The organism is Bacillus sp. BP-3 (assembly GCF_028401955.1).
Taxonomy (GTDB): domain Bacteria; phylum Bacillota; class Bacilli; order Bacillales; family Bacillaceae_G; genus Bacillus_A.
The window spans coordinates 77,480-129,820 of record NZ_JAQOTJ010000009.1 but is presented as its reverse complement, the minus strand read 5'-3'; the positions used below and the strand labels follow the sequence as shown (position 1 = coordinate 129,820).

Sequence of the window (52,341 nt, the reverse complement as noted above, 5' to 3'; positions counted from 1 at the left end):
CTTTGGTATTTCAACAGGGCATGCATTACAAGCAATGAAAAATGCATTAGAAAAATCGAATTATCATGTGTTAGGAATTCACTCTCATATTGGATCGCAAATTTTTGAAACGGCAGGATTTGTTCGTGCAATTGAAGTGCTTCACAAATTCTTAGAATTAGTGAGAAAAGAAATGGATTACGTAGCTCCTGTATTAAATGTAGGCGGTGGGTTTGGAATTCGTTATACGGAAGGAGATACACCGCTTGCTCTTGGTGAATATGTGCAAGCAGTAACAGATGCGGTACGCGAGCAGTTTACAGCGTGTGGATATCCACTTCCAGAAATTTGGGTAGAGCCAGGTCGTAGTATTGTTGGGGATGCAGGAACAACTTTGTACACAGTGGGTGCGATTAAAGATATTCCAGGCATTCGCAAGTATGTATCGGTTGATGGTGGCATGACAGATAACCTTCGACCAGCACTTTACGGAGCTCGTTATGAAGCATTGCTAGCAAATCGAGCGAATGAATCTGCTGAAGAGGTTGTTTCCATTGCAGGTAAGTGTTGTGAAAGCGGGGATATGCTCATTTGGGATGTAGCGCTCCCGAAAGTTGTTTCTTGTGATCTTTTGGCTATCTCTTGTACAGGAGCATATGGTTATTCGATGGCAAATAATTACAATCGCATTCGTCGACCGGCAGTTGTGTTTGTGGAAAACGGAAAATCTCATGTTGTTGTTGAGAGGGAATCGTATGATAATATTATCGGAAATGATCGCATACGTGTAAAGGAATTTGTATAAAGTGAAACTTCCATCGGTGGAGGCTTTTTCATCCCCCACCGATGGTTAGTTGAACCAATCGGGCTTTTACGGGCAGTTATCTCCCGCCTATCTTCTTTGTTTTTCTTTCAATCTTGAGGTGGGAGTCTTACTGCCCGTTAATGCGGGATAAAGTGAAACTTCCGTCAGCGTGGGGGGCTTCATCCCCCACTGATGGTTAGGTGAACAATGCCTTCTTTTTAAAAAAAATAAAATTTATCGGAAAACTAGGATTGAAAAAAATCAGAATTGTGTTAAAATGCAAATATAATTAAATTCTTATCAAGAGCGGCGGAGGGAACTGGCCCAAAGAAGCCCGGCAACCTACTTTATAAAAGTAAGGTGCTACTTCCAGCAAAATGGAATCCATTTTGGAAGATAAGGTAGATACGTTACCGGAACAGTCTTTTCGAAATGGGAAAGATTTTTTTTATGAAAAAAGGAGGGGCTGTTCATGGGGGAGCGCGGACAATTTGAGGAAGTAGCAAGTAAGATTCAAGCGATGCTTGCTGATATGAAATATGGCTCAATTACAATTGTTGTGCAAGATGGTAAAGTGATTCAACTTGAAAAAAGTGAAAAAGTACGTTTGAAATAAGCATGCTGACTAGAAAAACTAGAGGCGGCTTTAATCTATTTTTATTAGATTAAAGCCGTCTTTTTGTATGAATTTTATGAAGGAGGAGAACGATGTTAACGTATGAAACTTGGAAAAATCATTTTGTTTCATTTCCGGAGGATGATGAAACGAAAGGTGCTTTAGCAGCGGTGCGCTGGGCCTATGAACATTATAGGAAGGATATTGTGTATGCATGCAGCTTTGGGATAGAAGGAATGGTTTTATTGCATGTTATTAACCAAGTAAATCCATCTGCAAATGTTGTATTTTTAGATACAAATATTCATTTTCAAGAAACGTACGACTTAATCAAAAAAGTACGAGAACGATATCCTAAGTTGAATATTATTGAAAAACAACCGGAACTTACGCTTGGAGAACAAGCAAAAGAGCATGGTAATAAATTATGGGAAAATAATCCAAACCTTTGTTGTCAATTAAGAAAGATTAAGCCGTTAGAAGAAGTACTTACAGGTAGGAAAGCATGGATATCAGGTTTGAGAAGAGAACAGTCTGAAACGAGAAAAAATACGCAGTTCGTTAATCAAGATCATCGATTTCAATCTGTTAAAATTTGTCCGCTTATTCATTGGACTTGGAAGGAAGTTTGGCGTTACGTATACAAGTATAATTTGCCATACAATCCACTTCATGATATTGGGTATCCGAGCATCGGATGTGAAACGTGCACTGTGCAGGTGCAAGAAGGCAGCGATTTAAGAGATGGACGGTGGGCCGGAAAGACAAAAACGGAATGTGGTCTGCATTATCAATAAAGGCTGATAAAAAAGGAGAAGAAAAGAATGAGTGATAGAAAAGCATTAGTGAATCGAATTGATACAACATATGAAACCGCACATATTGTAAAGGAAATTGAATTAGATGGAGTAGCGTTAAGTGATTTAGAGCTTATTGCTATCGGTGGATATAGCCCGCTTACTGGCTTTTTAGGGGAAAGTGATTATACATCCGTAGTCGAGGAAATGAGATTAACAAATGGAGAGGTATGGAGCGTTCCAATTACATTACCTATAACAGAAGAAAAAGCGAAAGAATTACAAGAAGGGGAAGAGGTTAGGCTTGTAAAAGATAGTGTGACTTATGGTGTGATTCAAGTTGAAGAGATGTACACGTCTAACAAAGAAAAAGAGGCATTTCTTGTCTATAAAACGGTAGAAGACGAACATCCGGGTGTTAAGAAATTATATGATCGTCCTAATGTGTATGTAGGAGGACCAATTACGCTTGTGAAACGAATTGAAAAAGAAAAATTTGCTGCTTATTATTTAGATCCAAGTGAAACACGAGCGGAGTTTCAGCGGCGTGGCTGGAAAACAATCGTCGGTTTTCAAACGAGAAATCCAGTTCATCGGGCACATGAATACATTCAAAAAGCGGCTCTTGAAATTGTTGACGGTTTGTTTTTAAATCCGCTCGTTGGTGAAACAAAGTCAGATGATATTCCAGCTGATGTTCGAATGGAAAGTTACGAAGTTCTTCTTGAAAACTACTATCCAAAAAATCGTGTCTTCTTAGCGGTATTTCCAGCGGCGATGCGATATGCGGGGCCTCGTGAAGCGATTTTTCATGCACTTGTCAGGAAAAACTTTGGATGTACACATTTTATTGTTGGCCGTGACCACGCGGGTGTTGGAAATTATTACGGTACGTATGAAGCACAGGAGATTTTTAACAATTTTACAGTAGAAGAGTTAGGGATTACGCCCCTCTTTTTTGAACATAGTTTTTATTGTGCAAAATGTGAGGGAATGGCATCAACAAAAACATGTCCGCATGGAAAAGAAGCACATGTCATTTTATCAGGCACAAAGGTAAGAGAGCTTTTACGAAATGGAGAATTACCACCAAGTACGTTTAGTCGTAAAGAAGTAGTAGAAGTCTTAATACGTGGGTTGCAAAAAGAAGTTGTGACAAAGTAAGGGGAGAAAATAGATGGGAACAAATATTACTTGGCATGCAGCATCTGTTTCAAAAGAAGAACGCCGAAAACAAAATAAGAATCATAGTTTTGTTCTATGGTTTACAGGTTTATCAGCTTCTGGGAAGTCCACAGTAGCCAATGCGGTAGCTCGCAAATTATTTGAGAAGAATACCGGTAATTATGTATTAGACGGAGATAATATTCGTCACGGTTTAAATAAGGATTTAGGGTTTTCTGAGCAGGAGCGTAGAGAAAATATTCGGCGTATCGGTGAAGTGGCGAAACTATTTGTTGATAATGGAAGCATTGTACTTACAGCATTTATTTCACCATTTCGAGAAGATCGCAGGCAAGTGCGTGACATATTAGAACAGGATGAGTTTGTTGAAGTATTTGTAAAGTGTCCGATTGCAGAGTGTGAAAAGCGTGATCCAAAAGGGTTGTATAAAAAGGCAAGAAGCGGAGAGATTAAGCAGTTTACGGGAATTGACTCTCCATATGAAGAGCCAATTCAAGCTGAGGTTATTGTGGAAACACATCGTTATTCGATTGAAGAGTGCGCACAGCAAATTATTGCTTATTTGCAAAAACGAAGCTTTATCCCGCCATTCGTGGGCGGTAAGACCCCACCTCAAGATCAATAGAAGATCGTTTTCCAGCTCCAGTGTCCTGCGATTCTGAACGAGCGCTTCCGCTTTTCTAAAGAAAATAGGTGGGGGATGAAGCACCACCACTGAGTAAAGTTTCACTTTATCTAGGGAGGGAACAAGATGAGTTATGAAAAAGTGTGGGCAAACAATAAAAAATTAAATATAACAGAGAAAAAGAAATTAGAAAAAGACGGTTTAGAAATTTTTAAAGATATTCCATATTATGCTGAACGTGGATTTGCGTCTATTCCGAAAGAGGAGTGGGATTCTTTTAAGTGGGCAGGACTATATTTGCAGCGCCCAAAAGAGGCGGGATATTTTATGATGCGTGTGAATATTCCATCTGGAATTATAACAAATGAACAAGTGGAGGCTCTTGCTTCTATTGCAGAAGATTACGGACGTGATGTACTTGATATCACAACGCGTCAAGCGATTCAGTTTCATTGGCTACAAATTGAGAAAATTCCAGACATTTTCGAGCGATTAGAAAAAGTAGGTTTATCGACAGCTGGTGCATGCGGTGATATTACACGTAATATTACAGGGAATCCACTCGCTGGAATTGACGAAAATGAATTGTTTGATACACAAGAAATTGTGCGAGAGGTATATGAATATTTTCAACACAATGAAGAATTTTCAAATCTGCCTCGTAAATTTAAAATGTCCATTAGTTCAAATGTGTACAATTCAGCAAATGCTGAGATCAACTGCATAGCATTTACACCTGCAACGAAAGAAGTTAACGGAGAGACAATCATTGGTTTTCATGTAAAAGTAGGAGGCGGTTTATCAGCGCGGCCATATTTGGCGGAAGAATTAGATATATTTGTTTTACCGGAGCAAGTGAAAGAGGTAGCAATTGCGATTGCAACGATATTCCGTGATTTTGGTTATCGTGAAAAGCGCCACTTTGCCCGCTTAAAATTTCTTGTTGCAGATTGGGGAGCAGAAAAATTTAAAGAGCAGCTATTACAATATACTGGACCTTTATATGAGAGAGGAGAAAGCGCCTTAAAAGGTTGGAATGCTGGTTACTTTTACGGTGTTCATAAGCAAAAACAAGATAATCGATACTATATTGGTTTTAATGTGCCAGTTGGTCGTCTGCATGCAGAAGAAATGTATGAGATTGCTAGAATTGCAAAGCAGTATGGGAATGGTGAAATTCGTACGTGTAATTCACAAAACTTTATTATTCCGAATGTGCTGCAAGAAAATATTGATGAACTATTGCAAGAACCATTATTTGAAGCAATTTCTGCAGTGCCAAAGTCATTTATCGGTTATGCAGTTTCTTGTACAGGGATTGAGTATTGCAATTTAGCGTTAGTGGAGACGAAAGAAAGATTACGTAATATTGCAGATTATTTAGACGCACAGCTTGTATTAGATGTACCTGTTCGCATTCATATGGTCGGCTGTCCAAACTCTTGCGGCCAAAGACAAATTGCTGATATCGGCTTGCAAGGTGTCAAAATGAAAACGAAAGAAAAGGGGATAGTTGAAGCGTTTGAAATTTATGTAGGTGGAACCCTGCTCCACGGCGGTGCTTACAATGAAAAGCTAAAGGGAAAAATAGATGGTGAAGACTTGCCCGATGTTCTTACTGCATTTTTAACATATTTTAAGGAAAATAAGTTCCCTAGTGAAACGTTTTATGAATTTGTTAGTCGTGTTGGAGTAACGAATCTACAAGTAGTATTAGATACGATTTTAGAAGAAGTGATTGCATCGTAGGAGGGGGAACAATATGGATTTATATCATTTTGAAGCGGTTTTAGCAAATGGTGTTGTCCCTGTAGTCGTTGTTGCGCAAAGTGAAGAGCAAGCATTCCGTCTCGTTGAAGTGGAACTTGAAAAATATTTTTTACCTTTGCCGGAAGTGAAAGAAATTTCTTTATACGAGAAAAAGAAGATTCGAAGAGGTGCAGCTTTTGTTTTATCCCGCATTAACGAGCAGTAAGAAGAAAAATTGTCAACTTCCATTAATAGAAAAGGTTCTGCTGATGGAAGTTTTACATTATAGAAGAAATGAGGGGGAAGTATGGGGAAAGTGTACATTGTTGGTGCAGGACCTGGTGATCCAGAGTTAATTTCTGTGAAAGGCGTAAAATGTATTCGACAAGCAGATGTCATTTTATATGATCGCCTTGTGAATAAAGAATTGCTTTCTTATGCAAAGCCAGAAGCGGATTTAATTTACTGCGGGAAACTTCCGAACTACCATACGATGAAGCAAGAAACGATTCATGCTTTTTTAGTGAAGTATGCAAAGAAAGGAAAGATTGTGACGCGTTTAAAAGGCGGGGATCCATTTGTATTTGGAAGAGGCGGCGAAGAAGCAGAGGAATTGGTGAAACATGGTGTTCCGTTTGAGATTATTCCAGGGATTACAGCAGGGATTGCAGCAGCTGCTTATGCAGGAATTCCTGTCACACACCGCGAATCTAGCGCAAGTTTTGCAGTTGTAACCGGACACCGTAAAGAAGGTGCAAAAGAGGAAGTGAAATGGGAAAACTTAGCGAAGGGCGTCGATACACTTGCTGTTTATATGGGGGTAAGTAATCTTCCGTATATATGTGAACAGCTTTTGAAATATGGAAAAAATAAAGACACACCAGTAGCGATGATTGAGTGGGGAACAACATTATCTCAGCGTACAATTACAGGCACATTAGGAAGTATCGTATCTATAGCGGAAGAGGAGCGAATTCAAAATCCGAGTATGATTGTAGTTGGTGAAGTTGTACGCTTTCGCGAGAAAATTCATTGGTTTGAACAAACGCTTGAATATTCGTATCCACTTAGTGGAGTGCTTTAACATGAAAGCAGTACTTTATATTTGTCATGGCAGTCGTTTACAGGAAGCGTGTGAAGAAGCGACTGCTTTTGTTACATCGTGTATGGAGTGTATACCAGTTCCTATTCAGGAATTATGCTTTTTAGAATTAGCATCTCCTTCTATTGCAGAGGGAGTTACAGCTTGTGTACAACAAGGGGCAACACAAATTGTGATTGTTCCTGTCTTTTTATTAGCGGCAGTTCATGTGAAAAAAGATGTTCCTGAGGTGTTAGGACAGTTACAAAAACAATTTCCTTATGTGTCTATTTCATATGGAAATCCATTTGGAGTTTCTCGTGAACTTGTTACTGCAGTTTTAGATGGAAGCGGAATTAAGGGAATTGGAAAACGAGTTACTCTTTTACTTGTAGCAAGAGGGAGTAGTGATGAGGAAACGTTAAGAGATGTTAGGGACATTGTGCTATTGTTGGAAGAGGCAGGTGAAGTAGCAACGGTCGAAGTATGTTATTTAGCGGCAGCTCAGCCACAATTTGAAGAGAAGCTGCGTGAACTTGTTCAAATAACAAATGCTCCGATTGTTATTTTTCCGTATCTTTTATTCACAGGATTGTTAATGAAGAGAATTGAAAAAACGGTTCGGAAATACAACCATTCTCATATTGTGCTATGTCCTTATTTAAGTAAAAATCTGGTGTTTCAAAATATGCTCATTAAACGTACAAAAGAAATGATAAGGGAGAGTGTATATGTATCCATTAACGGTGCGAATAAAGAATAAACGTGTTGTTTTCATTGGTGGTGGACGAGTCGCATCATTTAAGATCGCTCCTTTATTACAAGAAGAAGCTGATATTATTGTCATTAGTAGAAAATTGGATATAAGTTTAATTCAATTAGTAGAAGAACAAAAAATTCGGTGGTTTCAAAAAGAATATGAAACAAGCGATCTTATCGGGGCTTTTTTAGTTGTTGCGGCAACGGACGATCCATTATTAAATGAGAGAGTTGCAGATGATGCAGCGCAAAATCAATTAGTAAATGTAATTACAAATCCGGAAAGTGGTAATGTGCATTTTCCAGCAGCTATTCATCGAGGGAAATTGAACATTGCTGTATCTACTGGAGGGGCAAGCCCAAAACTTGCGAAAAAAATTCGTGATAAAATTGCCGGGAAATATGATGATAGCTATAAGGAATACCTAGATTTTTTATATGAAGTACGTATGAAAGTGAAGCAGCTACAACTAGATAAGAAGAAACAAAATGTTGTATTACAGGAAGTGCTTAAGTCTACTTATGTATACAATATAGAGGAGAGAGAAGCACTTTTATATTCTTTGGGTAAATACAAATTAAAAGATCGACATAAAAACCCTCTTTCTTTTTAGGGGGACGAGAGCATCTGGCCATGCATAGAAACGGTCAGGGCTTTTTTTTGGCCACATGCAAGGTTTAAAACAAAAAGAGAAAGCAAGTAGGGGGGCATGTTGTATTCTGCGCAGCGGCAATTAATCCCGCATTAACGGGCAGTAATACTCCCACCTCAAAATTCGGCGAAAGCAAACAAGTTAGGTGAGAGATAAACTGCCCGTAAAAGCCCGATTGGTTCAACTAATAATCAGTGGGGATGAAGAAAACCCCACTGATTAAAGCTTCACTTTATTCTTTACAAATGAAATAATCTCCTCTATAATCACAATTAACTTCAATACATGAAATCGATGAGCAAGAAAAGTACGTATATTTGAGACGTTCAGAGAGCTGGGAAAAGGTGTGAGCCCGGTACGATAAAATATACAGAATGGGCTTGCGAGAGGTATGTTGAACGAATAGTAGGCAACCCGGGTTCCACCGTTAAAAGGATAAGGTATCGGAAGTATTCCTGTACCTGAAAAGTGGGATAACTTATCCAATTGAGGTGGTACCACGGTATTAAATATATCGTCCTCTACATGCATAATAGCGTGTAGAGGACTTTTTTATTTTCTAAAGGAGGTGGCGAGTATGAACTGAAAGTGTATGGTTAGCAAAAGTAAGAAAAAGCAGATAAGGAGAAGTGAACATGAAAGAAACACAGCAATGGACGTCGAAAATTGGTTTTGTACTCGCCGCCGCCGGAGCAGCGGTAGGACTTGGGGCGATTTGGAAATTCCCGTATGTTGCCGGAAATAGTGGAGGAGGAGCCTTTTTTATTGTCTTTTTATTCATGACAATATTTATTGGTATGCCACTTTTAGTGGCGGAATTTGTGATCGGTCGCAGTACGCAAAAAGAAGCGGTAACAGCTTATAAAGTATTAGTGCCAAATAGTAAACTATATCCATGGATTGGTCGTATGGGAGTAGTGACATGTTTTAGCGTTTTATCATTTTATAGCGTTGTGGGAGGATGGATTTTACTTTATTTATTTTATAGTGTAACAGGTGGATTATGGGGAAATGGTGCTGATTACGCAAAATTGTTTGGAGAAACAATTTCCAATCCAATCAGTGCCATTGGAGCACAATTTATTTTTATGCTTTGTACCATTTTTATCGTAAGTAAAGGTGTAGAAAAAGGAATTGAAAAAGCTAGTAAATATATGATGCCGCTATTATTTGTTCTGTTCCTTGCCATTATTGTTCGTTCTCTTACGTTGGACGGGGCGTGGAAAGGTGTCGAATTTTTCTTAAAACCTGATTTTTCAAAGCTAACAGCGAAAACAATTTTATATGCGATGGGGCAATCGTTCTTTTCACTTACGGTTGGAGCTTCGGTTATGGTCACATATAGCTCTTATTTAAAAAAAGAAGAACATTTAGCAAAATCAGCAACGTCAATTACAAGTTTAACAGTGTTTGTTACTGTACTTGCAGGACTAGCAATTTTCCCGGCGATTTTTGCGTTAGGCGTTAGTCCCACTGAAGGACCTGGATTATTATTTATCGTTCTTCCCGCTGTATTTGGAGAAATTCCTTTCGGGCATTTTTTCTTTACTTTATTCTTAATTCTGTTTTTCTTTGCAACAATCACCTCGGCAATTTCTATGCTAGAAATTGTTGTTGCTTCTGTAACGAAAGAGGATGAAAAGAGGCGTCCATCTGCATCGCTCTTAATTGGATTATTCATTTTCATAGTTGGAATTCCAGCAGCATTATCATTTGGAAGTATGAGTGATGTGAAGATATTCGGAAAGACATTTTTTGATTTCGTGGACTTTATGGTGAGCAACATACTACTTCCACTTGGTGTGTTAGCAATTTCGCTTTTTGTACCAAATAAAATGAAGAAAGAGTTGTTAATGCAAGAATTAGAAGTTACAGAAACAAGAGGGAGAATGTTATTTAATGTATGGTTTTTCTTGCTTCGTTACGTTATTCCGATTACGGTTCTTCTTGTCTTTTTAAACGTTCTTGGTGTACTTTAGTTAATAAAAAACGGAGAATATTCTCCGTTTTTTATCCCGCATTAACGGGCAGTAAAGGGTGTGGAAGCACGGGAAAGAAAACTGCAAAAGCCCGATTGGGCAGGCTTTCCATCAGTGAGAAAAGCGTCACTGATGGAAGTTTCACTTTATAATGATGTAGAAGTTTGTAATAGACGAGTATAGGTTTTAAAAGCTACAGTGGCTGCGATGAAGGAACCGATAAAAAAGATACCAGATCCAACTAATGAAAATATTCGGCCTATAAATGTCTCTTTGGCTTCTTGTAATACTGCAACTGCCTGTGATTCTTGAACCATGTGTGGACCTCCTCAAAAAAGCTTTTATGTTATTGTATGTGTAATGCCTAGAAGGTGTTCAATATCGAAAAATAATAAGAAGTATATATAGAATGGTCTGCTTATTTTACATAAATAAAAAAACTTGGCAATTGCCAAGTTTTTTTCATTACAGCCCAATATAAGGTGATGGGTCAACAGCATTTGATTTTGCTTGATTCCATTCACCGATATGAAGTTCGAAATGTAAATGCTGTCCATAAGACTGCCCAGTATTACCCATAAATCCAAGTTGTTGTCCTTGTTTCACTGTTTGTCCAACAGAAACAGAACGGCTACTCATATGAGCGTAAACAGTTGTATAAGTTTTTCCGTTCATACGATGTGATAAATACACAACATTTCCATAACTAGAAGATAAATCAGAACGAATTACGACACCGTCAGCAGCAGCTATAATTGGTACTGTTCCTGATGCGGCAATATCAATTCCTTTATGATTGTCAATGTCGCGTACACCAAATCCTGAAGTTTTCGAACCTGCTGCTGGTTTAATGAAACCGCCAGTACTTTCTCCTTGAGACGCAGGGGCAGTTTGAGATGAAGGAGCAGTTTGTTGCTGTTGTCCTTCATCCTTTTTCGCTTCAGTTGCTTTTTTAGCGTCTTCAGCTCGCTTTTCTTCTTCAATTGCATTTTGGACAGCTTTCCGCTGATTTTCTAAAATACCTTTTGATTCTTCTAAGCTTTCCATCTCAGAATCTATTTTTGAAACTTTTGCATGTAAGTCAGCAATTAGTGTTTGTTGCTGTTGTTGATTTGCTTGAAGCTCTTGCTGTTGCTTCTGTAACGTTTGTTCTGCTTCTTTTAGTTGTTGTTCTTTTTTCTCAACCGCTTCTTTTTCTTTTTTAACGGTATCCTGGTCATGTGTTTGTTGTTTTACGATCTCTGTATCACTATTTAAAATTAAACTAACAGAATACACATTTTCTAAAAGTTCTGCGATATTATTCGTATTAATTAATACCTCAGTAATTAAATTTGTACGGGGTTTTTCTTGCATAGATTGTAATCTTTGTTTAATTAATTCTTGGCGCGAATTGATTTGCTTTTGTAATTCTTCAATATGCTTTTTTTTCTCTGTGATACTTGCTTGTGTTTTTTCAATTTCCGTTTTTGTTGCTTTTAAATCTGCCTCATTTTTATTAATAGAAGCAGTTAATTCATCGATTTTTTTCTGTAAATCTTGAATCTCTTTTTCTATTTTTTGTTTTTCTTCTACTTTCATATGTAATTCTTGTTGCTTACCGTCTAGTTGTGATTGAATATTAGATAATTTATCTTGACTCGTCTCCGCATACACTGGTGAAAGCACGGGAGAAACGAGAATAGTACCGGCTGTCAATAAACTAAACGCTGTTATTTTTTTGTTCATCTGCCTATCTCCTTTCCCTATGTTCTATATAATCATACAAAATAGAAAAATGTCTATTGTTGTAATGATAATGTAAAAAAACATTTAAGGAATTGTTATTAAATGGCGAAAATTAGAAGAATTTTATCTCTTAATTGTTCGCTTCTATGACATGAATTATTTTATCATGGTAAACGGATGCACTGCAAGAAATAATCAATAAGGAATCGTTCTCATGTGAGGTTTCCTAACATTATTTTATTCTTGTCAACAAAAATATTTGCATACTGGTAAACTTATTTAGTTGTCAGATTTCTATTTTTGTCTTATCATTTTAGGAGGGGAAGAAAGTATTGAATAGTCGAACAATATTTAATACTTCTATTTTCATATTTTATAGAAAAATAGAAGTATGAAAATGAAAAACATCTAAGAAGGGGGTTGCAGCAAGTATGAAAAGAATTGGACTTGCATGGCAAATTTTAATAGGTCTTGCTCTCGGTATTTTGGTAGGAGCAATCTTTTATGGGAATCCAGAGGTTGCAAAGTTTCTACAACCGATTGGTGATATTTTTATTCGTTTAATTAAAATGATTGTTGTACCAATTGTAGTAGCAAGTATTGTTGTTGGTGTTGCCGGCGTTGGAGATGTGAAAAAGCTTGGACGTTTAGGTGGAAAAACAATTATTTATTTTGAGATTATTACAACGATTGCGATTGTTGTTGGTTTATTAGTAGCAAACATATTCCAGCCAGGAAAAGGCGTGGATATGTCAAACTTACAGAAATCAGATATTTCTAAGTATACAGCTACAACAGAGCAAGTACAGAGTCATTCATTTGCAGATACGTTCGTAAATATCGTTCCAACGAATATTATGGACTCGTTAGCAAAAGGTGATATGCTTGCAATTATTTTCTTCTCTGTATTATTTGGTTTAGGGGTAGCGGCAATTGGAGAAAGAGGAAGACCAGTTCTGAATTTCTTCCAAGGTGTGGCCGATGCAATGTTTTATGTAACAAACCAAGTAATGAAGTTTGCGCCGTTTGGTGTGTTTGCGTTAATTGGCGTAACGGTTTCTAAGTTTGGTGTAGCGTCATTAGTTCCATTAGGTAAATTAGTTATTGTAGTTTATGGATCAATGATTTTCTTTGTTGTTGTTGTATTAGGTCTTACGGCAAAGTTATTTGGAATTAATATTTTCCAATTCTTTAAGATTTTAAAAGACGAGCTTATTTTAGCATATTCTACAGCAAGCTCAGAGACGGTTCTACCAAAGATTATGGAAAAGATGGAGCGTTTCGGATGCCCGAAAGCAATCACATCTTTCGTTATTCCAACTGGTTATTCATTTAACTTAGATGGTTCAACGTTATATCAAGCAATTGCAGCGATTTTCTTAGCGCAAATGTATGGTATTGATTTATCGATTACACAACAGGTTACATTACTTCTTGTCTTAATGGTTACTTCAAAAGGGATTGCTGGTGTACCGGGCGTATCATTCGTTGTATTATTAGCAACGCTTCATACAGTAGGTATTCCATCTGAAGGTTTAGCGTTTATCGCTGGTATTGACCGTATTTTAGATATGGCACGTACTGCAGTAAACGTAGTAGGTAACTCATTAGCTGCAGTTGTTATGTCTAAATGGGAAGGACAGTATGACGCAGAAAAAGGACAAGCTTATTTGAAAGAGATTTCAGAGAAGCAAGTAGCTTAAATGATAGAAGGGCCTTCACGGTGCACGTGAAGGTCTTTTTTCTATATACATACGAATTAAGGAGCGTTCAAGTCCGTTTCTGCCACGTGTAATAATTAAAGTAAAGAGAGAATGCAAGTGCAGATCATGTTTTGTTTTACGTAGCAGCGACTTATATGAAAAAAATTTAAATGAATTTCTATATGGAATAAGGAGTAATGAGGATGAAACGTAAATATGGAGATGGCTCATCATGGAAACGGCTAATTGATAAAACGTATGCGGTAAAAGATGTACAGAACGGTATGTTAGGTATATTACTTATAAAGCAAGTGAGAGAGCCTAGTTATAAACAGTATAATAATCGGAAGATTTGTATTGCGCAAAATGGTTATACTTGGATCCAATATTTCATAAATGGAAAAAATTTTGCTATTACAGCGATGCTGAATGAGAAAAAAGAGCTTGTTCAATATTATATTGATGTTGCAAAAGAGTATAAAATGGATGAAAGAGGACTGCCTTATTTCGATGATTTATATTTAGATGTTGTCATGTTACCAAATGAGAAAATGTATTTATTAGATGAAGATGAGTTAGAAAAAGCATATACGGACGGAGACATTTCAAAAGAGGAGTATAATTTAGCTTGGAATACAGCAAAGTGGATTATGAAAAAAATTGAAGAAAAAGAATTTTTATGGTTTTCGATTTTAGAAACAGAAATTCAAAAAATAAAAGATTGTTGCTGATATTTGTTACTTTATTTTCTGTTTCTATAATATCAAAAAAATACCAACTATTTTGATAGAAATAATATTTGACATTTTCTCCTGCAACGATTAAAGTAGAAAAAGATTGATTTACACAAAAATATAATATGAAACCTTCTTATCAAGAGAGGCGGAGGGACTGGCCCTAAGATGCCTCGGCAGCGGACTCATAATAGAGTGCTGTGCCAAATCCAGCAAGCGGTATGCTTGATAGATGAGAAGAGTGTTTCTTATATGATATATAAGACCTCTTCTCTTCAGAAGAGGTCTTTTTCGCTCTTGTGAAGGATAGGTTTAGAAATAGGAGAGGGTATAACTTTGGAACAAACAAAAGGAAATGCATTGGCATTATTACCACTTGGCATATTTTTAGCATTATTTATTGGTTCTGGTGTAATTACAGGGGATTTTTATAAATTACCAATTTTGGTTGCTATTTTAATTGCAGTTGCGGCTGCATTAGTAATGAACAGGAAAGAAAACTTTACTACAAAGGTTGAACGCTTTGCTAAAGGGGCTGGAAATCCAGATATCATGATTATGGTATTGATCTTTGTGTTAGCAGGTGCATTTTCTGAAACTGCAAAAGGTATGGGCGCTGTTGAAGCAACGGTAAACTTAGCTCTTTCTATTTTGCCACCAGGTTTCTTAATTGCTGGACTGTTTATTATTGGTGCATTTATTTCATTAGCAATGGGAACATCAATGGGCACGATTGCAGCATTAGGGCCAATTGCAGTAGGGATTAGTGGACACACGGATATTTCTATGGCGCTTGCTATGGCAACAGTTGTTGGTGGTGCAATGTTTGGCGACAATTTATCTTTTATTTCAGATACGACAATTGCAGCTGTACGTACACAAGGAACGGAAATGAAAGATAAATTTAAAACAAATTTCTTAATTGTATTACCAGCTGCTATTGTTACGAGTGTACTGTTAGTCGTTCTTACGTTAGGCACTCATACAAATATGACAGCACATGCGTTTAATTGGGTGAAAATTTTACCGTATGCAGGGGTGTTAATTACAGCGCTGCTTGGATGTAACGTACTAGTTGTATTATCAGGAGGAACAGTGTTAGCTGGTATTATTGGCATGGTAGATGGAAGCTACACATTAGCAAGTTTCTTTAAAAGTGTCACAGTAGGAATTAATGGTATGATGGAAATGGTATTATTAGCGATTTTAATCGGTGGAATGGTTGGAATTATTCAATATAACGGCGGCATTCATTATTTAATGAATGTGCTAACACGTAATATTCGTTCAAAAAAAGGTGCAGAATTCGGAATTGCTGGTCTTGTAAGTATGACAAATATGTGCACAGCAAATAATACAATTTCTATTATTTTTACAGGTCCACTAGCAAAGAATGTTGCAGATCAATATAATATTGATCCGAAAAAATCGGCGAGCTTGTTAGATTTATTCTCTTGTAGTGTGCAAGGATTAATCCCATACGGTGCACAAATGTTAACGGCGGCAGGATTTGCTTCACTTTCACCAATTGAATTATTACCATACTCATTTTATCCAATGTTAGTTGCTGTCTGCGGTATTATCTCAATTGTCATTAATTTTCCGCGTCTTTCGCCTGAGAAAAAGGAATATCAAAAAATAGCATAATAATCAGAAGAGGATGTCTTATAGTAGGCATCCTCTTTTGGTTTAGATATAACGACTGATTTCATCTTACTTTAAAAATAGGTCTGATAATAAATAGGACTTAAGTCTGAGAGAAAAACGGTTCTTAAGCTCGTTATAGAAAAATGAAAAGATAGGTAAGATAAGAGTATCAAAACGAAGGGAGGCAAGCACAAGATGAAACAATTTTTAGCGTTTATGGCAGCCGGTATTTTGGCTTTAATTGCTCTTGGAAGTCTTGCTGGTATTGTAGGATTAGCGATTGGAGCAGGGATTGTGTATTGGAGCTATAAATCATTTGTGCGAGCACAATCATTTTTTGGAAAACTAGCTTGGGGTATTGTCGGTTTAATCGGCTTGTCAATTGCCCTGTCCCATTCCCCAGCATTAATCGGTATTGTGGCATTAGTCGTTCTATATTATGGATACCGTGAATGGAAAAAAGAGAAACATGTAGTAGATGCTGCTTCAGATAGCTCGGAGCCGTATAACAATTTTGAAGATGAGTGGAACAAATTAATGAAAAATAACTAATATGAAATAAAAAATAATAGAGTAGAAGAGAGGAAGATTAAAAATGAAACAATCATTATTCGGACGTGTACGAGATGCAGTACTTGCAGATTTTCATAATGTATTAGACGAGAAAGAAAGAAAAAATCCAATTGCGATGTTAAATCAATATTTACGTAATAGTGAGCGCGAGGTAACAAAAATTGAAAAATTAATTGAGCGTCACAAAACATTAAAATCTAATTTTGCTCATGAGCTTGAAGGGGCGCGTTATTTCGTAAACAAGAGATCCAAACAAGCTGTAATTGCAAGGGAAGCAGGAGAAATGCAACTACATGAACGTGCATTAGAAGAAGTAGCATACTACGAAGGGCAAGTTGCTCGCTTAGAAAAAATGTATGAAGGGGTTGTAGAACAAATAGATGAGCTAGAACGTCGTCTATCTGAAATGAAAAATAAATTAAAAGAAATGAATGCAAAACGTATGGAATTAATGGCACGTGAAAATATGGCACATGCAAACCGCCGTATGAATACGACTCTTCATAAAATGGATGAAACTAACCCGTTTTTACGATTTGAAGAAATTGAAAATCACATTCGTGATTTAGAGCTTCGTATCAACGAAGATCATGAACGTGACACATTTGATATGAAGATTGCAAAGCTTGAACGCGAAATGAAAGAGAAAAAAGAAGTATCTTTAGACAAATAGGTAATAAAATAATTGTAGTATATTATAAAATGAGCTTATGATATAGTGATAGAAGAAAAGGTGTTGGAATACAATGCCTTTTTCTTCTATGTATATATAATAAAGAAGGGGGAGCTGCAATGAAGAAACAATTTTCGAAAACACAATTATTAGGGATGCTCCTCGTCATATTTGGATTCGGTCTTTTTCTCGATATGATTCTTGGACATTTTGAGCCTGGTGCTCTTATTTTTGCCTTTGTTATGATTATGTTTGGAAGGCATTATCGAAAAAAGAATCGATATGTGAGAGGGAATGTGTGTTTATTTGTTGGGGGACTTGTTTTCTTATTTTTCCTATTTTCATCAGCAGCTTTCGTGCTTGTTTTATTTGCTTGTTTAGCTTTCATTGGCTACCAGCTGATACAAGGCCAGCAAAAGTCAAATGCGGTACAGGTTGAAATTAAGGAAAAAGAATATATAAATGAAGAAAAACCAATCTATCGAACAGAGCCGTATATAAAGAATATTATGGTTGGTAACGTACGAATAATGGATCATATTTATGAGTTAGAAGATGTGAATATTCAATATGGAATCGGAGATATTGAAATTGATTTAACAACAGCCATGATTCCAGAAGGCGAAACTGTCATTGTCATTCGTGGTGTGATTGGTAATATTCGTTTGTATGTTCCATACGACATTGAATTGTCCTTGAATCATTCTGTTATTGTTGGGAGAATATTGCTTCCATCGCATGAAGAAACAGGCTTTAATCGTAATGTGAAGTTTAGAACGGAACAGTATAAAGAAGCTCCTCGCCGTATTAAAATTATTTCTTCGCTTATCGTAGGCGATACGGAAGTGAGGAAAGTATAATGAAAAAACAGAAGAACATTTCATGGATGTATATCCGTTACTCAATATTATCTTCTATTAGTATTGCACTTATTTGTACTATCGTTTATGTATGGAAAAGCCAGCAAAATGTGTATGATTTATTATGGAAAGAATCTATTGCTTCTGTTCCTGTTAGCTTGTTTATTATCTGTACGAGTCTTCTCATAGGTGGAATTGTTGGATATGCGATTGGGTATTATATGCAGCAGCGAATTCAAGGGTTAACGACTTTTCTATTTGAAGTAGAAAGAGGGAATTTTCCAAGAGATGCTTCGTTTACAGCAGAAGATGAATTTCATGAAGTAGAACGGAAGGTAATTGCGCTTGCTAGACGTTTAGAAGAGCAAGCAGGATTATTTCAAAAAGTAACGAATGAACGAGCGCATTGGAATGAAGAAATGCGACAACAGGCTATTTCAGAGGAACGGCATCGTTTAGCGAGGGAGCTTCATGATTCTGTCAGTCAACAGCTCTTTGCGATGTCGATGATGATGTCAGCAATTAATGAGCAAACTGCTCATATACCAGAGGGTACTCAAAAGCAATTAAAACTTGTTGAAAATATGGTTGTAAATGCTCAATCAGAAATGAGAGCGCTGCTTCTTCATTTACGTCCCGTCCAATTAGAAGGTAAAAAGTTAACGGAAGGCATTGAAGAATTATTAACAGAACTTTCACGAAAACAACATATGAAGATTGAATGGTTGATTGAGCCAATTCAATTGAAAAAAGGTGTAGAAGACCACTTATTCCGTATTGTACAAGAAGCACTGTCCAATACATTGCGGCATGCAAAAGCAAAGAAAACAGAAGTGAGGTTGCGCCAAATTGATGAATATGCAATTTTAAAAATTATTGATGATGGTGTAGGCTTTGAAGTAGGAGTGAACAAAGCAGGGTCATATGGTCTTCGCTCTATGCAAGAGCGCGTTCATGAAATTGGCGGAACTTTAAAAGTATTAAGCTTTCCAAATAAAGGAACGCAAATTGAGGTGAAAGTGCCGATTCTTTTAGAAAGAGGGGAGGAACAAGATGATTAAAGTATTACTTGTTGATGATCATGAAATGGTTCGTATGGGTGTATCAGCGTATTTATCGACTCAGCCGGACATTGAAGTTGTAGGAGAAGCAGAAAATGGAAGAAAAGGTTCGGAATTAGCACTATTACTAAAACCAGACATTATTTTAATGGATCTTGTAATGGATGAAATGGACGGTGTTGAGGCAACGAGAGCAATTATTCAAGAATGGCCGGAAGCAAAAATTGTTGTTGTGACAAGTTTCTTAGACGATGAAAAGTTATATCCGGTCATTGAAGCTGGTGCAACTAGTTATTTGTTAAAAACGTCTAGAGCGAGTGATATAGCAGATGCAGTTCGGGCGACATTTGACGGAGAAATAGTACTCGAACCGAAAGTTACCGGAAAAATGATGTCACGTATGCGACAAAAAAAGGAACAGCCGCTGCATGAAGAGTTAACAGAGCGAGAGTTTGAAATTTTACTATTAATTGCACAAGGAAAGAGTAATCAGGAAATTGCTGATGAACTATTTATTGCTTTAAAAACAGTGAAGACGCATGTAAGTAATATTTTAAATAAATTACATGTAAGTGATCGAACACAAGCTGTTATTTATGCGTTTCGTCATCAGCTTACAAATTAAAAAGGCCGTAAAGAAGCCTTTTTTTTTGTAAGTATTCACTGTATTTTTTGAATATGATTCACTCGAATATTTTCTAAAGAGGGAGTAGAACGAATGAAATTTGCGAATGCTTCTTGATCTGTTGGGCCCTCAACACGATTTCGTCCTTTTTGAAAAATTGTAAACTTATCTCCTCCATTTGCTAGAAAAGAATTTACTACGACAGAGTATGTTGTATCATCTTGGAGTGGCTCACCATTTTCTAGTGAGATTGATTTCACCTCATTTTTTTCCCATGTATAACAAATTCCAGATACTTGTAACATCCGTACTTCATCATCCCATTGTTCGTGCAGAACACTTTGAATTTCTTTACCAGTTAACTCCATCTTAATGAGTTTATTTTCAAAAGGTTGAATGAGAAATGTATTTTCCCATGTGATGAAACCGGCCGGTAAATTATGGCGTATAGTGCCGGGATTGACAAATGCAATGTCAGTTTGCATAGCTTGACGCTGAGATACAGCAATAAGGGCACCAAGATCTGCTTCTCCGTTTTTATTTTGATCTCGTGTGACCTCGTGTATACTTTTTCCAAGTATTTGCTCGGTTAAGGGGGCTACTTTTGTTTGATAGCTTTGGAGCCATGTTTGAACGATTAGATTAGGCTGTATTTGATCATGATAAGTGGGAATAATCTTCGCTGTTTTTCTTGTAATATCTTTCGTTTTGCGATTAAGTGTGAGCTGCACATTTGCAAAAGCCTTTCCATAAGAATACGCTTCAACAAGTAGTTTTCCATTGACAAATCCATTCATATAAGAATGATTATGTCCACCAAATAGTATATCTACATCATCATCAAGTTTACTGGCTAGATCAGCAAGTGGCCCGTATGTAATTCTGTCTGTTGTCTTACCATCTAGATGAGCAAGAACGATAATAGCATGGATGCCTTTTTGCTGTAATTCTCGTACATACGTTTGAACAGCAGTAGCTTCATCTATAAAAGTGACTGCCGACATATCACCTTGCATCGTAAGAAAAGGTGTTTCCTTTGTAACGACGCCGATAAAAGCAATAGGAATGCCATCAATCCATTTTATTACATATGGTGGGAATAGAGGTTTATTTGTGTTAGCATTTAGTACATTTGCACAAACATAAGGGAAAGAACTACCTGGAAACATACCGGTTTTTGGATGAAAGCCACCATCAATTAGTCGTTTTAGCTCTTCTACTCCTTCATCAAACTCATGATTACCAATTGTTCCAACGTCAAATTGTAGCATATTTAAAAATTCTATTGTTGGCTCATCTTGAAAGAGAGCCGAAATGGGGGGGCTTCCGCCAATCATATCACCAGTATGGACAAGCAAGGTATGTGGAAATTGTTGTTTATAGGCGTTGATATAAGAGGCTATGTAGTCAGCGCGACCGGCGGGCTTACCATGCAGCGGTGTAGTTGAGTTGATTTGTCCGTGTAAATCGTTTAATCCAATGATTTGTACAGGTATTTCAGGGGATTCTGGAGCAGGGAAAAGTGAAGAAAGGGTTATAGAAATGAGAAAAGGGATATACGTAAGAAAGGTAAACATGTTGTCACTCCTTTTCATATATTAGTATTTTTATTATATTAGCAGGACAACGTTTAATTTTATTAAAAAACCGTAAATCTTTTATGGGAATTATAAAATTTTTGTTTCTCATACATTTACTTTAATTTCTCTCTAAGTGAAGTTTCACTTTATTTTATGAAGAAAAGGAGGATTTATTATTTATTATAGAGAATAATGTAATTATCCACTTGCTGGAAAGAACAAACGAAGCAGAGGTGACGAAAATGCTTGTAATGGGTGTATTGTTGTGTATTACTGCAATTTGTGGTTTTATATGGTTATATTATTCTCGTTCGCTTAAGCAGGCAGGAGTGTTACTTTTTGATAAAGGTAGTTTGTTTGCAAATCAATCCAGATTTTTAGTATGTTCGAAGTGTGGCAGTGCACAGGCAAGAAATGGTGGATATCAAGAGTGTTGCCGAACAAGGTTATGAAAGAGTAACAAGCCTCACGTGATGTGAGGCTTGTTACTCTTTCTCAGCTGTCCAAATTGTCCAACGATCTTGCTCTATAATAGGAGATTTCTCGTAAAGCTTAGAGTGAATATGTTGTAATAACTCAGAAAGCTCATTGTCTGATAATTCATGGAGAATAGAGCGGCCTGTACGCGGTGATAAGTCTTGAAGTAAATCTTTAATTGAAGAGTGAATTTTACGAACTTCCCAAAAATTTTGAGTCGGATTTGTATGAAAGCCGTTATCATGTAACAAATGTAGGATTTGATTTGTTTCCGGTCTTCGTTTTGCTTCTATATGAATTAATTTTGGATAGCAAGAAAAGAAATAGCCGCGAATATGTTCCGGACTTCCTGGAATCGTGCAGTCTTCAATTGTCCGGTCTTGGAGAATAAGGATACCGTTTCGTTTTAAAATACGATATGCTTCTTGAAGAAACTTCGGAATATGATCTAGATGATGAATGACCGCTCGTGATAGAACAATATCAAATGTTTCATCTGCGAAAGGAATGTTATAAGCGTCACCTTGTGTAAAGGAAGCATTTGAAATATGAGTACAGTTTTCTTTGGCAGCTTGAATCATCTGATTTGAAAAATCAACACCAATTACTTCAGCTGCACCCATCATAGCGAGTTGTTTCGTATAAATACCACCGCCGCATCCAATATCAATCACTCTTTTTTCTTTGACATCTACAATATTTTGTACCATACGTGTCCATGAATCCGTTGCTTGACGATTCGTATACGTATATTTGTTGTTTGAACTATGAAAATTTATCTGCATGTTATAACCTCCTTTTCATGTATATTATATCGAATTTAATTTTGTAGGTTGATTTTGTTTTCTTTCGAGTACAATAAGTTTTTCTTATTTTGAGGAATGAGGATGAGAGCTATGCGAAAAAAATGGTTATTCATGTTCTTTCTTTTTTTATTAGTGGCATGTAATCAAGTAGATAAGAAAATAGAACAAGGTGAAAAAATAACAAAAGAAGCGGGGCGTATGATGGAAGAGGGTGTACAAGTAATTGTATCTCTAGCAGGGAAACCAGAAACAACATTGAAGGATGAAGAAGCCAAAATAGCGGCTAATATAATTAGTAAAGCAGAGAAACAAAACGTAATCGGTGAATTAGGTGAACCCGAATATGTAATTACAATTAAGAAAAATGGACAAGAAGAGAAATATAAAGCTTGGCTTCGTACAGAAGCGAGAACAGGGTGGTTACAAAAGGAAACAGATACAAAAAATTTTTATCTTCTATCAAAAGTGGACACAGAAAAACTGCTTTCTTTATTTCCATCAGCACCTTTAATACAAAATGATGCCGAACAACAATCAGCTATAACTAAAATTACTAAAAAGGATTTACAAATTACTCGTTTTCACATTAAAACAAAGGAAAATACAGTGTATTATACAGTATTTTATACGATTTCAGATGCATTATATAAAAAGCTGGAAAAAGAAAAAAAATATTATTTTCAATTAGAAATTCCTTCGAAAGTACAAAAGATAATCAATAAAGAAAACAGTGAACAAGTACAAGGTGAGTTAGTGAAAGAAGGATATAAACAATATGAAGTGAGCTTTGTTGTTCCTGTTAGCGGTATATCATCATCTCAATTAAAAATGTTAGAAGCGTATTATGATCAATATAACCTAAAAGTATTGAATTATAAAAAAGAAGAGATTGTTGCTTTTCAAAATATTATTGAAATAGTGAAAGAATATGGAGAGAAGATGCAATTCGAAAGATAATGGTTATTCATAGGAAATGAGAAAAAGAGTGATAAGATATCATCACTCTTTTATTTTGTTTTTGTTGAAGGCTCACTCATGGATTTTCGCGTAATAAAATAAGCGATAATAAGTGCAGAAAGGATAATGGAGCTAATAAAAATATTGTCGGGTAGCCAATCTAACAGTAATACATGTCCAACTGTATAAAAAATTAACATAGAAGCTAGAAAAGATAAGGCACCGATCATAACAGATTGCAATGTCACCGTTTTCACCTCCTTGCATTGATAGTATTGGCTAAAAATGGAGGAAATAAACGGTAGTTTTCCAATAAACTAAAAAAATATGACATAATAAGAAGAAAAAAATTATCGGTAAGGAGAGGAATATGAAACAAAATACAAAAGGATTATGGGGAATTATTGCAGCAGTGGATGTTTTTCTGTTGTCTAAATTAAAATAGCGTTAGATTACTTGCATCCTAAATTTGAACCACTTGATTATGTGCCGTATGAAGAAGAAAGAGAACAGCACTTTTTATTGATGCAATAGAGGTGTCAGAGCGAAAATTACATAAGTGGGAAGAAGACAAAGAACAGCATGAAAAGTACTATTCTACAAATATGAAAATACGTATAAGTATGTTCATTTTATACATGTTATTACTTGCAGTTTTTGGATATGCTTCCTATCAAGCAAATCCTGTTTTACAAGATCAAGTCCCTACTCGTAATTTGTAGAAAAACACTGTCGAAATGGTAAGAACAATTTATACAGGAATCCTCATTTTTTTATAGAATATTACAAATATTACTCTTTTTAGAAACAAATGTAATATTTATATAAAGAAAAGAGGTAGGGTGTATGAAAAAAATCTGGAGTATACTTGGAATTCTTCTTGTTATGGGAATCGCTAGTTACGGCTTAAGCAAATTTTTTATACACTATGCAAGTAAGCCAGTTGGAGTAGCAACGATACCAAAAGTAGAAGGTGTGGATGAGACGAAAGAAGTACGACAATTTATCAGTAACACACATGCAAGCTACAATGACTTTTTAAATTACGGAAAAGCAGAAAAGTATACGGATGGAGATTGGGAGCGTTTCATGAAATGGTTTCAAGAACAGGAGAATACTTTAAAAGGCTTTGAGAAGAAAGTAAAAAACAATCAAATAAAACGAGATGTGAAGCGAAGTTATGAAGTTTTGAAAAAGGGAGTAACTACTCGGAATATCGAATATATCGTTTATGCACATCGTGTATATCATGATCTCGATATTATTGTAAATAAATATACAGGTGAAACGAACATTTGGGGCTATACAGAGTTTGGAAATGGAAAAGATGTGAAGGTAATTGAACAGGTATTACAAGCGCCATAAAAAGACATACGTAGTATGTCTTTTTATTATGGATTTAATATACAGGAAATCTAACAAAAGATAGATGAGTCATGTCGCTGAAAATGTCATGATATCGGGGGAAAGTTTTATTTTATGATGTTTTTCACAAAACCATCATGTTTATAGTGATTAAAATCACAACCTCTATTTTTGGTATGCTATACAATGGATGTAGATAAAGAAATAGAGGAGTGAATAATATGTTAAGTGAAAAAACAATTGAAATCGTAAAGTCAACTGTACCGTTATTACAAGAAAAAGGTGTAGAGATTACAACACGTTTTTATCAAATTATGTTTGCTGAGCATCCTGAACTATTAAATATTTTTAACCATACAAATCAAAAAAAAGGAAGACAGCAACAAGCATTAGCAAATGCAGTATATGCAGCTGCTAATTATATTGATAACTTAGCAGTGATTATTCCGGTTGTAAAACAAATAGGGCACAAGCATCGCAGCTTAGGTATTAAAGCTGAACACTATCCGATTGTTGGAACATGTTTATTGCAAGCAATTAAAGAGGTAGCTCATGCACCGCAAGAAGTATTAGATGCTTGGGGAGAGGCTTATGGTGTAATTGCTGATGCGTTTATTAGTATAGAAGCAGAGATGTATGAAGAAGCGGCAGCAAAAGCGGGTGGTTGGAAAGATTTCCGCAACTTTATCGTTGTGAAAAAAGAGAAAGAGAGTGATGTGATTACATCCTTTTATTTAAAGCCAGAAGATAAAGGATCACTATCTTCATATATGCCAGGGCAGTATGTAAGCGTACAGCTAAACATTGAAGGAGAAACTTATACACATAACCGTCAGTACAGTTTATCCGATGCCCCTGGAAAAGATTATTATCGTATTAGTGTAAAACGTGAGAAAGGTATGGAGGGGTCAGAGGGAGTAATATCTAATTATTTACATGACCATGTAAAAGAAGGAGATATTTTACCATTAAGTGCACCAGCAGGAGATTTTGTACTTAATATGGATTCACACTTACCAGTTGTGTTAATTAGTGGTGGTGTAGGAATTACACCGATGATGAGTATGTTAAATACATTAATTCAGCAATCGCCAAACCGAAATGTATACTTTATTCACGGTGCATTAAACAGCGATGTACACGCAATGAAAGAGTATGTTGCAAATATAGCAAAAGAACATGAACAGGTAAAAGCATATACTTGTTACTCTGCACCGATTGAGCAAGATAAGAAAATAAAAAATTATGATAAAGAAGGATTTATTGATTTAGCGTGGCTACAAACTATTATTCCTTCTACTGAAGCAGATTTCTATTTTTGCGGACCAGTACCATTTATGAAGCAGATTCATGCAGCTTTGACAGAATGGGGCGTTTCATCAGAGCATATTCACTTTGAATTTTTCGGACCAGCAGCAAGCTTACAGTAATTAGGAAAACGAGGTGTTAGTTCACCTCGTTTTTTGTTTGTTCACGAATGAGACGATTTACGGTTTCACGGCGAATGCCAATTAATTGCCCAATTTCCGTTTGCGTTAAAATTTCATAAATAGGGATATCTCCCAAATAGGTTGCGAACCAGTCTTGTAAACGATAAAGGCGTTCTTTTGGTGAGACAGTTGTAAGCTGGTCGATACGTTGCTGCATCATGCGTAATTTTGTTTGCAGCTGGAGGGCGATCTTGGCATAAGATTCAGGGGTTGTTTGTAATTGTTCATACCATGTGTTGCATGTAATGGGTGTTACTTCTGTTTTAATTAAAGCGATTGCAGTACCATGATATTCTTTCGGTGAGATTAATGAGTGATGAGGAATTGTTTCACCTGGAACAATAATGTTGAATAGAAAAGGTGTGCCATCTTCTTGGACACGAACGACTTTTAATAGACCGCTTTTTATAAAATATAGAGGGCCTTCCTCTCCTTGGCGAAATAATACTTCTCCTTTATGTAAAATCACTGTAAGCACCTCTTTATATTTTGCATTTAATCTCATTATAGAGGAATTATTAACTTAAGACTATACTTGAAAGAGATAGAGGCGACTGTATATATAAATCTATTTTGAAAAAAGACATAAAAACTTTTTTCTTTTAAGCTGGGTGAAAGTAACTGGTTATACGTAGAAGCGGTCAGGTCTTTTTTCTTCCATGTGCAAGGAAGAAAAACAAAAAGAGAAAGAGAAAGAGAAAGAGAAAGAGAAAGAGAGTGGTCCTGCTAATAGACATCTCGTTTTATATTTGGTAGAAAAGATATTTACTTACATAAAGTCCATTAATTATATTGACGTAAGATACCGTATTACAGTAGTATACTGTTTAGTGTGTATGTGTAAGAACGGTACTAGAAAGGAATATTTTTTAGGGGGCATACCATGTTAGATGAAAAAATGGCTGATGTGAGAATTTCAGCTGATGCAGTGATACATGTAGAAGAAATGAAGGGCGGAGTTGTTCTATCAGTCGAAATAGATGGACAAATCATTTATACAATGGCTTATGATGAAGAAACTAATAGTTATGCAGAATTATATGATCGAAATGATAAACGGGCAAGACAAGTTCATGAAGATTTTATGGGATGGTCACTTGTACATTAATTATAATTTTAACAATCCAATACATGCTGCTTTTCATTTGTGAAAGAAGCATGTATTGGATTGTTTTATATTTACAAGTAAAAAAGCGATATAAAACCTCCTCTCTTTTTAAGGGAGCGAGAGCAACTGGCCGCACATAGAAACTGTCAAGATATTTTCCTATCGTATGCAAGATTTAAAACAAAAGGAGAAAGCAAATCACGGCCTTTACATAGCCGCGACTTTTATGGCGAAAAATTAAAAGGAATATATTTATCAATATAAAAAAATAAGATTGTATATATAATGTAATAATTACATTGGATTTGTAACACTCATTTTTATATTGTTAGGGCATTGTAAATGTATATGTTGTATTTTTTCGGTATGATAAAGTAAATAGGAATTTTTCATTAGTTGAACCAATTAAGCTCTTATGGAAGTTTCATTTTTACCTATTTCAGTAGGGGTCTTACAGTACGTTAGAGCGGGATCAAGTAAAAAAGATGCAACAAACATAGGAGTGATTGTTTTGGGGAATTTACATGTTTCTAACCTTATTTTATTATGTATCTGTTCAGTTTTATGTATTATTTTAGGAGTGTTTTTTTATACATGTATATAAAGAAACGCATTCTAAAAAAGAATGCGTTATAAAATGGAACTAATAATGAGGCGTGTGCCGAGAATAATTAAGGTAATACGTAATAAATTGATAATGGCATTACCACTTAATTTTGTATTAATATAAGCTCCCAATTTTCCGCCAATCCATGCACCGGGAATTAAAACAAGGGCATAGAGCCAGCTAACGTTACCAAGGTGAATGTGAGTTGCTGAATTTACAATTGAGGATAAAAGAACAATAAACATGGATGTAGCAACGGCGATTTGTGCTGGAAAAGCAAAAAGAAGCATCATTGCTGGAACTAATAAGGCACCTCCGCCAATCCCGAATAAGCCAGAAATAAAACCTACACCAAATGAAATAATGATAGCAAGAAAAGGTGGAAATTGATAGGTAATGACTTCTCCTTCTGAAGTTGTAAAAGAACGTTTAATAACAGAACTGCTTGAAACGGAAATGGGTTTCATTTTATCACGTAGCATTAGTAAAATCGATACGAGAATAAGAAAGACACCAAAATATAAAGAAAATGATTCTTGATTTAAAAATTTATTTGTCCATGATCCAATGATTCCTCCAGGCCCACTTCCAATAAATAAAATAAGACCACTTTTGTAATCTACTCGTTTATGCTTCATATAAGTAAGTGTAGAAGCCAAACCTGTAAATACAACAGTAACAATTGAAGTGCCGACGGCTAATTGTGGGGAAAGGCTGTGTAAGCCAATCAGTAAAGGAACGATAATGATTCCACCACCAAGACCAACTAGACTTCCAATCGTACCTGCTAATAATCCAATAGGTAATAGCATAATATATTCCAACTGTAACATCTCCTCTTTTGCAGCAAATACATTATTCATTATACAACGTTTTGAATGAAAATGATGTGTGTTCACAAAAAGGTCGTCTTCTACATAGAGAAGACGACCTTTTTTTAGAAAAGAAGATTTAATACGTAATAGCATAAAGCAGCTAATGAAGCTGAAATAGGAAGTGTGATAACCCATGTAATTAACATGCGTTTTGCTGTTCCCCATTTTACACCTTTTACGCGATGTGAAGCACCAACACCTAAAATAGAAGATGAAATAACGTGTGTTGTACTTACTGGTAAATGAATGAAAGTTGCACCGAAAATAACAAGTGATGATGATAAGTCAGCAGCTACACCATTTACCGGGCGGATTTTCATAATTTGTCCACCGACAGTTTTAATAATTTTCCATCCTCCAATAGAAGTACCAAGACCCATTGCAGTCGCACACGCAAGTTGGACCCAAAAAGGAATATCTGTTGAAGGGTGATAATTATTTGCAATAAGTGCCATTGTGATAATACCCATCGCTTTTTGAGCATCGTTTGTACCATGTGTGTAAGCTTGTAATGCAGCTGTTACTACTTGTAACAAACGGAAATTTTTGTTCGTTTTCGTCAGGTTAAAGTTTTTAAAGAACACTTTAAAAATACTATACACAATGTAACCAATGACGAAAGCAATAATTGGTGAAGTAATTAAAGCTTCAATGATTTTAATGAAACCTTTATAATTTAATGAATGTACACCAGCGGCAGCAATAGCTGCCCCAGCAATAGCGCCGATAATTGCATGAGATGAACTACTTGGAATTCCGTAGTACCAAGTAATTAAATTCCATGCAATAGCAGCAAGCAGTGCTGCTAAAATAACGACACTACCATTTGGTAATGTAAATGGATCAACAATATCTTTTGTAATAGTTTTTGCTACACCCGTAAATGTCATTGCACCTAAAAAGTTCATAATAGATGCCATAAGAATGGCTTGCCTTGGCTTTAGAGCTTTGGTTGAAACAGCTGTTGCGATGGCATTTGCTGTATCATGGAACCCGTTAATAAAGTCGAAAGCTAAAGCACAAATGACAACTAAAACGGTTAAAATCAAGAGTGTATCCATGATCAAACTCCTTATGCGTTCTTCATAATAATTGTTTCTAAAACATTTGCTACGCTTTGACAGCTATCAGCAACTTCTTCAAGTTCTTCGTAAATTTCTTTGTATTGAATAATCTTAATTGGATCTTTTTCACGAGAGAACAGATGTTTAATCGCATGTCTACGAATATCATCACATTTTGATTCGTAATCTTTGATCTTTATTGCGTTTGTACGAATATCGAGAAGCTTTTTATTAGACATCAATTCAATAGATGATGCAATTTCAATTGCACATTGGTTAATTGCATCAACGAACTTAATCATGTACTCATCAGCTTCTGTAATAGAGTACATTTCAAATAGACCAGCACTATGGTCTAACCCGTCCAATACATCATCCATACTCATTGCAAGTTGCAAAATGTCTTCGCGTTCAATTGGAGTAATAAACGCTTTGTTTAATTCCATAATAATTTCATGAATAAATGTGTCGCCCTTTGACTCATATTCTTTCATGCGCATGGAGAATTCTTTTAAATCACTTGCGTTTTTAAGCTTGTACTCCACAAAAAATTGAGCGCCTTCTTTTAAATTTTCGGAAATATTCGTTAACATTTCTGAAAATTTATCTTTTTTAGATTTGAAAACCATATTGTTACCCCCACCAAAGAAATAGTTATGTAAAGCATATTGGCTAGTTCATTCTATCAAAAAGCTGTCGTTTTTTAAAACATTTTATCGAAAAGTTTACAAAAACTTAACATTAGACATATTGAAAAATTAGCAATATTAATGAAAATTTAGTAATGTTCTCATCTATAGAATGTCCTTTTCTTATAAAAAGTATGACTCATAAAGAGAGCTTATACTTGACGAATTATAGCGGTATCATGGAAAATTTGTAAAGGTATAACGTACAAATATACATTTGAAAGTAAGATAGAGGAAGTGAATGAATGAAGTTGAACAGCACTCATTTACAAAGGATACGCGAGTGGCTCAAAAAAAGAAAAAAATTACGAATCGCATTGTTAACGATAGGCTTTGTTTTCTTATCCTTGTTTATCTTTGTAAATATAATGATCACAATCCAAGATATTTCTGCATTAAAGCAAGCAGTGCCTCAGCCAACAGTTATTTATGATGCAAATAAGGAAGTAGCAGCAACGTTGTCTTCGTCAAAAACGGATGGAATTAAGCGAAAAGACATTCCAAATGTTATGGTGGAAGCTGTTGTCGCAGTAGAAGATAAAAAATTTTATGAGCATCGCGGTGTGTATTATAGCGGAATTTTTCATGCGATTATTAAAAATATAACAGCAGGAGAAGTTGTTGCTGGAGGAAGTACAATTACACAACAGCTAGCTAAAAACGTATTTTTAACACAAGATAGGACGTTTTCACGAAAATTTAAAGAGTATTTTATTGCAAAGAAAATTGAACGCACATATACAAAAGATGAAATTATAGAGATGTATTTGAATCAAATTTATTTTGGTGAAGGAGCTTGGGGAATTAAAAAGGCGACAAAAACGTATTTTGACAAGGGAGTAAAGGACTTGACGATTCTGGAAGCTGCTACTTTAGCGGGATTAATTAAAGCACCTTCTACGTACTCACCTTTTAAAGACTTTAATAAGTCGATTGAAAGAAGGAATGTTGTTCTCTCATTAATGAAGGAACAAGGTTATATAGCAGAGAAGCAATATCAAAAGGTAAAAGATGAAGGGCTTTCACTTCACAGAGGTGTTGAAGATAATTATAAAGGAAAGTACTCTCAATATGTTGATTACATTGTTCGAGAGGCAATGAATAAATATAAATTGACACAAAATGAAATTTTATCAGGCGGTTATCAAATTTACACGGAATTAAATCCCAAAATGCAAGAGGCTACAGAAGCTGTTGTGAATAATGATCAATACTTTCCAAAGAGTACCTCTGATCAGATTATGCAAACAGGTGTTGTGCTTATGAATCCCAAAACGGGCGGCATTCCAGCACTTGTAGGCGGGAGGGGGCCGTATCAATTTTTACAGTTTAATCATGCAGTGCAATTAAAGCGTCAGCCAGGTTCCACGTTAAAACCGCTAGCAGTGTATACACCGGCATTAGAGCAAGGATATGAGGTATATGATGTCTTAAAAGATGAACCGCTTGAAATTAATGAATATAAACCAAGGAATAGCGGAAATGTATATCATGGTAAAGTGACGATGTATGAGGCAATGGCTAATTCATATAATGTACCAGCTGTTTGGCTATTAGAACAAATTGGTTTAGAAAGAGGATTGAAGTCTTTAGAGCGGTTTGGTATTCCACTGCAAGAAAATGACAAATCGTATCCGTTAGCATTAGGAGGGATGAGTGAAGGTACGTCTCCTCTTGTTATGGCACAAGCGTACGCAACATTTGCAAATGATGGTGTCCAAATGGAAGCGCATGCGATTCGGGAAATTCAAGATGGTGAAGGGAATACAGTAGGGAAATGGTATAAAAAAGAAATTCGTGTTACAGATGAAAAAACGGCACAAAAGATGACATATTTATTAAAAGGAGTTGTAGAGAAAGGAACTGGAAAAAAAGCGAAGCTTAAATATGCAGAGACTGCTGGGAAAACAGGCACAACACAATTAGCGGATGAATCAAATAATGGATCAAAAGATTCATGGTTTGTTGGCTATACACCAGAATTAGTTGCATCTATTTGGGTTGGTTACGATAAAACAGATAATGAACATATTGTGCCGGCTGGGAGCCAAATAACGACGACGATGTTTCGGGATATCATGAATAAAGCGATTGGAAAGCCAATTCAAAAAAACTTCGATTTATCTCTTATACCAGAAGCAGAGTATACAAAACAGTTACAAACCATTGAAGAAGAAATGAAGCGAAAAGAACAAAAAGGGAACTGGATGGATAAAATAAAAGAATGGTTTTCATCCTTTTAGAGAGTAAATCCCAGGTTATAAAATAACCTGGGATTTACATGTATTTTAAATTGTTAGTATAGGGACCGTTATTACTTTAGTCACAACGTCTTTCGCGTCGTTTACATTTCTTTCTTTTGCACTCATCTTTCTTACGATCTTGGTTACGTGTTTCATTATCATCGTTGTTATTATCATTGTTGTTATTCTCGTTGTTATTGTTATTGTCATCATTATTATTGTCGTTATTATAGTTCCAACGCATACTTTGAACATGGAACGCTGGTACATACGTAACCTGACCATCAACCTCTAGTAGAATATGATCTCTAGTACGGCCAACAACAGTCCCTTCTATTTTCTTTGGACCTTGGTTCAATTGAACCGTTTCTCCTTTAAGCCGGTTAATAACACTTCCAAAACGGGTTCCGCTTACAATGATAGGGTCTTCATTTTGGTTATTTTGATTATTGTTTTGTTCATTATCATCTGATTCTTCAGAGTCATCTTCATATTGCTCGGCAAAGCCATTAATATGATGTAACGGATAGTAAACAACACCATCGTTAGTTTGTACTACACAAAAATCACTTTGAATTTTTAATAATGTGCCCTCTCCTTTTTCTGGACCTCCTAAATTAACACTTACGTTTGTGCCAATTAAATTTTTGAAATTTCTCATCGCGTTTTGAGAATTATACGAATAATTATATGGATACATCATACATAGTTCCTCCTTAATGGAATTTATTTCTCTTTAAATCATTTGTCGTTATATGATATTCATCTTTACAGGACAAGACCTAGGATACTTGACTAATTTATAAAAAATGTGCGTATACATAAAGTGAAACTTTAATGAGTGGAGGGATCCCCCACCAACCCTCACCAATCGGGCTTTTACGGCAGCTTATCTCCCAACGAACATTCTAGCCGCTAAGGGTGGAGAATGCTTTCACTGAATTTTGAGGTGGGAGTAATACTGCCCACGAATAGCGAGATAAAAAAAACAAGCACTCTGCGAGATTAAGAGTGCTTGTTGAGTTGAATATTTATATTTGTATGCATACTGCGCTCGCTTTTAGTTAATGTTGTATAAGAGATGACAATATTTCCTTTGGCAATTGGTTCATAAGCAACATCATCGTATTGGCCATTATTTTTGTTATGGACTGTTAGTTCAATAGAGTCGAGGTTTGCATCTGCATATTTTTCTTTGATTTGTTTCGCAATTGTTTCTAGTTGTTTATAGGAAGTGGCATCAGTAATCACCATTCCTTTTAGAACAATTTTTTCTTTTTGTCTAGATTGCGTTAGTGGTATGTGGTTTTCGTTTATATATAGGATGTGATAAGGAACGGTATCGTCATTTGATTCTGCTTTTGGTTTATTGTATTCTCCAATTAAAAAGAGTGCAAAACATAATGTTATACATGACATGAGAATAATCCAAAAACGGACAGATGATAACACTTTCATCAGCATTCACCCTCGTTTCGTATAAGTTCTTTCATAATGAATTATACAAAATCAGCATTAAATAAACGTTAAGCGAAGGTAAAGAAAAGTAAAGATGGACATTTTTTTGTATATATAAGTAAAAAACGAGAATGAAAACCGCTTTCTTTTAGGGGGGACGAGAGTATCTGGCTGTGCATAGAAAAATCACCTAGGTTTAATAAGAAGTTATAAGATACAATGGAATTTGTAAAGAATGTAAACGTATAATGAATTGTTCATAAATGAAACAACGTGTTCATTTTATTTTTTCCCAAGATATTATAATATGTTTTTAGATTTAAAGGTAGATAGGGGATGGTGTTGGGATGATTTCTATTGGGTTAACAGGATGGGGGGATCACGATTCTTTATATAAAGATGCATATGAAATGAAGCATAAGCTGCAAACATATAGCGAGTATTTTCCAATTGTGGAAGTAGATAGTTCTTTTTATGCTATACAGCCTGCAAGAAATTATGAGAAATGGGCTTTAGAAACACCAGCAAATTTTTCATTTATTGTAAAGGCTTATCAAGGAATGACAGGTCATATGCGAGGAGAAATTCCGTTTGCGAATATTGATGATATGTTCCACACATTTAAAGAGTCAATTACTCCTCTTCAAAAAGCCAATAAGCTAAAAATGGTATTATTTCAGTATCCGCCTTGGTTTGATTGTCAAAAGAAAAATGTAGATTTATTACGTTATACGAAAGAAAAAATGAAAGATATCCCATGTTCATTAGAGTTTCGGAATCAGACTTGGTTTTATCCACAATTTCGTAATCAAACGTTGGAATTTATGAAACAAGAAGGTTGGATTCATACAATTTGTGATGAACCGCAAGCGGGAATGGGTTCTATTCCAATTGTATTAGAATCAACGCATGAACAAATGACCTTAGTTCGATTTCACGGTCGCAATGTACACGGGTGGCTGGATAAGGGAGAGAACTGGCGGGCTGTTCGCTGTTTATATCGCTATAATAAACAAGAATTAAAAGAATGGGTAGAGCGGATAGAAAAATTGAAAATAAAAACAAAGGAAGTTTACCTTCTATTTAATAATAATTCTGGCGGAGATGCAGCAGATAATGCGAAACAACTCATGGATATGCTTGGTATTACATACGGGGAACCTAAGCCTGAACAACTAAATTTATTTGAATGAAGTGAAATATCAACAAAAGAGTTTCATCTATTAATAAGCAAACCAAAAAGAAAAACCCTGCACAAACAGGGGGAATGTACAGGGTTTTTCTTTATGAAAAAAGAGGGGTAACAATGTTACTGAGCGTTTGGTTGATTCATCAATTGTTGGCTTCTTAATAAATGATAATGGTTATCATTATCATTGTCAATAGTTTTCTAGATTTTATCTTAAAAAATTTAAGGTTTATAAAAATTTAGATTGGTGATTGGCTGTGCATACTTGAGATGACTTGCTTTAAATGATAGAAAAACTCTCACTTTAAAGATAGGTGAGAGTTTTTCTGTCATTAGAAACCTATTGTTGTTCTTTTTGTTGTACGTATTGCTGTAAATCAAATGGTGTAACTTCTTGAATAAATTCTCTTGAAATAAGAGATTGAATAAGGGTACTTTTGGTAACGACAGCACCTGTTTTCTTTTTGTAAGCTTGCTGCAATAAATCTAGCTTTTCTAATGTTTCCTTAGGTAATTCAATTGTTAATGTGTTCATATTTCTCCCCCCTATTATTAGAGTATCACTAGAAGAGGAGAGAAACAAGAAAAGGGTTTTTAAATGACTGCTATAAAAAGAGGATAACTATTTTCAAAATAGTTATCCTCTTTTACGATTTTTACAGTAAGTATTGTTAAGCAATACCGATGTATTTTAAAGTTTTGGATGGGGTACTATGATCAAAAAAGTGTTGTAAAAAGGCAATATCTACGCCAGATTTATAAGCACAATATCCCCATGTTTTGCGAAGTGTATGCGAGCTAATCCCTTCTAAACCAACTTCTTTTGCCGCTTTGTTTAAAATGTACCAAGCATGTTGTCTCGTGATAGATTTTGTTCCTTTTTGAGATTTTAATAATGGCTCATTGCGCTTCCATACTTTTCGTTCTTTCATGTATTGTTCAATTGTATGTTGCAATTCTTCATTTACAGCGAACCATTTATGCTTCTTCATTTTGTCATTATAGAACAAAATAGAATGACGAACATGCTCATTTTCATCGATAACATCGCCAACTTTTAACTGTAATATTTCACTTACTTTTAATCCTGAATTTACAGCTAATACGAATAATAAAGCATCACGTTTTGATGATTGTATTAGTATATCTTTGATTTTTTCTAATTGTTTTTCATTTTGAATTGGTTGTCCAACTTGTTTCATTTCACGCACTCTCCTCTTTTATATGTGTAAAGGAAAGGATTAACTAGTTCTTACTGTAAAGGAAGCGTGTGAATTTCATGTGAACTTTTCGTGAAATTCGGACAAATTATTTGATTACTTCCACTTTTGGCAAATGAAAGTAAAAGACAACGCCGTTTTCTTTATTATAAACGCCATAATTAGCATGATGCAATTCTAAGATGTTTTTTACGATGGATAGTCCAAGACCAGTTCCGCCTGTGTGACGGCTACGTGATGCATCTATTCGATAGAAGCGGTCCCATATTTTATCTAAACTTTCCTCGGGAATCGGTGCACCGTTATTTTCAATTTCAACTTTCACTGTTTCCTCATACTCACTGACAGTTACTTTTACTTGTTCTCCAACTGGTGTATAACGAATCGCATTGCTTAATAAATTGACGACAACTTGTTCAATACGATTTCGATTTGCTTGTACATAAATAGTGGAATCAAATGCAAGTTCTACTTGTAAATTTTTTTCTTCGATACTAAATGATAGCTTTGAATATACTTGTTGAATTAATTCTCCTATCGAAAAGTTTTCCAATTCTAATTTATATGTGCCAGACTCAAGTTTTGCAAGTTCTAGCATTTCGACAATAAGGCGGTTCATATTATCAGTTTCTTCTAAAATAACGTCAGTATAGTACGAAGTGTCTTTACTTACGCCATCTTTAATACCTTCAGCGAAACTTCGGATTACACTTAATGGCGTTTTTAATTCATGTGATACACCAGAAATAAATTCTTTTCTAGTTTTTTCTAGTTGTCGTTCTTTTTCAATATCTTGTTGTAGCTTTGTATTTGCTACATGTAATTTATCAATTCGGTCCTTTAAATTTACAGAAAGAGAGTTAATGCTACTTGATAGACTTCCTATTTCATCCTCTGTTGATATAGGGAGTTTTTCAGAGAAATCAAAGTTTGCCATTTTTTTTGTAACACGATTCATTTTAATAAGCGGATTTGCAATGATTTTTGAGTAATAAAACGATAATAAAATAATGACAATAAAGACGATAATTAACGCATATACATAATAGTCTTTCAATACAAGCATAGCCTCATCAACGGGCTGCAATGATGTCATTGCAAATGCAAATTCTTTTATTTCTCCATTTGAAATAACGGGTTTAACAAAAATTTGACTTTTAATATCGTTTTCCCCGCCTAATGTGTATGTTGTCATTTCATTCGTATTTGTTTTCCCTAATGCAACAGAAAGCTCCCAATGTTGGATACCTTGCATTAATGTATCCTTATTTGCAAGGCGAATATCGTTCGTGGATGGAGTGTGCAACTTCGTTATAGTGCCATCAAATGTGTTTACATTATTACTAAAATCTTTTGAATATATATTTTTTTTGACATCTGTAAGTTGGATTCCAAATAGCTTTAAATCTGAAATGATATTATCATTTTGCCATGTTCTATTATCCGCAGTAGTAATGGCAACAGGAATAATCATATCGTTTTTAGGGATTCCTTGTATACGGATTGAATCAGAAATTTTTAATCCTAAATTGATAAACGAAGAATATTCGGAAATTGTAAACGTATTATTCAATGGAATGAAAAATGTTTTATTGAATTTATCAACAATTTCAATATGATAATTTTTATCATCTTTAATAATGCCATTACGATCTAATAGGACGAGTTCAGCGTTTGTTTTTTCATAGAACGCTTGTTTTAACTTTGAAAGCTCTTCAAAGGAACCGTTGCTTTTTTCATATTTATTTACAAATTTTTCGAAATTAGTCTGGACTGTATGAACTTTTTTATTAATATAAAATTTCTCTAAAAACAGCGATTGTCCAACGAAAAAAAGTAAAAATGTCACAGTAAATAATGCTGATGTTAATAAGAAAAGCTTAAACACAATACTTCTTTTTTTCACTTTTTCACCTCATAAGCTGTAAATTCCATAATCATCACTTTATTATAGCAAACGAATAAACATAATAGGGGAGAAAATCTGGCGCATGCAGTGGTAGTTTATTGGAAAAAGTCATATAAGTAGAGGGATAAAAAAGAACTTGCCAGACGTATGACAAGTTCTTTTTAGATTTATGCTTGGATTGCCGCGTCTAATGCAATTTCAATCATTTCGTTAAATGTTGTTTGACGTTCTTCAGCAGTTGTTTCTTCACCAGTAAAGATATGGTCACTTACTGTTAAGACAGATAATGCATTTACACCGTATTTTGCAGCTAAAGTATATAATGCAGTTGTTTCCATTTCAACAGCCAATACACCGTAGTCTCCAAGTTTTTTCACCATATCCATGCTCTCACGGTAAAATACATCAGCTGTTAGGACGTTACCAACGCGGATGTGTAACCCTTTTTCTATACCAGCATCATATGCTTTCTTCAACAAATCAAAGTTTGCACAAGGTGCAAAATCAAATCCAGGGAATACTAAGCGATTTAGGTTAGAGTCTGTACAAGCAGTCATCGCAATAATAACATCACGTACTTTTACATCTTTTTGAATGGCACCGCACGTTCCAACACGAATTAAATTTTTTACCCCGTAGCTTTGAATTAGCTCGTTTACGTAAATAGAAATAGAAGGAACTCCCATACCTGTACCTTGAACAGAGACACGTTTTCCTTTATATGTTCCTGTAAATCCTAGCATGCCACGCACATTGTTATAGCATGTTACATCTTCTAGAAAATTTTCTGCAATATACTTTGCACGTAAAGGATCTCCGGGTAATAAAATAGATTCTGCAATTTCGCCTTCTTTTGCTCCAATGTGTACGCTCATATAAAATCCTCCTTGTTATGTAATAATCGGTATAACTTAATACTACTTCACTTTGTAGTATACACGAAGTAGAGCGTTTACAATAGTGTATTTCTATCTATTCTGCTATTTGGACATACCTCAAGATTCAGGAGAAAGCAAAGGAAATGGAGGAGCAAAATATCTATGATGGAAGTTTCACTTTATAATTCATTGCATTCGCTTCTGCTATTGTTTCATGCAGCAGGGAAAGCACTGGCCATTTCTATGCATTGTTGAATGCTCTTGTTTATCTAAAAAGAAAGTCGCTTTTTCAACGTGTATTTAAATATTTTTTGCAAATATAGTAAAACTTCTATTCAGAGAGAGAAGGTATTATCTGCTTCAGGAAGAATAAATTAATTGTGCGCAAAAAATCAGAATTGTGCAACTATTTACCTGGAAATAGATAGGTGATTTTATGAAAAATGCTATTATAGGAGTTATCGCTTTGCTTCTGATTGTTTTTGGAGGCTTTTATATGAAAAAATATAAAAATAGTGAAGAAATAACAGGACAGATACAGCAGGTGAAGTGGAAGCTTCATGATATGGATGTAAATGAAATTGCGAATATTACATTTCAATTGCAAAATAAAAAAGGGACTGAAATTCGCGGTGTAAACGACCACATTCGCATGTTTATTGTGGATAAACAGTTAACACAATCGTATCAAGTAAGACCAACTTTTGTTGGGAGTGGTTCTTACAAAGCTACATATCAGTTTAAAAAAGAAGGGGAATATACCATTTTCCTATATGAAGAAATAGGAGATACAACAAAACAGTTTGCTGAAGAAAATATAGTAGTAGGAAATAAAGTTGTAGAAAAAAAACAAACTCCAATTGCTGCTGATACAGTATTAACAAAAAACATTGGTCCATACAAGACATCGCTTTTATTTCGTACATTACATCCGAATGAAGAAGAAACATTAACATTTCAATTTCAAGTAGGGAAAGGAGAAAAAATTAAGTTTCGTTCAAATACAGGAGAACGTGCTGAATTGCGTATAGTGGATGGAAAACAACAGCATTTCCTATACGCTGTTCCAAATAATGATGAGGAACAATTACAATTTCGCGTTACGTTTCCGAGTGAAGGGATTTATAAAATATGGGGGACTTTTTATATAAATGGAAAGAAATATGAAGAACAGTTTACATTACAAGTTCAGAAACGAAAAGACAGCTAAGTTTTAGCTGTCTTTTCGTTTTCCGATTAATTTTGTTACAGCGAGCATCGTAATTGGTAAGGAATGATTTTTACGAAATACTAAATATTTCCCGCTCCATGTTGGTTTATATTTTTCTTTGAAATGTCGCAGGCCGCTAAAGCTATACGTATAACGAACGTTATTAAAAATGGCTGCTGCAACACGCTCTGACCAAAATGATTGTGCCGATAATCCAACATTAGAAAGCGGAGCCATTCCAATATTAAAGCAGTGATAGCCATTTTCTTTTGCCCATTGGAATAAATGAATGAACATAGCATCCATAATTCCGCCTGATGCATCAGGATAATAACGCATTAAGTCAACAGATAATTCACCATCTTGGTATACAGGCATAAATGTTGTAAAGGCAATGATTTTACCATCAGCATCAGAAAGTGTTGCAATGGGCGCACGATTTATATAATCACGATCAAAATAACCAAGAGAGAAGCTTTTTTCTTTTTTCCCCCCAAGCCATGCATCTGATACGTTTTTTAATTCATCATACAATTCATCTGTAAATGGTGGTTGGTGAATCGCAAAAGTATACCCTTCTCGCTCGAAACGGTTGAAAGTTGCACGCAATCCAGCTCGTTTTTTTCCTGAAATTGTGAAATCATTCAAGTCGACAACTGCTTCTTCACCAAGCTTGAAGAAGTTATAACCAAAATCATGATATAAACTCATCCATTTACTTTCAATTTGATAAAATACACAAATATAGCCGAAACGATCCGCTTCTGTTAGAAATTCTTCTAAAACGCTACGAAAAGAAGAAGGATTTCCGATTGGATCACCGAGAACAATAAGACGTTTACCTGTAGGTGCAAACTGAATCATTGCTTTTCCGTCGCTACTGAAAAAGAATTGCTTATCTCCTAAAAAACCAAGGTGACTTAACACGTTCCCACCGTATTCATCTAAAAAGTGCTGTAGTCGTGTCATATTGGCTGGTTGCCCGGGAAATTTATTTTTGTAACGATTGGCAATCAAAGAACCAATTAGTAGAAAACTTGGTACAAAAAAAGCTGCTGCAATTGCACTGCGTTGTACTTGTTTAATATTACGAACAACAAAATCAGGTTTAAATACTTCTTTGGCTTGTGCAAATTGTACCCCAAGTTTTTTATAAAGATATAATGTGATAAGTAAAAAGAGACAAACCTTTACTACATCTGAGAATGAAACCGCGATTTGCTCCCGAACAAATCGTTTGCGAATCATATATAGTACAGTGAGTACAATAAGTAAGATAAAGGTTTCTTCCAAATCAATGCCTTTTAGTGTATTGAAAATCGCGGCACCGATTAGAGATACAAACGTCATATAATAGGAACGTTTCGTTCCGTGATAAATGCCGCGTGATAAAATAACGAGTAAAATACCAAATGTTAGCGATAAACTAAAGGAAATTTGTATAAGGTGTTTAGGAACTAAAATATGAAGTGCATGAGCCCGTTCAATACTTGTTGGGAAAATGGTAGAAAAAATCACCATAAGTCCTGCAAAAATTGTTAATGCTCCAGATGCCCAAGAACCAAGTTTTCCTAGAAAATCGCGTTGTAGTGTCCAAATGACTCCGGTTGTTTCGAGGGCAGGTGCAATGAACGGTTTATCTTCAATTTTCTTTAAAGCAGCTCCTGTCATTTCAAATGCTGCAAAAATTAAACCGAGCCCAAACGGTAAAATATAATATACAAGGCGATATAATAACATAGCAGGGAGTAATACACCTGTATCTACGCCGTATTGTCCAATGCCTGTTATGAACACAAGATCAAAGGAACCAAGACCTCCTGGTACAAGACTCACAACGCCAGCTAAAGCTGCAATAACATATACACCGAGAATCTTATGGAAATCTATCTCAATTCCGAATAGAAGTAAGATGACATACATTACTATGCCTGCTGATACCCATTCTACTAATGATACAAGTGAGTAGAGGACAGTTGGATTTTTTTCTACTTGTTGTTCTTCTTTGCTTTGTTTGCGATTTTTTATTTTGGAAATACCTATGTATAATGGAACAAAAAGAGAAAAAAAGATGAAAACAGGCCATAGCCAAGGTTTTTCATGTAAAATAAATCTTGTATCTAATACGCCAATAAGGCCGAGAAAAGATAATAATGCTAGCCCATTAATAAAAGCCGTTGTCATCCAGGCGATACTTCGAATAAGTTTACCATTTTCTTGTACATAAGGACGATATAACATTGTACGTATACCTGCCCCAACAAGACCACCGAATCCAATAAATCCATTGAATGTATTAGCAGTCCAAGAAATGCGGAAAATCTTTTTAATTGGTATATCTGCTTGCAGATGCCGCAGCATAAAAAAGTCATAAAAGAACATTGTAGCAACAGCAAATGCACCGAGTATAACAGCTAAGAAAAACCCGCCTGGTGGAATATGTTTAATCGTTTCAACTGCTTCTCGAAATGAAATACCAGAAAATTCTTTTCGTGCTTGAAAAAACACAATTGTTAATACAACAAAAGGAAAAATAAATTTTCCAATTTGTAATATACGTTTCCATGAAAACGACATAAAGACAACTCTCCTTGTATAAGAAAACTGAGGCAATATTTTTATTATGACAAACTTCAATAAAAATAAAAAGAAAAATTCATTGAAATCTTAGTTGTAATCTTTATATTTATAAATATTTTCTATTGATAAATTGCTAAATTTGATGCAATAGAGAGCAGATGATGTTTACGGGGGACAGTAGCTATAAATAAAAAATGTACACAAACGCATCATCAAACTTTTTACATTTCACGACTCGTATACAAACTAGAATAGAAAAGGCACTGCATGTTTTGTCCGCTATTCATGTTCGGTAAGACTCTAATTTCCAAAAAATAAGAAATTCCACTTTATTTTGAAGGTTTTTTGAGAGAATTTATTTCTTTTGAAGGAAATCTGTTTTAAAAATCGAAAATCAAAACATATTAATACGTTAAAAGGCTTTTGCGCATATATTGATGAAGAAACAATAATGGTGGTAAGACATGTTGTAAAGAAACTGATCCAGAATAAAGTGAACCTTTCAGCAGTGGGGGTCTTACTGTCTACGAATAGCGCGATAAATACATAACAGAAAAATCAACTTTCAAAATTAGTTCAAATAGTGGGAGGAGAAACTAGCATGTCAAATTTAATGGTTGAAAACCAAACGCAGCAAGCAACTGTTTTTTTGAGAGAAGTAGTTGAAGTGATCACAAAATATGTAAACTATCATACATTACCTTTATTATTAGAAGAAACACCAGAAGGCGATGAACAATATTTTGCTGGATTGTTAGCCTCCATTCGGCGCTTGCTTGTATTTTGTGAAGAAGGCTTAGATGCTTGCTGTGTATTACTAAATAATACGCCGTTTCGAAAAAATGCAGCGGAAAGAACGCTATATAAAATCTACCATCAAGTGATTGCAGAGTTTTTTTCACCTAAAAATGATCATTGGTATGAAAATAGTCGATCAGCTTATACAGGAAAGAATTCAATTGCATTTCAAAAGCAACCTCCTATTTCAATTGAACAAATGATGAAAGAGTTAGAAGGGAAATTTCAAATGTTGCGTGAAGAGCTAGAATATTATGAGACCGACTATCAAACGAAAATGATACAAAAATATTAACTACTGTAAGAAGTTAGGGAATCCCTAGCTTCTTTTGCTTTTTGAATCGTCATATACGCCCGTAATTTTGAATACATTTTAAAAGGATATATTGTTGGAGGTGTCATATGAGTCAGCAAGAAGTGTTCACTGATTACTTTCATGAAGTTGAAAGTTGGTGCGAAAGTGTTCTCCACGTATTAGATAGCCGGGCAACAGAGGTGTATGATGTTCATATGCTTGCATATAAAATTCAAATGCTATTAGATCGGATAAAAGAAAATGAATATGACTATGATGCAGAATTTGTTTATGAAATTAGTGATGATGTCGAACATATTCAACACTACTTACAAGAAGCGTTAATGTCTGACTCAGAACAATATGTATTATATGAAAGAAATTATGCAGAAGCTTCTGTACCAATTGGCGGACATACCTTGCCACCGCTTCCATATCCGTATAATGCGCTAGAGCCTTATATCTCACGGGAAATTATGATGTTGCACCACGATAAGCATCATCGTAGTTATGTAGAAGGGTTGAATAAAGCAGAGAAGATGATGGCAGAAGCAAGAAAAACAAATCAATTTGATTTAATAAAGCATTGGGAGAGAGAAGCTGCTTTCCATGGTTCTGGACATTATTTACACACTATTTTTTGGAACAATATGAAAAAAGATGGTGGTGGTAGCCCGCACGGAGAATTATCTAGGCAAATTGAAAAAGATTTTGGGAGCTTTTTACGTTTTCAAAAACATTTTACAGAAGCGGCAGCGAAGGTGGAAGGTTCAGGCTGGTCCATTCTCGTTTGGGCACCTCGTTCCGGTCGATTAGAAATTTTACAGAGTACACTCCATCAATTGTTTACGCAGTGGGATACAATTCCTCTATTAGTACTGGATGTATGGGAGCATGCCTATTATTTACAGTATCAAAACCGAAAGGAAGAATATATTAAAAATTGGTGGAATATTGTCAACTGGGGAGATGTAGAGAAAAGATTTGAAAGTGCAAAAAATTTACAGTGGATACCATATTAGACGCATTACAATGCGTCTTTTTTAATTGTCTGTTTATTCTTATCCAGTTGCCACCCTATCAACTTCCATTCATATTTTAAAGGTCCAAGCATACACTTGTACAAAAAGTGTCAAAAAGGACGTGAATATATGCGAAGAAGATGGATCGTGATTGCACTTATTCTAATATGTGCAAATATGTTGCCACGTGATACATATGCGCAAATGAATAATGTTAGTGCACGTAATGCTGTGTTGATGGAGCAACATTCGGGGCGTGTATTATATGGAAAGTTAGAGCATGAATCTGAAAAAATCGCAAGTATTACAAAAATTATGACCGCACTTTTAGCGGTCGAATCAGGGAAAATGAAAGAAAAGGTACCCATTAGTAATACTGCAGTTCGTGTGGAAGGATCAGCTATTTACTTAAAACCAGGACAGAAAGTACCCCTAGAAGATTTAGTATATGGTTTAATGCTGCGCTCTGGAAATGATGCAGCTCAGGCAATTGCAGAATATGTTGGCGGGAGTATAGATGGATTCGTATATTTAATGAATGAAAAAGCAGCCCAAATTGGAATGAAGGATACGCATTTTTCTAATCCACATGGTTTAGACGGAGATGGGACACATGTTTCTTCAGCATATGATATGGCACTGTTAACAAGGTATGCCATGGAAAAAGAGACATTTCGTAAGATTTTTGGAACGAAAACGTATCAGTCTAAAGTATGGGACTATCCATGGAAAAATAAACATAAGCTTGTAACTTCTATGTACGAGTATGCAACAGGAGGGAAAACTGGATTTACGAAAAAGGCAGGGCGAACACTTGTAACAACCGCATCAAAGGATGGACTAGATTTAATTGTTGTAACATTGCAAGCTTCAAGTGATTGGGATGATCATATGTATTTATTTAATGAGGGGTTTAAACAATATGCAGCAACTACAGTAGTAGCGAAGGGTCCCCTATCTGAACTGCAAGACAAAAAGTATACAAATCATATATACACGAAAAATGATTTATTAGTGCCGCTAACGGAAGAAGAGGCTAAAAAGGTTACATTAAAAATTGAATTTGATAAAACGGCCAAGCTGATAGATGGAGAGAAAGTAGGGCGTGTCGTCGCTTATTTAAATGAAGAAGAAATTGGAGAGCGTAACCTATTTTATAGTAAACGAAAACTTATTGTGACTACAGGTTTGTTTTGGAGAGATTTTCAGGAAGTATTTTCTCATATGTTAGGTGTGGAAATAGATGGTTAATATTATATGGGTTGCGATGGCGTTAATTGGTATTGTATATGCAATGTTTAATGGAACGATGGACGAAGTGAATAAAGCGGTTTTCGAAGGTTCAAAAAATGCTGTAACCATTTGTATCGGACTGATTAGTGTTCTTGTTTTTTGGCTTGGTTTAATGAAGATTGCCGAGGAAGCTGGACTACTAAAGAAACTTGTTGCGCTGTTTATGCCCCTTGTAAAAAAACTGTTTCCAGAAGTGCCGAAGAATCATCCAGCACTGGGTTTCATTTTATCTAATATGATGGCAAACTTTTTTGGATTAGGAAATGCAGCCACACCGCTTGGGATTAAAGCAATGGAACATTTAAAAGAGTTAAATGGAGGAAGAGACTTTGCGAGCCGTTCTATGATAACATTTCTTGCTTTAAATACATCAGCTATTACACTTATTCCCACTACTGTTATTTCGATTCGGATGACGTATCATTCTGCAAATCCAACTGAAATTGTAGGCGTAACGTTTATCGCTCAGGTTTTATCTATGATTGGAGCGATTTGGATTGATCGTTATTTTTACCGAAGAAGATGTAGAAAGGGGAAGAAAAAATGAGTCTCGTTAATACGATTTCTTTATGGGTGATTCCATGTGTGATTGGATTTATTCTATTATATGGGACGATAAAAAAAGTACCGACGTATGAATCATTTGTAGAAGGCGGGAAAGAAGGAATTCAAATTGCTGTATCTATTTTACCATTTATGGTCGGTATGCTCGTTTCTATTTCAATTTTTCGGGCTTCAGGCGCGTTAGATGCAATGATACACGTAATGAAACCAATGTTAGATGCTATCCATGTGCCAGCAGAAATTGTTCCGCTTGCCCTTATTCGCCCTATTTCTGGATCAGCAGGGCTAAGTATTACAACGGATTTAATTGCCACATATGGACCAGATTCGTTTATTGGGAGACTTGCGTCTACGATGCAAGGAAGTACAGATACAACCTTTTATATTTTAACAGTTTATTTTGGAGCGGTTGGGATTCGGAAAATGGGCGATGCTTTAAAGGTAGGCTTATTTGCTGATTTAATTGGGATTGTGTGCTCAATTGTATTTGTTTCACTTATGTTTCAGTAATAATGATTCATTTTTAATTCAAATTAGACTATAATACGGATACAGCCACTATTAAGAATGTGCTTAATAGTGGCTTTTTTATGGATTGTTTTTGACAAAATCGTGAACATTTATTGTAAGCAAATGGAAGGGAGTAAATCATAATAAAGAAGAAAAATGTATTTTATTCCTTTATTAGCTTATAAAGGTGGCGATGGTGTTTACGGTAAGTAAGGGTAATTGTCATTAAGGCTAGACAGTTGCCAAGTCCTTCTAATGAAGGTAAGATGAATTTGAGGTGAAGAAGCGAAATGGAACGACTACAAAAGGTAATAGCGCAAGCAGGAATTGCATCGAGAAGAAAGGCAGAAGAACTCATTCAACAAGGTAAAGTTAAGGTTAACGGAAAAGTCGTGACCGAACTAGGAACGAAAGTGAGTGCGCAAGATAAAGTTGAAGTAAACAACATTCCTCTCGAAAAAGAAACGCCTGCTTACTTTTTATTATATAAACCAACGGGTGTTATTTCGAGCGTAACAGATGATAAAGGAAGAAAAGTGGTGACAGATTTCTTTGTGGATATTCCACAGCGTCTGTTTCCGATTGGCCGATTAGACTATGATACATCTGGTTTAATATTAATGACAAATGACGGAGAATTTGCGAACATTTTAATGCATCCAAAGTATAAGGTTGAAAAAACATATGTTGCAAAAGTAAAAGGTCCGCTAACTGGTGAAAAAATTCGTATGTTAGAAAAAGGTGTTATGCTAGAAGAAGGAAAGACGGCGCCTGCACGTGTGAAAATCCTTTCTTGGGACAAGCGTAAAGAGATTGCAATTGTACAATTGACGATTCATGAGGGAAGAAATCGCCAAGTACGTAGAATGTTTGAAGCAGTTGGATGTAAGGTGATGAAATTAAAGCGGGAGCGTTATGCCTTCTTAGAGTTAGGTAATTTACGCCCAGGGGATGCGAGAGAACTATCTCCTCATGAAGTAAAACAACTTCGTGCTCTTGCTTCAACGAAACCGAGATAGTACGGAGTATAGGATATTAGAGCTTCTATCAGTAAAGAGATCTTTGCTGATAGAAGTGAATACATAGAAAAGTTTAGTATGTGCTAAACTTCTTTATTCAGTTAAGGAAGGAGAGACATCGTGAAGAAAAATAGACTATTGTTTCGTGTAATTATTTTGCTCATATTAGGAGGGGCGTTAGGGTTTACGCTATATCAAAACTTTTTTGTTGACAAAGAGAAAGTGCAAGTAGGAAAAGAAGCACCAAACTTCGTTGCTACGGATTTAGAAGGTAAAAAGATTACGTTAAAAGAATTGAAAGGAAAAGGAGTATTTTTAAATTTCTGGGGAACATGGTGTAAACCTTGCGAGAAAGAAATGCCATATATGAATGAACTGTATCCGAAATATAAGGAAAAAGGTGTTGAAATATTGGCATTAGATGCAGACGAAACGGAACTCGCTGTGAAAAATTTTGTGAGTGGGTACGGACTGAAATTTCCTGTAGCCATTGATAAAGGACAAGAAATTTTAAATACATATGGTGTAGGACCGCTGCCGACAACGTTTTTAATTGATAAGGATGGCAAGGTTATCGAAAAAATTACAGGTACACAATCGAAAGAACAAATGGAAGAATACTTAAAGAAAATTACTCCATAGATGAGAAGAGTATGGAAAATCTATTCGTACTCTTCTCTAGTGGAGGTGCTGTACAAGGATTTTTAGTATTTATCTTAAAATTTCTGAGTATTTAGTTAATTCATCTGTAAAACATAGATACATAGAAATAAAAAAAGGCGGTGAAAAATTTGGGACAGGTAAAATGTGATTGTGGTCACGTAAACCCAATCGGTACAATTTTTTGTGAAGCTTGCGGAAAGCCTTTTGAAGATGAGCAGGATGCAAAATTACTAGATATGCGATATGAAGGAAGTGCGCGGCGTTCTATTACGCATACCAAAACAGTGGTAGATAAAATTTGGAGCTTTTTTTCTTCCGTAAAAGTTGGAATATGGCTTATTGTTATTACACTTATCGCGTCTGGAATTGGAACGATATTCCCGCAAGAAATGTATATTCCACCAACTGTCACGCCAGGAGAATATTATGAACAGCAGTATGGTTTCCTTGGGAAATTGTATTATCAATTAGGGTTTAATAACTTATATAGTTCCTGGTGGTATATGATTTTAGTGGCATCTATTGGAATCTCTCTAGTTATATGCAGTTTAGATCGCGTTGTTCCTTTATATAAAGCGCTGAAAAAACAAAGAGTAACAAGACATCCAAGTTTTTTAAAAAGACAGCGATTATATGGAACAGCGCTCGCGACAAAAGAAGAGATTGAATGTATGAAAGAGAACTTGAAAAAGAGGAAATACAAAATTCAAGTGGAAGGGGATAATATTCTAGCAGAAAAAGGTCGTTTTTCACGCTGGGGCCCATATGTTAATCATATTGGTCTTATCATTTTCTTATTTGGAACAATGCTTCGTTTTGTCCCAGGTATGTATGTAGATGCATCACTTTGGCTTCGTGAAGGTGAAACGAAAGAAATTCCTGGAACAGACGGAAAGTATTATTTGAAAAATGAAAAATTTATTAAAGAAGTTTATGATAAAAGTAAAGAAAATGAAGTGTTTAATGATGCGATTGATCGAGTTGGAAATAAGATGATTGCGAAAAATTTTCAAACAAATGCTGTTTTGTATAAAGTAGTTGGGAAAAATGTGGCTGGTGAAGAGCCGAAGCTTGAGAAAGTGAAAGACTATAACATTCGAGTAAATGACCCTCTTAAATTTGATGACTATGCTTTATACCAAATCGATTTTAAAGAAGGTGAATTAAGTAAAATGTCTTTCTTTTTACAAAAGAAAGAAGGCGGTCAAAAATGGGGTCCGATTACAGTTGATTTAGCAAATCCAAAAGAAACATACGATTTAGGAAATGGGTATTCTCTACATTTGTTAAGTTATTTTCCTGACTTTTACTTTGATGAAGGTGGAAAGCCAAATACAAAAACCAAGCTTCCTAACAACCCTGCTTTTGTCTTTAAAATGCTTACGCCTGAAACGCCAAATGGAGAAGTGAGTTTTGTTGGCATTCGACAAAATATAGAGCCTGAAGGCAACAACTTATATAAAATGTCTTTTGCAGGTATCGAAACGCGCAACGTTACAGCGCTTACTGTCCGGAAAGATTTAACACTTTGGGTGATCGCTTTAGGAGGCTTTATTTTTATGGTAGGCGTCATTCAGGGGATGTATTGGAATCATCGTCGTATTTGGGTGCAGCGTGTTGATAATGAATGGTGGATTGCTGGTCATACAAATAAAAATTGGTATGGTTTACGAAAAGAGATTGAAAAAGTGCTAGAAGGGACAAATATCCCGCAGCCAAATGATAAAGTAAATGAGAAAAAAATTAGTTAAGGTGGGGAGAGAGTATGGTCGAAATAAGTAGTAATTTCTTATTTACTGCTTTCGTATTGTATTTAATTGCAACACTGTTCTTTGGGGGAGCGATTAAAGAAAAAGGGCGAAAGTGGGCAAACATCGGGATCACCATCACAATTTTAGGCTTTGCTGCTCAGACAGTTTATTTTATAACGAGATGGATTGCATCAGGACATGCACCGGTTAGTAATTTTTTTGAGTTTGGGACATTTTTTGGGATGATGATGGTCGGTGCGTTTATTATTATTTATTTTATGTATCGGACAAGTATACTTGGCTTATTTGCACTTCCAGTTGCTATTTTACTAATAGCCTATGCAAGTATGTTTCCAAGAGAAATTACACCGCTTATTCCATCATTAAAAAGTAACTGGCTTCATATTCATGTAACAACAGCAGCGGCTGGGCAAGCTATTTTATCGATTAGTTTTATTACTGGTGTTATATATTTACTAAAAAATGTAGATCAGTCAAAAAAAAGCAAGCAAACATTTTGGCTCGAAGCAGTTATTTTTTCGCTTGTTTGTGTAATTGGATTTATAGTAGCGACAACTGCTTTTTCAAGTGCAAAGTATGAAGCGAAGTTTCAATGGGTGAATAAAGATGAGCAGAAAGCAGAAATGGTATATAATTTACCTGCTTTAGTCGGCCCTCATGAAGGAAAGTTAGTTACAGCTAATAAATCTGAGCCAGTAATAGAAACTCCAGCTATTATCAATGCGAAAAAATTAAACACTGTGATTTGGTCAGTATTTGTAGGAACGGGGCTCTATATTCTCCTAAGATTAATTTTACGAAAACGAATAGCCGCAGCGATACAACCTGCAGTAAAGAAAGTTGATAGTGAATTACTTGATGAAATCGG

General features: G+C 35.5%; 53 protein-coding genes, 2 riboswitches and 1 other annotated feature (1 of these 56 running past the window's edge). Of the genes, 37 read left to right on the top strand and 16 right to left on the bottom strand.

Annotation, left to right across the window (positions count from 1 at the left end):
• The 11 genes from PLX19_RS15670 to PLX19_RS15620 form a co-directional block, all read left to right on the top strand.
• Window positions 1–784 (top strand): diaminopimelate decarboxylase family protein (locus tag PLX19_RS15670; RefSeq protein ID WP_442869056.1); only part of this gene is annotated, 784 nt, incomplete at its 5' end.
• 294 nt (window positions 785–1,078) lie between these two features.
• Window positions 1,079–1,187, top strand: a riboswitch (SAM riboswitch).
• Between the two features lie 69 nt (window positions 1,188–1,256).
• Window positions 1,257–1,400 carry a YezD family protein gene (locus PLX19_RS15665; RefSeq protein WP_272189629.1) on the top strand — a complete coding sequence of 48 codons (144 nt, stop codon included), beginning with the start codon at window positions 1,257–1,259 and terminating at the stop codon, window positions 1,398–1,400.
• Window positions 1,401–1,492: 92 nt separating this feature from the next.
• Window positions 1,493–2,197 carry a phosphoadenylyl-sulfate reductase gene (locus PLX19_RS15660; RefSeq protein ID WP_272189627.1) on the top strand — a complete coding sequence of 235 codons (705 nt, stop codon included), beginning with the start codon at window positions 1,493–1,495 and terminating at the stop codon, window positions 2,195–2,197.
• Between the two features lie 27 nt (window positions 2,198–2,224).
• Window positions 2,225–3,361, top strand: a complete 1,137-nt coding sequence (gene sat, locus PLX19_RS15655; protein ID WP_272189626.1) for a sulfate adenylyltransferase — start codon at window positions 2,225–2,227, stop codon at window positions 3,359–3,361.
• Window positions 3,362–3,374: 13 nt separating this feature from the next.
• A complete protein-coding gene (cysC, locus tag PLX19_RS15650; RefSeq protein WP_272189625.1) occupies window positions 3,375–4,007 on the top strand; it encodes an adenylyl-sulfate kinase in 633 nt (210 codons plus the stop codon).
• Between the two features lie 126 nt (window positions 4,008–4,133).
• Window positions 4,134–5,756 carry a nitrite/sulfite reductase gene (locus PLX19_RS15645; protein ID WP_272189624.1) on the top strand — a complete coding sequence of 541 codons (1,623 nt, stop codon included), beginning with the start codon at window positions 4,134–4,136 and terminating at the stop codon, window positions 5,754–5,756.
• A gap of 13 nt (window positions 5,757–5,769) precedes the next feature.
• Entirely contained in the window at window positions 5,770–5,982 is a 213-nt protein-coding gene (locus tag PLX19_RS15640; RefSeq protein ID WP_272189623.1) for a DUF3906 family protein, read from the top strand.
• A gap of 81 nt (window positions 5,983–6,063) precedes the next feature.
• Window positions 6,064–6,840 carry a uroporphyrinogen-III C-methyltransferase gene (cobA, locus tag PLX19_RS15635; RefSeq protein ID WP_272189622.1) on the top strand — a complete coding sequence of 259 codons (777 nt, stop codon included), beginning with the start codon at window positions 6,064–6,066 and terminating at the stop codon, window positions 6,838–6,840.
• Window position 6,841: 1 nt separating this feature from the next.
• Window positions 6,842–7,600 (top strand): sirohydrochlorin chelatase, encoded by a 759-nt coding sequence (locus PLX19_RS15630; protein ID WP_272189621.1) that lies wholly within the window; start codon window positions 6,842–6,844, stop codon window positions 7,598–7,600.
• Window positions 7,569–8,210, top strand: coding sequence for an NAD(P)-binding protein (locus tag PLX19_RS15625; RefSeq protein WP_272189619.1), 642 nt, complete (start codon window positions 7,569–7,571; stop codon window positions 8,208–8,210). The genes PLX19_RS15630 and PLX19_RS15625 overlap by 32 nt, the downstream gene beginning before the upstream one ends.
• A 324-nt stretch (window positions 8,211–8,534) precedes the next feature.
• Window positions 8,535–8,774: a binding site (T-box leader), on the top strand.
• Window positions 8,775–8,884: 110 nt separating this feature from the next.
• Window positions 8,885–10,228, top strand: a complete 1,344-nt coding sequence (locus PLX19_RS15620) for a sodium-dependent transporter (protein WP_272189618.1) — start codon at window positions 8,885–8,887, stop codon at window positions 10,226–10,228.
• Between the two features lie 146 nt (window positions 10,229–10,374).
• Here PLX19_RS15620 and PLX19_RS15615 read toward each other — a convergent pair whose 3' ends face one another.
• Entirely contained in the window at window positions 10,375–10,545 is a 171-nt protein-coding gene (locus PLX19_RS15615) for a hypothetical protein (protein ID WP_272189617.1), read from the bottom strand.
• A gap of 148 nt (window positions 10,546–10,693) precedes the next feature.
• Window positions 10,694–11,956, bottom strand: coding sequence for a murein hydrolase activator EnvC family protein (locus PLX19_RS15610; RefSeq protein WP_272189615.1), 1,263 nt, complete (start codon window positions 11,954–11,956; stop codon window positions 10,694–10,696).
• 431 nt (window positions 11,957–12,387) lie between these two features.
• On the opposite strand from PLX19_RS15610, the gene gltP reads away from it, so the two are divergent.
• The 8 genes from gltP (at window position 12,388) to PLX19_RS15570 (ending at window position 19,832) form a co-directional block, all read left to right on the top strand.
• A complete protein-coding gene (gene gltP / locus PLX19_RS15605; RefSeq protein ID WP_272189612.1) occupies window positions 12,388–13,659 on the top strand; it encodes a glutamate/aspartate:proton symporter GltP in 1,272 nt (423 codons plus the stop codon).
• Between the two features lie 203 nt (window positions 13,660–13,862).
• Window positions 13,863–14,390 (top strand): DUF402 domain-containing protein, encoded by a 528-nt coding sequence (locus PLX19_RS15600; protein ID WP_272189611.1) that lies wholly within the window; start codon window positions 13,863–13,865, stop codon window positions 14,388–14,390.
• 136 nt (window positions 14,391–14,526) lie between these two features.
• Window positions 14,527–14,632: riboswitch (SAM riboswitch) on the top strand.
• A 97-nt stretch (window positions 14,633–14,729) separates the two neighbouring features.
• A complete protein-coding gene (locus PLX19_RS15595; RefSeq protein WP_272189610.1) occupies window positions 14,730–16,040 on the top strand; it encodes a Na+/H+ antiporter NhaC family protein in 1,311 nt (436 codons plus the stop codon).
• A gap of 195 nt (window positions 16,041–16,235) precedes the next feature.
• Window positions 16,236–16,592, top strand: coding sequence for a lmo0954 family membrane protein (locus PLX19_RS15590; RefSeq protein ID WP_272189608.1), 357 nt, complete (start codon window positions 16,236–16,238; stop codon window positions 16,590–16,592).
• 43 nt (window positions 16,593–16,635) lie between these two features.
• Window positions 16,636–17,286 (top strand): PspA/IM30 family protein, encoded by a 651-nt coding sequence (locus PLX19_RS15585; protein ID WP_272189606.1) that lies wholly within the window; start codon window positions 16,636–16,638, stop codon window positions 17,284–17,286.
• A gap of 119 nt (window positions 17,287–17,405) precedes the next feature.
• Window positions 17,406–18,146, top strand: coding sequence for a cell wall-active antibiotics response protein LiaF (gene liaF / locus PLX19_RS15580; RefSeq protein WP_272189604.1), 741 nt, complete (start codon window positions 17,406–17,408; stop codon window positions 18,144–18,146).
• The gene (locus PLX19_RS15575) at window positions 18,146–19,207 is read left to right on the top strand and encodes a sensor histidine kinase (RefSeq protein WP_272189602.1); all 1,062 of its coding nucleotides are present in this window, start codon (window positions 18,146–18,148) and stop codon (window positions 19,205–19,207) included. Before liaF ends, PLX19_RS15575 begins: the two co-directional genes overlap by 1 nt.
• Window positions 19,200–19,832, top strand: coding sequence for a response regulator (locus PLX19_RS15570; RefSeq protein WP_272189599.1), 633 nt, complete (start codon window positions 19,200–19,202; stop codon window positions 19,830–19,832). Before PLX19_RS15575 ends, PLX19_RS15570 begins: the two co-directional genes overlap by 8 nt.
• A 35-nt stretch (window positions 19,833–19,867) precedes the next feature.
• Here PLX19_RS15570 and PLX19_RS15565 read toward each other — a convergent pair whose 3' ends face one another.
• A complete protein-coding gene (locus tag PLX19_RS15565) occupies window positions 19,868–21,409 on the bottom strand; it encodes a bifunctional metallophosphatase/5'-nucleotidase (protein ID WP_272189597.1) in 1,542 nt (513 codons plus the stop codon).
• Window positions 21,410–21,654: 245 nt separating this feature from the next.
• Here PLX19_RS15565 and PLX19_RS15560 point away from each other — a divergent pair, with 245 nt between their 5' ends.
• Window positions 21,655–21,864: a hypothetical protein gene (locus tag PLX19_RS15560; protein WP_081625617.1), complete on the top strand. Its 210-nt coding sequence runs from the start codon at window positions 21,655–21,657 to the stop codon at window positions 21,862–21,864.
• A 33-nt stretch (window positions 21,865–21,897) separates the two neighbouring features.
• Here PLX19_RS15560 and PLX19_RS15555 read toward each other — a convergent pair whose 3' ends face one another.
• A complete protein-coding gene (locus PLX19_RS15555; protein WP_272189596.1) occupies window positions 21,898–22,674 on the bottom strand; it encodes a class I SAM-dependent methyltransferase in 777 nt (258 codons plus the stop codon).
• Window positions 22,675–22,785: 111 nt separating this feature from the next.
• On the opposite strand from PLX19_RS15555, the gene PLX19_RS15550 reads away from it, so the two are divergent.
• A complete protein-coding gene (locus tag PLX19_RS15550; RefSeq protein WP_272189595.1) occupies window positions 22,786–23,652 on the top strand; it encodes a hypothetical protein in 867 nt (288 codons plus the stop codon).
• A 50-nt stretch (window positions 23,653–23,702) separates the two neighbouring features.
• Here the strand turns inward: PLX19_RS15550 and PLX19_RS15545 are convergent, their stop codons facing one another.
• Complete coding sequence (locus tag PLX19_RS15545; RefSeq protein WP_020060182.1) at window positions 23,703–23,900, bottom strand: hypothetical protein; 198 nt, start codon at window positions 23,898–23,900, stop codon at window positions 23,703–23,705.
• Between the two features lie 288 nt (window positions 23,901–24,188).
• Here PLX19_RS15545 and PLX19_RS15540 point away from each other — a divergent pair, with 288 nt between their 5' ends.
• The 3 genes from PLX19_RS15540 (at window position 24,189) to hmpA (ending at window position 26,447) form a co-directional block, all read left to right on the top strand.
• The gene (locus tag PLX19_RS15540) at window positions 24,189–24,374 is read left to right on the top strand and encodes a hypothetical protein (protein ID WP_272189593.1); all 186 of its coding nucleotides are present in this window, start codon (window positions 24,189–24,191) and stop codon (window positions 24,372–24,374) included.
• A 124-nt stretch (window positions 24,375–24,498) separates the two neighbouring features.
• Window positions 24,499–25,017, top strand: coding sequence for a hypothetical protein (locus PLX19_RS15535; RefSeq protein ID WP_272189592.1), 519 nt, complete (start codon window positions 24,499–24,501; stop codon window positions 25,015–25,017).
• 221 nt (window positions 25,018–25,238) lie between these two features.
• Window positions 25,239–26,447 (top strand): NO-inducible flavohemoprotein, encoded by a 1,209-nt coding sequence (hmpA, locus tag PLX19_RS15530; protein ID WP_272189591.1) that lies wholly within the window; start codon window positions 25,239–25,241, stop codon window positions 26,445–26,447.
• Window positions 26,448–26,463: 16 nt separating this feature from the next.
• Here hmpA and PLX19_RS15525 read toward each other — a convergent pair whose 3' ends face one another.
• On the bottom strand, window positions 26,464–26,976 hold the full coding sequence (locus PLX19_RS15525; protein WP_272189590.1) for a Crp/Fnr family transcriptional regulator: 513 nt from the start codon (window positions 26,974–26,976) through the stop codon (window positions 26,464–26,466).
• Window positions 26,977–27,390: 414 nt separating this feature from the next.
• Here PLX19_RS15525 and PLX19_RS15520 point away from each other — a divergent pair, with 414 nt between their 5' ends.
• On the top strand, window positions 27,391–27,615 hold the full coding sequence (locus PLX19_RS15520) for a hypothetical protein (RefSeq protein ID WP_272189589.1): 225 nt from the start codon (window positions 27,391–27,393) through the stop codon (window positions 27,613–27,615).
• 630 nt (window positions 27,616–28,245) lie between these two features.
• Here the strand turns inward: PLX19_RS15520 and PLX19_RS15515 are convergent.
• From PLX19_RS15515 to PLX19_RS15505, 3 genes are all read right to left on the bottom strand, one after another.
• Window positions 28,246–29,046, bottom strand: coding sequence for a sulfite exporter TauE/SafE family protein (locus PLX19_RS15515; RefSeq protein ID WP_272189733.1), 801 nt, complete (start codon window positions 29,044–29,046; stop codon window positions 28,246–28,248).
• A 113-nt stretch (window positions 29,047–29,159) separates the two neighbouring features.
• Entirely contained in the window at window positions 29,160–30,158 is a 999-nt protein-coding gene (locus PLX19_RS15510; RefSeq protein WP_272189588.1) for an inorganic phosphate transporter, read from the bottom strand.
• Between the two features lie 11 nt (window positions 30,159–30,169).
• Window positions 30,170–30,790 (bottom strand): DUF47 domain-containing protein, encoded by a 621-nt coding sequence (locus PLX19_RS15505; protein ID WP_272189587.1) that lies wholly within the window; start codon window positions 30,788–30,790, stop codon window positions 30,170–30,172.
• Window positions 30,791–31,095: 305 nt separating this feature from the next.
• On the opposite strand from PLX19_RS15505, the gene PLX19_RS15500 reads away from it, so the two are divergent.
• Window positions 31,096–33,093 carry a transglycosylase domain-containing protein gene (locus PLX19_RS15500; protein WP_272189586.1) on the top strand — a complete coding sequence of 666 codons (1,998 nt, stop codon included), beginning with the start codon at window positions 31,096–31,098 and terminating at the stop codon, window positions 33,091–33,093.
• Window positions 33,094–33,169: 76 nt separating this feature from the next.
• Here PLX19_RS15500 and PLX19_RS15495 read toward each other — a convergent pair whose 3' ends face one another.
• On the bottom strand, window positions 33,170–33,796 hold the full coding sequence (locus tag PLX19_RS15495; RefSeq protein WP_272189585.1) for a hypothetical protein: 627 nt from the start codon (window positions 33,794–33,796) through the stop codon (window positions 33,170–33,172).
• A 302-nt stretch (window positions 33,797–34,098) separates the two neighbouring features.
• The gene (locus PLX19_RS15490) at window positions 34,099–34,551 is read right to left on the bottom strand and encodes a hypothetical protein (protein ID WP_272189584.1); all 453 of its coding nucleotides are present in this window, start codon (window positions 34,549–34,551) and stop codon (window positions 34,099–34,101) included.
• A gap of 347 nt (window positions 34,552–34,898) precedes the next feature.
• Between PLX19_RS15490 and PLX19_RS15485 the strand changes: the two genes are divergently transcribed.
• Window positions 34,899–35,744, top strand: a complete 846-nt coding sequence (locus tag PLX19_RS15485; protein ID WP_272189583.1) for a DUF72 domain-containing protein — start codon at window positions 34,899–34,901, stop codon at window positions 35,742–35,744.
• A gap of 336 nt (window positions 35,745–36,080) precedes the next feature.
• Here PLX19_RS15485 and PLX19_RS15480 read toward each other — a convergent pair whose 3' ends face one another.
• The 4 genes from PLX19_RS15480 to deoD all read right to left on the bottom strand — a co-directional run bounded on the left by PLX19_RS15480 (window position 36,081) and on the right by deoD (window position 39,744).
• Window positions 36,081–36,275 carry a DUF3924 family protein gene (locus PLX19_RS15480; RefSeq protein ID WP_272189581.1) on the bottom strand — a complete coding sequence of 65 codons (195 nt, stop codon included), beginning with the start codon at window positions 36,273–36,275 and terminating at the stop codon, window positions 36,081–36,083.
• A 136-nt stretch (window positions 36,276–36,411) separates the two neighbouring features.
• Window positions 36,412–36,942, bottom strand: a complete 531-nt coding sequence (locus tag PLX19_RS15475; RefSeq protein ID WP_090915491.1) for a tyrosine-type recombinase/integrase — start codon at window positions 36,940–36,942, stop codon at window positions 36,412–36,414.
• A 106-nt stretch (window positions 36,943–37,048) separates the two neighbouring features.
• The gene (locus PLX19_RS15470; RefSeq protein ID WP_272189580.1) at window positions 37,049–38,866 is read right to left on the bottom strand and encodes a HAMP domain-containing sensor histidine kinase; all 1,818 of its coding nucleotides are present in this window, start codon (window positions 38,864–38,866) and stop codon (window positions 37,049–37,051) included.
• Between the two features lie 170 nt (window positions 38,867–39,036).
• Complete coding sequence (deoD, locus tag PLX19_RS15465; protein WP_272189579.1) at window positions 39,037–39,744, bottom strand: purine-nucleoside phosphorylase; 708 nt, start codon at window positions 39,742–39,744, stop codon at window positions 39,037–39,039.
• A 439-nt stretch (window positions 39,745–40,183) separates the two neighbouring features.
• On the opposite strand from deoD, the gene PLX19_RS15460 reads away from it, so the two are divergent.
• On the top strand, window positions 40,184–40,957 hold the full coding sequence (locus tag PLX19_RS15460) for a hypothetical protein (RefSeq protein ID WP_272189578.1): 774 nt from the start codon (window positions 40,184–40,186) through the stop codon (window positions 40,955–40,957).
• A 3-nt stretch (window positions 40,958–40,960) separates the two neighbouring features.
• Here the strand turns inward: PLX19_RS15460 and mprF are convergent, their stop codons facing one another.
• Window positions 40,961–43,534, bottom strand: a complete 2,574-nt coding sequence (gene mprF / locus PLX19_RS15455) for a bifunctional lysylphosphatidylglycerol flippase/synthetase MprF (RefSeq protein ID WP_272189577.1) — start codon at window positions 43,532–43,534, stop codon at window positions 40,961–40,963.
• Between the two features lie 604 nt (window positions 43,535–44,138).
• Here mprF and PLX19_RS15450 point away from each other — a divergent pair.
• The 9 genes from PLX19_RS15450 to ccsB all read left to right on the top strand — a co-directional run.
• Complete coding sequence (locus PLX19_RS15450) at window positions 44,139–44,630, top strand: DUF3907 family protein (RefSeq protein WP_272189576.1); 492 nt, start codon at window positions 44,139–44,141, stop codon at window positions 44,628–44,630.
• 107 nt (window positions 44,631–44,737) lie between these two features.
• On the top strand, window positions 44,738–45,652 hold the full coding sequence (locus PLX19_RS15445) for a superoxide dismutase (protein WP_272189574.1): 915 nt from the start codon (window positions 44,738–44,740) through the stop codon (window positions 45,650–45,652).
• A 129-nt stretch (window positions 45,653–45,781) separates the two neighbouring features.
• Window positions 45,782–46,903 carry a D-alanyl-D-alanine carboxypeptidase family protein gene (locus tag PLX19_RS15440; protein WP_272189573.1) on the top strand — a complete coding sequence of 374 codons (1,122 nt, stop codon included), beginning with the start codon at window positions 45,782–45,784 and terminating at the stop codon, window positions 46,901–46,903.
• Window positions 46,896–47,492, top strand: coding sequence for a nucleoside recognition domain-containing protein (locus tag PLX19_RS15435; RefSeq protein WP_272189572.1), 597 nt, complete (start codon window positions 46,896–46,898; stop codon window positions 47,490–47,492). Before PLX19_RS15440 ends, PLX19_RS15435 begins: the two co-directional genes overlap by 8 nt.
• Window positions 47,489–48,019 carry a spore maturation protein SpmB gene (gene spmB, locus PLX19_RS15430; RefSeq protein WP_098915351.1) on the top strand — a complete coding sequence of 177 codons (531 nt, stop codon included), beginning with the start codon at window positions 47,489–47,491 and terminating at the stop codon, window positions 48,017–48,019. Before PLX19_RS15435 ends, spmB begins: the two co-directional genes overlap by 4 nt.
• Window positions 48,020–48,309: 290 nt before the next feature.
• Window positions 48,310–49,038 carry a 23S rRNA pseudouridine(2605) synthase RluB gene (rluB, locus tag PLX19_RS15425; RefSeq protein WP_272189571.1) on the top strand — a complete coding sequence of 243 codons (729 nt, stop codon included), beginning with the start codon at window positions 48,310–48,312 and terminating at the stop codon, window positions 49,036–49,038.
• A gap of 120 nt (window positions 49,039–49,158) precedes the next feature.
• Window positions 49,159–49,680, top strand: coding sequence for a thiol-disulfide oxidoreductase ResA (gene resA / locus PLX19_RS15420; RefSeq protein WP_272189570.1), 522 nt, complete (start codon window positions 49,159–49,161; stop codon window positions 49,678–49,680).
• Between the two features lie 149 nt (window positions 49,681–49,829).
• Window positions 49,830–51,452, top strand: coding sequence for a cytochrome c biogenesis protein ResB (gene resB, locus PLX19_RS15415; protein ID WP_272189568.1), 1,623 nt, complete (start codon window positions 49,830–49,832; stop codon window positions 51,450–51,452).
• 14 nt (window positions 51,453–51,466) lie between these two features.
• Window positions 51,467–52,341: the 5' portion of a c-type cytochrome biogenesis protein CcsB gene (gene ccsB / locus PLX19_RS15410; protein WP_272189567.1), read on the top strand. 283 nt of this gene lie beyond the right edge of the window; 875 of the gene's 1,158 nt are visible here — the first part of the coding sequence; the start codon lies at window positions 51,467–51,469; its stop codon lies off the right edge, out of view.

What these genes read in the sequence shown, in the direction of transcription:
- PLX19_RS15505 (WP_272189587.1), bottom strand. Translation starts at nt 30,790, where the DNA reads ATGGTTTTCAAATCTAAAAAAGATAAATTTTCAGAAATGTTAACGAAT.
- PLX19_RS15575 (WP_272189602.1), top strand. Translation starts at nt 18,146, where the DNA reads ATGAAAAAACAGAAGAACATTTCATGGATGTATATCCGTTACTCAATA.
- PLX19_RS15665 (WP_272189629.1), top strand. Translation starts at nt 1,257, where the DNA reads ATGGGGGAGCGCGGACAATTTGAGGAAGTAGCAAGTAAGATTCAAGCG.
- PLX19_RS15625 (WP_272189619.1), top strand. Translation starts at nt 7,569, where the DNA reads ATGTATCCATTAACGGTGCGAATAAAGAATAAACGTGTTGTTTTCATT.
- PLX19_RS15510 (WP_272189588.1), bottom strand. Translation starts at nt 30,158, where the DNA reads ATGGATACACTCTTGATTTTAACCGTTTTAGTTGTCATTTGTGCTTTA.
- PLX19_RS15640 (WP_272189623.1), top strand. Translation starts at nt 5,770, where the DNA reads ATGGATTTATATCATTTTGAAGCGGTTTTAGCAAATGGTGTTGTCCCT.
- liaF (WP_272189604.1), top strand. Translation starts at nt 17,406, where the DNA reads ATGAAGAAACAATTTTCGAAAACACAATTATTAGGGATGCTCCTCGTC.
- PLX19_RS15645 (WP_272189624.1), top strand. Translation starts at nt 4,134, where the DNA reads ATGAGTTATGAAAAAGTGTGGGCAAACAATAAAAAATTAAATATAACA.
- PLX19_RS15620 (WP_272189618.1), top strand. Translation starts at nt 8,885, where the DNA reads ATGAAAGAAACACAGCAATGGACGTCGAAAATTGGTTTTGTACTCGCC.
- PLX19_RS15600 (WP_272189611.1), top strand. Translation starts at nt 13,863, where the DNA reads ATGAAACGTAAATATGGAGATGGCTCATCATGGAAACGGCTAATTGAT.
- PLX19_RS15535 (WP_272189592.1), top strand. Translation starts at nt 24,499, where the DNA reads ATGAAAAAAATCTGGAGTATACTTGGAATTCTTCTTGTTATGGGAATC.
- PLX19_RS15435 (WP_272189572.1), top strand. Translation starts at nt 46,896, where the DNA reads ATGGTTAATATTATATGGGTTGCGATGGCGTTAATTGGTATTGTATAT.
- gltP (WP_272189612.1), top strand. Translation starts at nt 12,388, where the DNA reads ATGAAAAGAATTGGACTTGCATGGCAAATTTTAATAGGTCTTGCTCTC.
- PLX19_RS15570 (WP_272189599.1), top strand. Translation starts at nt 19,200, where the DNA reads ATGATTAAAGTATTACTTGTTGATGATCATGAAATGGTTCGTATGGGT.
- PLX19_RS15520 (WP_272189589.1), top strand. Translation starts at nt 27,391, where the DNA reads ATGTTAGATGAAAAAATGGCTGATGTGAGAATTTCAGCTGATGCAGTG.
- PLX19_RS15630 (WP_272189621.1), top strand. Translation starts at nt 6,842, where the DNA reads ATGAAAGCAGTACTTTATATTTGTCATGGCAGTCGTTTACAGGAAGCG.
- cobA (WP_272189622.1), top strand. Translation starts at nt 6,064, where the DNA reads ATGGGGAAAGTGTACATTGTTGGTGCAGGACCTGGTGATCCAGAGTTA.
- PLX19_RS15660 (WP_272189627.1), top strand. Translation starts at nt 1,493, where the DNA reads ATGTTAACGTATGAAACTTGGAAAAATCATTTTGTTTCATTTCCGGAG.
- PLX19_RS15550 (WP_272189595.1), top strand. Translation starts at nt 22,786, where the DNA reads ATGCGAAAAAAATGGTTATTCATGTTCTTTCTTTTTTTATTAGTGGCA.
- PLX19_RS15495 (WP_272189585.1), bottom strand. Translation starts at nt 33,796, where the DNA reads ATGATGTATCCATATAATTATTCGTATAATTCTCAAAACGCGATGAGA.
- PLX19_RS15560 (WP_081625617.1), top strand. Translation starts at nt 21,655, where the DNA reads ATGCTTGTAATGGGTGTATTGTTGTGTATTACTGCAATTTGTGGTTTT.
- PLX19_RS15555 (WP_272189596.1), bottom strand. Translation starts at nt 22,674, where the DNA reads ATGCAGATAAATTTTCATAGTTCAAACAACAAATATACGTATACGAAT.
- PLX19_RS15565 (WP_272189597.1), bottom strand. Translation starts at nt 21,409, where the DNA reads ATGTTTACCTTTCTTACGTATATCCCTTTTCTCATTTCTATAACCCTT.
- PLX19_RS15615 (WP_272189617.1), bottom strand. Translation starts at nt 10,545, where the DNA reads ATGGTTCAAGAATCACAGGCAGTTGCAGTATTACAAGAAGCCAAAGAG.
- PLX19_RS15440 (WP_272189573.1), top strand. Translation starts at nt 45,782, where the DNA reads ATGCGAAGAAGATGGATCGTGATTGCACTTATTCTAATATGTGCAAAT.
- cysC (WP_272189625.1), top strand. Translation starts at nt 3,375, where the DNA reads ATGGGAACAAATATTACTTGGCATGCAGCATCTGTTTCAAAAGAAGAA.
- hmpA (WP_272189591.1), top strand. Translation starts at nt 25,239, where the DNA reads ATGTTAAGTGAAAAAACAATTGAAATCGTAAAGTCAACTGTACCGTTA.
- PLX19_RS15610 (WP_272189615.1), bottom strand. Translation starts at nt 11,956, where the DNA reads ATGAACAAAAAAATAACAGCGTTTAGTTTATTGACAGCCGGTACTATT.
- PLX19_RS15585 (WP_272189606.1), top strand. Translation starts at nt 16,636, where the DNA reads ATGAAACAATCATTATTCGGACGTGTACGAGATGCAGTACTTGCAGAT.
- deoD (WP_272189579.1), bottom strand. Translation starts at nt 39,744, where the DNA reads ATGAGCGTACACATTGGAGCAAAAGAAGGCGAAATTGCAGAATCTATT.
- PLX19_RS15475 (WP_090915491.1), bottom strand. Translation starts at nt 36,942, where the DNA reads ATGAAACAAGTTGGACAACCAATTCAAAATGAAAAACAATTAGAAAAA.
- PLX19_RS15450 (WP_272189576.1), top strand. Translation starts at nt 44,139, where the DNA reads ATGTCAAATTTAATGGTTGAAAACCAAACGCAGCAAGCAACTGTTTTT.
- PLX19_RS15590 (WP_272189608.1), top strand. Translation starts at nt 16,236, where the DNA reads ATGAAACAATTTTTAGCGTTTATGGCAGCCGGTATTTTGGCTTTAATT.
- spmB (WP_098915351.1), top strand. Translation starts at nt 47,489, where the DNA reads ATGAGTCTCGTTAATACGATTTCTTTATGGGTGATTCCATGTGTGATT.
- mprF (WP_272189577.1), bottom strand. Translation starts at nt 43,534, where the DNA reads ATGTCGTTTTCATGGAAACGTATATTACAAATTGGAAAATTTATTTTT.
- PLX19_RS15500 (WP_272189586.1), top strand. Translation starts at nt 31,096, where the DNA reads ATGAAGTTGAACAGCACTCATTTACAAAGGATACGCGAGTGGCTCAAA.
- PLX19_RS15445 (WP_272189574.1), top strand. Translation starts at nt 44,738, where the DNA reads ATGAGTCAGCAAGAAGTGTTCACTGATTACTTTCATGAAGTTGAAAGT.
- sat (WP_272189626.1), top strand. Translation starts at nt 2,225, where the DNA reads ATGAGTGATAGAAAAGCATTAGTGAATCGAATTGATACAACATATGAA.
- PLX19_RS15480 (WP_272189581.1), bottom strand. Translation starts at nt 36,275, where the DNA reads ATGAACACATTAACAATTGAATTACCTAAGGAAACATTAGAAAAGCTA.
- PLX19_RS15490 (WP_272189584.1), bottom strand. Translation starts at nt 34,551, where the DNA reads ATGAAAGTGTTATCATCTGTCCGTTTTTGGATTATTCTCATGTCATGT.
- PLX19_RS15460 (WP_272189578.1), top strand. Translation starts at nt 40,184, where the DNA reads ATGAAAAATGCTATTATAGGAGTTATCGCTTTGCTTCTGATTGTTTTT.
- PLX19_RS15485 (WP_272189583.1), top strand. Translation starts at nt 34,899, where the DNA reads ATGATTTCTATTGGGTTAACAGGATGGGGGGATCACGATTCTTTATAT.
- rluB (WP_272189571.1), top strand. Translation starts at nt 48,310, where the DNA reads ATGGAACGACTACAAAAGGTAATAGCGCAAGCAGGAATTGCATCGAGA.